The organism is Nocardia sp. CC213A, from assembly GCF_030766805.1.
Classification (GTDB): domain Bacteria; phylum Actinomycetota; class Actinomycetes; order Mycobacteriales; family Mycobacteriaceae; genus Nocardia; species Nocardia otitidiscaviarum.
In genome coordinates, this window is record NZ_JASFXA010000026.1 from 57,672 (window position 1) to 99,782 (window position 42,111).

At 69.9% G+C, this 42,111-nt stretch carries 41 protein-coding genes (1 of these 41 cut by a window edge); 24 read left to right on the top strand and 17 right to left on the bottom strand.

Going from position 1 to position 42,111, the window contains the following annotated elements:
* The 13 genes from QJS31_RS33215 to QJS31_RS33275 all read left to right on the top strand — a co-directional run.
* Positions 1-217, top strand: the 3' portion of a protein-coding gene (locus tag QJS31_RS33215; protein ID WP_282779103.1) for a sensor histidine kinase. 980 nt of this gene lie to the left of the window's left edge; only the last 217 of its 1,197 coding nucleotides appear in the window; its start codon lies off the left edge, out of view; it ends in the stop codon at positions 215-217.
* A gap of 71 nt (positions 218-288) precedes the next feature.
* Entirely contained in the window at positions 289-1,833 is a 1,545-nt protein-coding gene (locus tag QJS31_RS33220) for an NAD(P)/FAD-dependent oxidoreductase (protein WP_306358596.1), read from the top strand.
* Positions 1,834-1,932: 99 nt separating this feature from the next.
* On the top strand, positions 1,933-2,706 hold the full coding sequence (locus tag QJS31_RS33225) for a LytTR family DNA-binding domain-containing protein (protein ID WP_282779101.1): 774 nt from the start codon (positions 1,933-1,935) through the stop codon (positions 2,704-2,706).
* The gene (locus QJS31_RS33230; RefSeq protein ID WP_029924004.1) at positions 2,703-3,065 is read left to right on the top strand and encodes a hypothetical protein; all 363 of its coding nucleotides are present in this window, start codon (positions 2,703-2,705) and stop codon (positions 3,063-3,065) included. Before QJS31_RS33225 ends, QJS31_RS33230 begins: the two co-directional genes overlap by 4 nt.
* A gap of 2 nt (positions 3,066-3,067) precedes the next feature.
* A complete protein-coding gene (locus tag QJS31_RS33235; RefSeq protein ID WP_282779099.1) occupies positions 3,068-4,828 on the top strand; it encodes a cation acetate symporter in 1,761 nt (586 codons plus the stop codon).
* 173 nt (positions 4,829-5,001) lie between these two features.
* The gene (locus QJS31_RS33240) at positions 5,002-5,361 is read left to right on the top strand and encodes a DUF485 domain-containing protein (RefSeq protein ID WP_282779097.1); all 360 of its coding nucleotides are present in this window, start codon (positions 5,002-5,004) and stop codon (positions 5,359-5,361) included.
* Positions 5,358-6,986, top strand: a complete 1,629-nt coding sequence (locus QJS31_RS33245; RefSeq protein WP_282779095.1) for a cation acetate symporter — start codon at positions 5,358-5,360, stop codon at positions 6,984-6,986. Before QJS31_RS33240 ends, QJS31_RS33245 begins: the two co-directional genes overlap by 4 nt.
* Positions 6,987-7,032: 46 nt before the next feature.
* The gene (acs, locus tag QJS31_RS33250; RefSeq protein ID WP_372341763.1) at positions 7,033-8,976 is read left to right on the top strand and encodes an acetate--CoA ligase; all 1,944 of its coding nucleotides are present in this window, start codon (positions 7,033-7,035) and stop codon (positions 8,974-8,976) included.
* A 96-nt stretch (positions 8,977-9,072) separates the two neighbouring features.
* On the top strand, positions 9,073-10,161 hold the full coding sequence (locus tag QJS31_RS33255) for an AAA family ATPase (RefSeq protein ID WP_282785402.1): 1,089 nt from the start codon (positions 9,073-9,075) through the stop codon (positions 10,159-10,161).
* A gap of 5 nt (positions 10,162-10,166) precedes the next feature.
* On the top strand, positions 10,167-12,512 hold the full coding sequence (locus QJS31_RS33260; protein WP_306358598.1) for a DUF5682 family protein: 2,346 nt from the start codon (positions 10,167-10,169) through the stop codon (positions 12,510-12,512).
* Entirely contained in the window at positions 12,505-13,629 is a 1,125-nt protein-coding gene (locus tag QJS31_RS33265; RefSeq protein ID WP_282786529.1) for a VWA domain-containing protein, read from the top strand. Before QJS31_RS33260 ends, QJS31_RS33265 begins: the two co-directional genes overlap by 8 nt.
* Before the next feature lie 3 nt (positions 13,630-13,632).
* Positions 13,633-15,606, top strand: a complete 1,974-nt coding sequence (locus QJS31_RS33270; RefSeq protein WP_306358599.1) for a hypothetical protein — start codon at positions 13,633-13,635, stop codon at positions 15,604-15,606.
* 339 nt (positions 15,607-15,945) lie between these two features.
* The gene (locus tag QJS31_RS33275; protein WP_282785793.1) at positions 15,946-16,383 is read left to right on the top strand and encodes an RpiB/LacA/LacB family sugar-phosphate isomerase; all 438 of its coding nucleotides are present in this window, start codon (positions 15,946-15,948) and stop codon (positions 16,381-16,383) included.
* 355 nt (positions 16,384-16,738) lie between these two features.
* On the opposite strand, the gene QJS31_RS33280 is transcribed toward QJS31_RS33275, so the two are convergent.
* From QJS31_RS33280 to QJS31_RS33290, 3 genes are read right to left on the bottom strand one after another with little or no spacing between them, the layout of a single operon-like run.
* On the bottom strand, positions 16,739-17,182 hold the full coding sequence (locus QJS31_RS33280) for a gamma-glutamylcyclotransferase family protein (protein WP_282785794.1): 444 nt from the start codon (positions 17,180-17,182) through the stop codon (positions 16,739-16,741).
* A gap of 4 nt (positions 17,183-17,186) precedes the next feature.
* Positions 17,187-17,969 carry an MBL fold metallo-hydrolase gene (locus QJS31_RS33285; RefSeq protein ID WP_282785795.1) on the bottom strand — a complete coding sequence of 261 codons (783 nt, stop codon included), beginning with the start codon at positions 17,967-17,969 and terminating at the stop codon, positions 17,187-17,189.
* 58 nt (positions 17,970-18,027) lie between these two features.
* Complete coding sequence (locus QJS31_RS33290) at positions 18,028-18,936, bottom strand: hydrogen peroxide-inducible genes activator (protein WP_029925891.1); 909 nt, start codon at positions 18,934-18,936, stop codon at positions 18,028-18,030.
* A 108-nt stretch (positions 18,937-19,044) separates the two neighbouring features.
* Here QJS31_RS33290 and QJS31_RS33295 point away from each other — a divergent pair, with 108 nt between their 5' ends.
* The 8 genes from QJS31_RS33295 to QJS31_RS33330 all read left to right on the top strand — a co-directional run bounded on the left by QJS31_RS33295 (position 19,045) and on the right by QJS31_RS33330 (position 25,944).
* Positions 19,045-19,632: a peroxiredoxin gene (locus tag QJS31_RS33295; RefSeq protein ID WP_029925889.1), complete on the top strand. Its 588-nt coding sequence runs from the start codon at positions 19,045-19,047 to the stop codon at positions 19,630-19,632.
* Positions 19,633-19,665: 33 nt separating this feature from the next.
* The gene (locus tag QJS31_RS33300; RefSeq protein WP_029925887.1) at positions 19,666-20,205 is read left to right on the top strand and encodes a carboxymuconolactone decarboxylase family protein; all 540 of its coding nucleotides are present in this window, start codon (positions 19,666-19,668) and stop codon (positions 20,203-20,205) included.
* Positions 20,206-20,316: 111 nt separating this feature from the next.
* Positions 20,317-21,009: a PhzF family phenazine biosynthesis protein gene (locus tag QJS31_RS33305; RefSeq protein WP_282781646.1), complete on the top strand. Its 693-nt coding sequence runs from the start codon at positions 20,317-20,319 to the stop codon at positions 21,007-21,009.
* 186 nt (positions 21,010-21,195) lie between these two features.
* The gene (gene msrA / locus QJS31_RS33310) at positions 21,196-21,657 is read left to right on the top strand and encodes a peptide-methionine (S)-S-oxide reductase MsrA (protein WP_372341790.1); all 462 of its coding nucleotides are present in this window, start codon (positions 21,196-21,198) and stop codon (positions 21,655-21,657) included.
* 150 nt (positions 21,658-21,807) lie between these two features.
* Positions 21,808-22,275: a nitroreductase/quinone reductase family protein gene (locus QJS31_RS33315; RefSeq protein ID WP_282781651.1), complete on the top strand. Its 468-nt coding sequence runs from the start codon at positions 21,808-21,810 to the stop codon at positions 22,273-22,275.
* A 98-nt stretch (positions 22,276-22,373) separates the two neighbouring features.
* On the top strand, positions 22,374-23,132 hold the full coding sequence (locus QJS31_RS33320) for an LGFP repeat-containing protein (RefSeq protein WP_306358600.1): 759 nt from the start codon (positions 22,374-22,376) through the stop codon (positions 23,130-23,132).
* A 107-nt stretch (positions 23,133-23,239) separates the two neighbouring features.
* On the top strand, positions 23,240-24,256 hold the full coding sequence (locus QJS31_RS33325; protein WP_282781683.1) for a beta-ketoacyl-ACP synthase III: 1,017 nt from the start codon (positions 23,240-23,242) through the stop codon (positions 24,254-24,256).
* A 131-nt stretch (positions 24,257-24,387) separates the two neighbouring features.
* The gene (locus QJS31_RS33330) at positions 24,388-25,944 is read left to right on the top strand and encodes an MFS transporter (RefSeq protein WP_306358601.1); all 1,557 of its coding nucleotides are present in this window, start codon (positions 24,388-24,390) and stop codon (positions 25,942-25,944) included.
* Between the two features lie 7 nt (positions 25,945-25,951).
* On the opposite strand, the gene QJS31_RS33335 is transcribed toward QJS31_RS33330, so the two are convergent.
* The 13 genes from QJS31_RS33335 to QJS31_RS33395 form a co-directional block, all read right to left on the bottom strand.
* On the bottom strand, positions 25,952-26,614 hold the full coding sequence (locus QJS31_RS33335) for a molybdopterin-dependent oxidoreductase (protein WP_282781654.1): 663 nt from the start codon (positions 26,612-26,614) through the stop codon (positions 25,952-25,954).
* 116 nt (positions 26,615-26,730) lie between these two features.
* On the bottom strand, positions 26,731-27,423 hold the full coding sequence (locus QJS31_RS33340; RefSeq protein WP_306358602.1) for a S1 family peptidase: 693 nt from the start codon (positions 27,421-27,423) through the stop codon (positions 26,731-26,733).
* A 41-nt stretch (positions 27,424-27,464) separates the two neighbouring features.
* Positions 27,465-27,851 carry a hypothetical protein gene (locus QJS31_RS33345; protein WP_282781658.1) on the bottom strand — a complete coding sequence of 129 codons (387 nt, stop codon included), beginning with the start codon at positions 27,849-27,851 and terminating at the stop codon, positions 27,465-27,467.
* 285 nt (positions 27,852-28,136) lie between these two features.
* Entirely contained in the window at positions 28,137-28,829 is a 693-nt protein-coding gene (locus tag QJS31_RS33350; protein WP_282781660.1) for a hypothetical protein, read from the bottom strand.
* Between the two features lie 196 nt (positions 28,830-29,025).
* On the bottom strand, positions 29,026-30,300 hold the full coding sequence (locus QJS31_RS33355; protein ID WP_372341789.1) for an aspartate aminotransferase family protein: 1,275 nt from the start codon (positions 30,298-30,300) through the stop codon (positions 29,026-29,028).
* 58 nt (positions 30,301-30,358) lie between these two features.
* Positions 30,359-32,203 carry a 3D-(3,5/4)-trihydroxycyclohexane-1,2-dione acylhydrolase (decyclizing) gene (iolD, locus tag QJS31_RS33360; protein ID WP_306358603.1) on the bottom strand — a complete coding sequence of 615 codons (1,845 nt, stop codon included), beginning with the start codon at positions 32,201-32,203 and terminating at the stop codon, positions 30,359-30,361.
* A 10-nt stretch (positions 32,204-32,213) separates the two neighbouring features.
* Complete coding sequence (gene iolB / locus QJS31_RS33365) at positions 32,214-33,104, bottom strand: 5-deoxy-glucuronate isomerase (RefSeq protein ID WP_306358604.1); 891 nt, start codon at positions 33,102-33,104, stop codon at positions 32,214-32,216.
* Positions 33,101-33,994, bottom strand: coding sequence for a hypothetical protein (locus QJS31_RS33370; RefSeq protein WP_039815617.1), 894 nt, complete (start codon positions 33,992-33,994; stop codon positions 33,101-33,103). The genes iolB and QJS31_RS33370 overlap by 4 nt, the downstream gene beginning before the upstream one ends.
* The gene (iolC, locus tag QJS31_RS33375) at positions 33,985-34,923 is read right to left on the bottom strand and encodes a 5-dehydro-2-deoxygluconokinase (RefSeq protein ID WP_282781666.1); all 939 of its coding nucleotides are present in this window, start codon (positions 34,921-34,923) and stop codon (positions 33,985-33,987) included. The genes QJS31_RS33370 and iolC overlap by 10 nt, the downstream gene beginning before the upstream one ends.
* Entirely contained in the window at positions 34,920-35,705 is a 786-nt protein-coding gene (locus QJS31_RS33380) for an ATP-binding cassette domain-containing protein (protein WP_306358605.1), read from the bottom strand. The genes iolC and QJS31_RS33380 overlap by 4 nt, the downstream gene beginning before the upstream one ends.
* Positions 35,702-36,757, bottom strand: a complete 1,056-nt coding sequence (locus tag QJS31_RS33385) for an ABC transporter permease (protein WP_306358606.1) — start codon at positions 36,755-36,757, stop codon at positions 35,702-35,704. Before QJS31_RS33385 ends, QJS31_RS33380 begins: the two co-directional genes overlap by 4 nt.
* A gap of 20 nt (positions 36,758-36,777) precedes the next feature.
* Positions 36,778-37,770: a sugar ABC transporter substrate-binding protein gene (locus QJS31_RS33390; protein WP_280355170.1), complete on the bottom strand. Its 993-nt coding sequence runs from the start codon at positions 37,768-37,770 to the stop codon at positions 36,778-36,780.
* An 18-nt stretch (positions 37,771-37,788) separates the two neighbouring features.
* Positions 37,789-38,691: a TIM barrel protein gene (locus tag QJS31_RS33395; RefSeq protein ID WP_306358607.1), complete on the bottom strand. Its 903-nt coding sequence runs from the start codon at positions 38,689-38,691 to the stop codon at positions 37,789-37,791.
* A 257-nt stretch (positions 38,692-38,948) separates the two neighbouring features.
* Between QJS31_RS33395 and QJS31_RS33400 the strand changes: the two genes are divergently transcribed.
* From QJS31_RS33400 to QJS31_RS33410, 3 genes are all read left to right on the top strand, one after another.
* Entirely contained in the window at positions 38,949-39,953 is a 1,005-nt protein-coding gene (locus QJS31_RS33400) for a LacI family DNA-binding transcriptional regulator (RefSeq protein ID WP_306358608.1), read from the top strand.
* Between the two features lie 15 nt (positions 39,954-39,968).
* Positions 39,969-40,985 carry a Gfo/Idh/MocA family oxidoreductase gene (locus QJS31_RS33405; RefSeq protein WP_306358609.1) on the top strand — a complete coding sequence of 339 codons (1,017 nt, stop codon included), beginning with the start codon at positions 39,969-39,971 and terminating at the stop codon, positions 40,983-40,985.
* A 165-nt stretch (positions 40,986-41,150) separates the two neighbouring features.
* Entirely contained in the window at positions 41,151-41,450 is a 300-nt protein-coding gene (locus tag QJS31_RS33410; RefSeq protein WP_306358610.1) for an FAD-dependent monooxygenase, read from the top strand.
* Here the strand turns inward: QJS31_RS33410 and QJS31_RS33415 are convergent.
* Positions 41,423-42,004: a DUF5134 domain-containing protein gene (locus QJS31_RS33415; RefSeq protein WP_282785446.1), complete on the bottom strand. Its 582-nt coding sequence runs from the start codon at positions 42,002-42,004 to the stop codon at positions 41,423-41,425. The genes QJS31_RS33410 and QJS31_RS33415 overlap by 28 nt on opposite strands.
* Between the last annotated feature and the right edge of the window lie 107 nt (positions 42,005-42,111).

Genomic DNA, 42,111 nt, shown 5'->3' on the forward strand with positions numbered 1-42,111 from the left:
GGACCCGGAGCTACTGCGCTCCGGCGCTCTGGATGCCGTCGAATCCGGTTCCCGCACCGCCGGTTCCGAATCCGCTCACGTCGGCCTGGCCAATGTGGACGACCGTCTGCGCGCCGCCTTCGGCAACGACTACGGCCTGGTCGTGGAGACCGCACCGGGCGCGGGCACCAAGGTGAGCATGCGGGTGCCGAAGTTCCGCGCGGGCATCCGCGCGTGATCCACGGACCACACCCTTGCCTCATCGTCTCAGACAGCTTACTTTGAGGGGCACAACGAAGTGAGACGGGTATGGGTGAGACAACAGGGCCACAGTACGAGGTCGCGGTCATCGGCGCGGGCCCCGGCGGTATCGCGGCGGGAGTGACGCTGCGCCGCGCTGGAATCCACGATTTCGTGGTGCTCGAACGCGCCGACGAGGTGGGCGGCAGCTGGCACGAGAACCACTATCCCGGTCTGGGCGTGGATATCCCGGCGCTGGCGTACCAGTACTCCTTCGCCCGCAAGGCCACCTGGAGTCGGATCTTCCCGCGCGGCGAGGAGGTCAAGCGCTACCACGTCGAGGTTGCCCACCGCTTCGGCGTCCACGAACGGGTGCGCTTCGGCGCGGAGGTGCGGCGCGAGGAATGGGATGACGCGGCCGGGCACTGGAACCTGCGGCTCGCCGACGGTTCCACCGTGACGGCCCGCTTCGTGATCAGTGCCGTCGGCGCGTTCGTCCGCCCCCGCGAGGATGTGGGTATTCCGGGCGCACGGTCGTTCCAGGGCACGGTACTGCGCCCCAGCAGTTGGGATCACGACTACGACCTGTCCGGTAAACGAGTCGGCGTCATCGGCACCGGCGCGAGCGCGGTGCAGATCATTCCGTCCATCGCGCCGCGGGTCGAGCGGCTGACCGTCTTCCAGCGCACACCGGTCTGGGCACTGCCCAAACCCGATATGGCGATTCCGGCTCCGGCACAGCGGATACTGGCGATTCCCGGTGTACAACCGCTGCTGCACGGTACCGCGCTGGTGGCGGTCGACCTGGTGCTGCGCACCGCGGTGAGCACACCGAGCCGTATCGCCCGACCCGCCATGGACCGCTTCGACGCGAGCTGTCAGGCCCTGTATCGGCGCTATCTGGCGCGCGTGGTCCCGGAGGCCGCCACCCGGGAACGCCTGACCCCGAACTTCGGCGTGCTGGCCAAACGTCCCACCCTGTCGAACGACTATCTGCGGACCTACAACCGGGACAATGTCGACCTGGTGACGGAACCGATCGAGAAGATCACCGCGACCGGCGTTCGCACGGCCGACGGCACCTCGCACCGGCTCGACGCGCTGGTGCTGGCGACCGGGTACGAGGTGTTCTCCGATCCGGAGACCTATCGGCCCGGAACCGTAGTGGGCCGCAACGGCTTCGACCTCGCGACGTTCTACCGGGAGCAGGGCTTGCAGGCATATCAGAGCGTCTCGGTGCCCGGGCTGCCCAACCGCTGGACATTGGTCGGCCCGTATTCGTGGACCGGTTCGGGCTGGCACGCCTTCGTGGAGATGACCGCCGATCACGCGGTCCGCGCGATCGGCGAGACCCGCCGCCGCGGTGCGGCCTGGTGCGAGGTGCGCGGCGACGTCGCGGACGCCTATCACCGCGCCATCCACCGCCGCGGCGCGTCGCTGCGCTACTACCTGGCCGAACTCAACGGACACGTGCCCACCTACTATCGGAACTCCCAGGGCGACAGCACCTATGTGCGGCCGTCCGGATTCTTCGAGGCCCGGCGCGGCAACCGCCACTTTCCACTCGATGACTACCGCTACGGCAGGTCCACGGCGCGGGCCGAGACGGCCTGAGCACCGTCGGACGGCCCCGGCGCGATCGACTCCACGGATAGTGCCGGATTCGCGGGGTTCGCCCGTGATGCCCGGCCGGTGGCCTACGATGACCCGATTGTGACCCCGACCAGCGACAGCGGACCGGGCGCGCTACGCGTGCTGGCCGTCGACGATGAGCAACCGGCCCTGGATGAGCTGGTCTATCTGCTGCGCGCCCAGCCGGATGTGGGCGAGATCCATCGGGCGGGCGATGCCACCACGGCGCTGCGGCTGCTGCGCGCGCATCCGGTGGACGCGGTCTTCCTCGACATCAATATGCCCGGACTGGACGGGATGGAGTTGGCGGGCATCCTGTCGGCCTTCGCCGACCCGCCCGCGGTGGTGTTCGTGACCGCACACGACGACCGCGCGGTGGCCGCGTTCGATATCGGGGCGACGGACTACCTGCTCAAACCGTTGCGGGAGGCTCGGCTCGGCGAGGCGGTGCGGCGTCTCGCGGCCGCCCGGGCGGATCGGCCCACTCGCGCCGATCCGGACGAGGTGCTGCCGGTCGAACTCGGCGGAGTCACCCGGCTGGTGGAGCGGTCCACCGTGAGCTGGGTGGAGGCCGAGGGCGACTACGCGCGGCTGCACACCGCCAGCGGGTCGCATCTGATCCGGATTCCGCTCTCGGAACTCGAAGCACGCTGGCGGGAAGCCGGTTTCGTACGGATTCACCGCTCGTATCTGATCGCGCTGCGCATGGTGACCGGCCTGCGCACGGTCGGCACCGGCACCGTGGTGTGCCTGCGCGCGGAGGGGTCCGCCCCGGCCGTGGAGCTGCCGGTGAGCCGTCGCCAGGTGCGCGATCTCAAGCAGCGGCTCATCCGCCCGCGAAAGCCCGTCCGATGACCGGCCCGCAGCGGCCGGTGCGGCAGCGGGTGGTGCTGGCGCAGCGGCGCGGGGCACGCATGGTGCGGACGCGGGTGGAGGTGGCCGAGCAGACCGAGATCGGTGCGGCCATGATCGACGGGCTGATTCGGGCGCAGTTCGGGCTCGCGGTGCGGACGGGCCTGGTCGTGGTCGCGGTGCTGGGCGCGCTGCCCGTGCTGTTCGCCCTCGGCGTGGGGTCGACGGTGGTGCTGGGCATCCGGCTGCCGTGGCTGCTGCTGGGTGTGCTGTCCACTCCGCTGCTGTACGCGGCGGGCCGGGTGTATCTGCGGCTGGCCGATCGCAATGATCAGGACTTCGCCGAACTGGCCGAGGACTGAGGGTGGACACCGCCCCGGCCTCCGGGCTCACCCTCGCGGCACTGGTGCTGGTGGCGGTCGCCACGGTCGCCATCGGCGCGCTCGGCGTCCGGTTGGCCCGCACCACCTCCGACTTCCTGGTCGCCTCGCGCGGTGTGGGATCACGGCTCAACGCCGCCGCCATCTCCGGTGAATACCTGTCCGCCGCATCATTTCTCGGCGTCGCGGGACTGATCGCCAAATTCGGGGCCGACGCCCTGTGGTATCCGGTGGGATTCACCGCCGGATATCTGGGCCTGCTGCTGTTCGTGGCCGCGCCGCTGCGCCGCTCCGGCTCCTACACGGTGCCCGATTTCGCCGAGTTCCGGCTCGGCTCGCTGCGCCTGCGACGGTTGGCGGCGCTGATCGTGGTGCTGGTGTGCGCGCTCTATCTGATTCCCCAATTCCAGGGCGCGGGGCTGACGCTGCGCATCCTGCTCGGCGTGCCGGGATGGGTGGGTGCGGCCGCGGTCGGCGTGATCGTCATCGCCAATGTGACCGCGGGCGGGATGCGCTCGATCACCTTCGTCCAGGCGTTCCAGTACTGGCTCAAACTCACCGCGGTAGCCCTGCCCGCGCTGGTCCTGCTCGTGCACTTCCTCGGCGACCACCGCGAATTCGGCACGCCCGCACCGCCCACGGTCAGTCAGCGCACCACCGTGGATGTCACCACGGCGGTCACCGTGCGTATGCCCACCGACGCACCGCAGGTGACCTCGATCCAGGGCACCCTGGACGGGCGCGCCGTGCACGGCCTGGTCACCCTCACCCCGGGTGAACACACCCTCGGCGCGGACACCACGGTCGTGCTCGAGCCCGGCGACACCGTGCCGGTCGTGGTCGGCGCACCCGCCGACGGCGCGGACTGGGTGCGGGCGGGCGGCGGCTTCGGCGGGCCGCATCCGCTGTACGCGGTGTACTCGCTGATCATCGCGCTGTTCCTGGGGGCCATGGGATTACCGCACGTGCTGGTGCGCTTCTACACCAATCCCGACGGTCGCGCCGCCCGCGCCACCGCGCTCGCCGTCATCGCCCTGGTCGGCGTGTTCTATCTGTTCCCGGTGCTGCTCGGCGCGCTGGCACGGCTGTACGTGCCGCAACTGCTGCTCACCGGCACCTCCGACGCGGCGGTGCTGCTGCTGCCCGGCGCGGTGCTGTCCGGACTGCCCGGAAAGCTGTTGGCCGCCTTGGCCGCCGCCGGCGCGGTGGCAGCCTTCCTGTCGACGTCGTCCGGGCTGCTGGTGAGTATCGCGGGCGTGCTCAGCACCGATGTGCTGCGCGGGCGCATCCGGGATTTCCGGGTGGCCGCGCTCATCGGCGGCGCAGTGCCGCTGGGCCTGTCGTTCGGTGTCGCGACCCTCGATGTCTCCCGCACCGTGGGCCTGGCCTTCTCCCTGGCGGCGTCGACGCTGTGCCCGCTGCTGGTGCTGGGCATCTGGTGGCGCGGACTCACCGCGACGGGCGCGGCGGCCGGTCTGGTCATCGGCGGGCTCACCGCGGGCGGCGCGACCGCGGTCTCGGTGCTGGGCGGGATCAGCGACACCGCGGCGAACGGCTGGCTCGCCGCCATCCTGGGATATCCGGCGGCCGTGAGCGTTCCGCTCGCCTTCCTCACGATGATGCTGGGCAGCAGGCTGACTCGCGGCCAGTCGGCGCGCGAGGTGGCCCGCATCTTCGTCCGCATGCACGCTCCCGAACGCCTCGGCATGGGCGCGGACCGCGAGCGCGGCCTGCACTCGGCATGATCGCCGCGCACCGCTGAGCGGCCCGCCGCGCCAACCGTTCGTCGCGACGCAGCGACCGCTCACCGCACGATCGCGCGGGTTCACCGAGTGACCCAGGCCACACCGTGTTCCAGCCCCCGACCGCTCGTTACGGTTCTGGCGAAGTAAGCCACATCACACGCTAGGACTCTCCCATGAGCAGTACCGATCTCGACGACGGTACGCGGCCCGGCCGCGTACCCACCGCCGAGGACTTCGTCGCCGCCCAGGCCAGCCCCGAATTCCAGGAGCTGCGAACTCGACTGCGGCGCTATGTCTTTCCCATGACGGCGCTGTTCCTCACCTGGTACCTGATGTACGTGCTGCTGGGCGCGTACGCACACGACTTCATGGCCACCGAGGTGTTCGGCAATGTCAATCTCGGTCTGCTGCTCGGCCTCGGCCAGTTCGCGTCGACCTTCCTGATCACCGGCCTGTACGTGCGGTTCGCCAATCGCGAACTCGACCCGCGCGCCGCCGCCATCCGCAACGAACTCGAGGGAGGCCCGGCGTGACCAGCTATCTCGCCGCCACGACGGTCGGCAATCCGGCCGCCAATATCGCGATCTTCGGCCTGTTCGTGGCCGTGACCATGATCGTGGTGATCCGCGCCAGCCGCAACAATGCCAGCGCCGCCGACTATTTCACCGGCGGCCGCGGCTTCTCCGGCCCGCAGAACGGCATCGCCATCGCCGGTGACTACCTGTCGGCGGCCAGCTTCCTCGGTATCGCGGGCGCCATCGCCGTCTACGGCTACGACGGCTTCCTCTACTCCATCGGATTCCTGGTGGCGTGGCTGGTCGCCCTGCTGCTGGTGGCCGAAATGCTCAGGAACACCGGCAAATTCACCATGGCCGACGTGCTGAGCTTCCGGCTGAAGCAGGGCCCGGTGCGCACCGCCGCGGCGCTGACCACCCTGACCGTGTCGCTGTTCTACCTGCTGGCGCAGATGGCCGGCGCGGGTGGCCTGGTGGCGCTGCTGCTGGATGTCACCTCCGAGGCGGGCCAGGCCCTGGTGATCGCCGTGGTCGGCATTCTCATGATCGTGTACGTGCTGGTCGGCGGCATGAAGGGCACCACCTGGGTGCAGATCATCAAGGCGGTGCTGCTGATCAGCGGTGCGGCGTTCATGACCGTGCTGGTGTTCGCCAAGTTCGGCTTCAACCTCTCCGAGATCCTGGGTTCCGCGCAGCACACCGTCTCCGAATCCACCAATGCGGGCGTGGCGGCGCGCGATGTGCTCGCCCCGGGCGCGCAGTACGGCGGCAGCGAGCTGTCCAAGCTGAACTTCCTGTCGCTGGGTCTGGCACTGGTGCTGGGCACCGCCGGTCTGCCGCATGTGCTGATGCGCTTCTACACGGTGCCGACCGCCAAGGAGGCGCGGCGCTCGGTGGTCTGGGCTATCGCCCTGATCGGCGCGTTCTACCTGTTCACCCTGGTGCTCGGCTACGGCGCGGCGGCGATCGTCGGCCCGGACAAGATCCTCGGCGCGGCGGGCGGCCAGAACTCGGCGGCTCCGCTGCTCGCCTTCGAACTCGGCGGCGTGCTGCTGTTGGGCATCATCTCCGCGGTCGCCTTCGCCACCATTCTGGCGGTGGTCGCGGGCCTGACCATCACCGCGTCCGCGTCCTTCGCCCACGACATCTACGCCGGTGTCATCAAGCGCGGCAATGTCGATGAGACGAAACAGGTTCGGGTATCGCGGATCACGGCGGTGATCATCGGTCTGCTCGCCATCGGGCTCGGCATTCTCGCCAACGGTCAGAACATCGCCTTCCTGGTGGCGCTGGCCTTCGCGGTGGCGGCCTCGGCGAATCTGCCGACCATCCTGTACTCGCTGTTCTGGAAGCGCTTCAACACCACCGGCGCGCTGTGGAGCATGTACGGCGGCCTGCTCTCCACCATCGTGCTGATCGTGTTCTCCCCCGCCGTCTCCGGCTCCAAGTCGGCCATGCTGCCGTCGATGAGCTTCGACTGGTTCCCGCTGTCCAACCCGGGCATCGTGTCGATCCCGCTCGCCTTCGCGCTCGGCATCGTCGGCACCTTCGTGGGCCGTGACAAGGAGGATCCGGTCAAGGCCGCCGAAATGGAGGTGCGCTCGCTCACCGGTGTCGGCGCCGAGAAGGCCGTCGTGCACTGACCGCCCGTCCCGGGCTCGCTCTCTCGTCATGTCAAGGAGTATCGAATTGTCCAGCAGTGTCACCCATTCCGAGGTCTACCCGCCCAGCGCCGAGTTCGCCGGGGCAGCCCATGCCGACGCCTCGCTCTACGAGCGGGCCGACGCCGATCGGCTCGGCTTCTGGGCGGAGCAGGCGCGGCGACTGCACTGGGATCAGCCGTTCGACCGCGTACTGGATTGGGATGACGCGCCGTTCGCGAAGTGGTTCGCCGACGGCACGCTGAACGTCGCCTACAACTGCGTGGACCGGCACGTGCACTCCGGACACGGCGATCAGATCGCCATCCATTGGGAGGGCGAGCCCGGGGACTCCCGCGACATCACCTATGGCGAGCTACTGGCCGAGGTATCCCGGGCCGCGAACACACTGGCCGGGCTCGGGCTGCGAGCCGGGGACCGCGTGGCCATCTACATGCCGATGGTGCCCGAGGCCATCGTGTCCATGCTGGCCTGCGCCCGACTCGGACTGACCCACTCCGTGGTCTTCGCCGGCTTCTCCCCCACCGCCCTACGCTCCCGCGTCGACGACGCCCAAGCCAAACTGGTCATCACCACCGACGGCCAGTGGCGACGCGGCACCGCCGCCCCGCTCAAGGCCGCCGTCGACGAAGCCCTCGCCGCCGACGGCGGCGCGACCAGCGTCGACCACGTCCTCGTCGTCCGCCGCACCGGCATCGACGTCCCCTGGACCGACGGCCGCGACCTCTGGTGGCACGACACCGTCACCGACGCCTCACCCGAGCACGAGGCGCAGCCCTTCGACGCCGAACACCCGCTGTTCATCCTCTACACCTCCGGCACCACCGGCAAACCCAAGGGCATCCTGCACACCAGCGGCGGCTACCTCACCCAAACCTCCTACACCCACCACTACGTCTTCGACCACAAGGCCGGCCAGGACGTGTACTGGTGCACCGCCGACATCGGCTGGGTCACCGGCCACTCCTACATCGTGTACGGCCCCTTGGCGAATCGGGCCACCCAGGTCGTCTACGAGGGCACCCCCAACTTTCCGAACGAACACCGGCATTTCGAGATCATCGAGAAGTACGGGGTGACGATCTACTACACCGCCCCCACCCTGGTGCGCACCTTCATGAAATGGGGCCGCGAAATCCCCGACGCCCACAACCTGAGCTCCCTGCGCCTGCTCGGCTCGGTCGGCGAACCCATCAACCCCGAAGCCTGGCGCTGGTACCGCGAGGTCATCGGCGGCGACACCACCCCCATCGTCGACACCTGGTGGCAAACCGAAACCGGCGCCATCATGATCTCCCCGCTGCCCGGCGTCACCACCACCAAACCCGGCGCCGCCATGCGCCCCCTGCCCGGCATCTCCGCCACCGTCGTCGACGAGGACGGAAACGCGGTCGCACTCGGGGAATCCGAGGCCAACGGTTACCTCGTGTTGGATGAGCCGTGGCCGTCGATGTTGCGCGGCATCTGGGGCGACAACGAGCGCTACCGCGACACCTACTGGTCCCGCTACCGCGAGCAGGGCTGGTACTTCGCCGGGGACGGCGCGAAACTCGACACCGACGGCGACCTGTGGGTCCTCGGCCGCGTCGACGACGTCATGAACGTCTCCGGCCACCGCATCTCCACCGCCGAGGTCGAATCCGCCCTCGTCGGCCACCCCGCCGTCGCCGAGGCCGCCGTCGTCGGCGCCTCCGACGCCACCACCGGTCAGGGCATCGTGGCCTTCGTCATCCTCACCGCCGAAGCCACCGACACCGGCGCCGACCTGGTCACCGAACTCAAAGCGACCGTGTCCCTGGAGATCTCGCCCATCGCCAAACCCCGTGACATCCACATCGTGCCCGAGCTGCCCAAGACGCGGTCCGGCAAGATCATGCGCCGGCTGCTGCGCGATGTCGCCGAGGGCCGCGAACTCGGCGACACCTCCACCCTGGTGGACCCCACCGTGTTCGAGGCGATCGCACGCCGGTGATCGCCGGATCGGTCGGCCCGGTTGCGATGAGGGGACCGGGCCGACCGATCACACATCCGAACGAACGTGTCACCGAGGCACGTTAGTGTGCGTGCCGTGACCACCGGTTCCACCCAGCATCTACAACGCCCGGCCGCGGAACTCCGCTGGGCCGACGACCTGACTCGGCTGCGCGAGCAGGACACCGCGCCGCGGCCACCGGGCTGGCAGTTGAGCGTCGACGCCGCCAAGCGGTTCATCGTGGGCGACCCGACGCTCGGCATCGGCCGCAAGTTCGTCGGCGACGCCTCCCTGGTGGACCGGGCGCTGGTCTCCCTCGCCACCACCCGCGGACTGTTGCTCACCGGCGAGCCGGGAACCGCCAAATCGCTACTCTCGGAACTACTTTCGGCCGCCATCTCGGGTGATTCCACACTCACCGTCCAGGGCGGTGCGGCCACCACCGAGGACCAGATTCGCTACGGATGGAACTACGCGCTGCTCGTCTCCGAGGGGCCGTCCGAGCGGTCCCTGGTGCCCGCGCCCATGCTGCGCGGCATGCGGGAGGGCAAGATCGTGCGCTTCGAGGAGATCACCCGCTGCCCCCTGGAAGTGCAGGACTCGATCCTGTCGCTGCTGTCCGATCGGGTGCTGGCGGTGCCGGAGCTCGGCGAGATGGTGTACGCGGTCGCGGGATTCAATGTGATCGCCACCGCCAACACCCGCGACCGCGGCGTCAATGAGATGAGCGCCGCGCTGAAACGGCGGTTCAACTTCGAAACCGTCTTCCCCATCACCGATTTCGACGCCGAACTGGCGCTGGTGGAGGCGGAGGCGCAGGCGCTGCTGCACCGTTCCGGCGTACCGCAGGCCCCACCGCGCGACGTACTCGCGGTGCTGGTCACCACCTTCCGGGAACTGCGCCGCGGCGCGACCGACGCCGGTGACGCCCTGGACCGCATGTCCGCGGTCATGAGTACCGCCGAGGCGGTGTCGGTGGCCCATGCCGTCGGCCTGCGCGGCTGGTTCCTGCGCGGCGAGGCCGGAGACGCCGCCGATATCGTGCACTGCCTGGCCGGAACCGCGGCCAAGGACGACCCGGACGACCTGGCCCGGCTGCGCCGCTATCTGGAGCAGCAGGCCCCACGCAAGTCGGGAAAGGCGTGGAAGTCCCTGCACGACGCGCGATTCCAGCTACCGGGCTGAGCCGGATGACGGGGGATGCGGCGCGGGTCACCTTCATCGGTGTGCGCCACCACAGTCCGGCCTGCGCGCGGCTGGTGCGCGACACCGTGCGCGCCCTGCGCCCGGCGTATGTGCTCATCGAGGGGCCGGTCGATATGAACGACCGACTCGACGAACTGCTGCTCGGGCACCAACTGCCCATCGCGGTGTTCTCCAGCTACCGGGACCGGACCACCCGGCACATGTCCTGGGCTCCGCTGTGCGACTACTCCCCCGAGTGGGTGGCGCTCACCGAGGGCCGGGCCGCCGGGTCCGTGGTGCGGTTCATCGATCTGCCCGCCTGGCACAGCGCCTTCGCCGACACCGAGAACCGGTACGCCGACGCCGAACGCCGCTACGACCACGCGGTGACGCGGCTGTGCCGGGAGTTCGCGGTGGACAATATCGACACGCTGTGGGATCACCTCGTCGAAATCGGGGACGACGCCACCCTCGCCGAACGGTTGGCCGCGTACTTCGATCTGGTGCGGGGCGACGACGAGGCGGGCGCGGGCGACGTGCAGCGCGAGGAGTACATGGCCCGCTGGATCCACGCCGCCGTGGACGCGGCGAACCGCGCGGCCGGAACGCGACCCGCACCCATCGTGGTGGTCACCGGCGGCTTCCACCGGCCCGCACTCGCGCGCCGCCTGGACGAGCACCTGCTTTCCGCGCGCACCGCTCCATCCAACTCCCCCTGGCCGCACGTACCACCCTTTCCCGGGGACGGTGTCGGCGGCAGTTACCTGGTGCCCTACAGCTTTCGCCGACTGGACGCCTTCGACGGCTACCAGTCCGGCATGCCGTCGCCGGAGTACTACCAGCGGCTCTGGGAAGACGGGCCGGAACAGGCCGCAGAGGACATCACCCGCGCCGTGGTGCGGCGGCTGCGGGAGCGGGACCAGCCGGTATCGACCGCCGCTCTGATCGGCGCGCGCACCCTCACCGGCGGTCTGAGTCGCCTGCGCGGACACCGATCGCCGTCGCGCACGGATGTTCTCGACGGCCTCGCCGGGGCGCTGGTCACCGAGGCGCTCGACCGCCCGCTGCCGTGGACCGGTCGCGGACGGCTGCGTCCGGGCACCGATCCGGTGGTGGTCGAAATGGTGGCCGCGCTGTCGGGTTCCCGGACCGGGCGGCTGCACCGGGACACCCCGCATCCGCCACTCGTGCACGACGCCGACAGCGAACTCGCCCGCCACGGCATACCCGAGCGGGGAGAGTACGAACTCGATCTCGCCACCGACTCCGGCCTCGCGGCCAGCCGAGTGCTGCACCGGCTGCGCGTACTCGACATTCCCGGGTACCGGCGTACGAGCGGGCCGCTGGTCGGGCGGCCACCGGACCCGCGCGAGGTATGGCGCGTCACCGCATCACCGCTGCGGCTGCCGATGCTCATCGAAGCCGGTTCGCTCGGCGCGACCTGCGCCGAGGCCGCCGCCACCCGGCTGGGTGAACGGTTCGACGCGGCCGGGTCCGATACCGGCGGCCTCGCCGAGGTGCTGTTCGACGCCACCCTGTGCGGGCTCGCGGAACTCGGCGACACGGTGGTGGACCGAATCCGCGGCCTCATCGAATCCGCCGGTGACACCGCCGGTCTCGGACAGCTGCTGGCGGTCACGCTGAGCCTGTGGCGACACGACCGGATCTTCGGCACCGCGCACTCCCCCACCCTGGCCGCGCTCATCGACGCCGCCGTGCTGCGACTGCTGTGGCTGATCGAGGCGGTCCGGGGCGGTCCGGCACCCGCCGACGACCGGATGCTGCACGCCCTCATCGCCATTCGTGACACCACCCGGCACGCACCGGCCGTGCTGAGCGTCGACCGCGCGGATATCGTCGGGGTCTTCCGGCGCGGTGCCGCACCCGATCGGCCGCCCGCACTGCGCGGCGCGGCGGTCGGCCTGGTCGCGGCGCTGGCACCGGACGAAACCCTCGATGTGGCGCGGGCCGTCCGGCTGGCCGGGCAGCCGGAAGTCCTGGGCGACTTCCTGGCCGGGCTGTTCGCACTGGCCCGCGAACAACTCCTCGACACCGACGCGCCGCTGCTCGCGGTGCTCGACGAACTCGTCGACCGGTTCGCACCGCCCGACTTCCTCGCCGCTCTGCCCGCGCTGCGCCTGGCCTTCGCCTGGTTCCCGCCCCGCGAACGCGCCCGCGTCGCCACCCGGTTGCTGGCGGCACGGGGCGCGGACGCCGCCCCGGCGACGCTGCTGCGCCTCGATGCCGATGCGGGGCTGCTGGCCCGAGCGCGGGCGCTGGAGGCGCGGGTGGACGAACTGCTGACCGAGCACGCACTGCTCGCGAATCCGCTGGGGAGCGGCGATGACTGAACTCGATCCGACACTGGAACGGTGGCGGCTCATTCTGGGCGAGGCGGCGTCGGGCCTCGTCCGCGATGCCGCGCTCAGCGCCGCGACCGCCGGCCAGGACGCGGCACTGGCCTGGCTCTACGACCGCGACGAGGAACTCGATCGGCGCGGTATCCGTCGCCAGGGCGGTGACGGCCCCGCCATCGTGCACGCCGTGGACTGGCTCGACGACATCCACCGGCTCTTTCCCAAAACCACCGTCGAGCGCCTGGAGCGGGACGCGGTGCAGCGCTACGGATTACACGACGTGCTCACCGATCCCGAGGTGCTCGGTCGGCTGGAGCCCAATGCCGAGCTGCTGGGCGCGGTGCTGCGCACCAAGCACCTCATGAATCCGGAGGTGCTGCGCATGGCGCGGCGCATTGTCGAGCAGGTGGTGCGCGAGCTCATGGAACGACTCGCCACCGAGGTGCGCACCACGATGCTCGGCGCCCGCTCGCGCCGCCGCGGCCGCATCCCCCGCGCCGCCGACTTCGACTTCCCGACCACGGTGCGCGCCAACCTCGCCCACTACCGGCCCGAACAGCGACGGCTCTATGTGGAGACCGCGCACTTCCGGGCACGCACCCGCCGCCATGTGGACAACTGGCAGGTCATCCTGCTGGTGGACCAGTCCGGTTCCATGGTCGGCAATGTCATCCACTCGGCGGTCACGGCGGCCTGCCTGTGGGGCTTGCCCGGCCTCGAGACCCACCTGATCGCCTTCGACACCGAGGTCGTCGACCTCACCCGCGATGTGGACGATCCGGTCGAACTGCTGATGAAGGTGCAGCTCGGCGGCGGCACGGACATCGCCCGCGCGCTCGGCTACGCGGCCCAGCTGGTCGAGCACCCGCGCCGCGCCGTCATCGCGGTGATCAGTGACTTCTACGAGGGCGGCAACGCGGCGTGGCTGGTGCGCACGGCGGCCGCCCTCGTCGCGGAGGGGACGACGGTGCTGGGGCTGGCGGCCCTCGACGAGCAGGCCGATCCGGTCTTCGACCGGGAGCTGGGGCAGCGGCTGGCCGATGTGGGCGTGCACGTGGGGGCGATGACGCCCGGTGAACTGGCCGCCTTCATCGCGGAAACGATCGGATAGTCCATGCGCGCGGACCTGCTGGCCCTCACCGACGACTCCCTGATCAGCCTCGCCAACCGGGGGCTTCTCAAGCGCGCGGCCAAGGAGAACGCCGCCGCGCCCCCGGAACTCACCGAATCCGCCGACGGCACCGTGGCGGTCACCTTCGCCGACGGCGTGCGCACCACCCTGCCGCCCGATACGACCCTGGAGCTGTCGTCCTGCACCTGTGCGGCGACGACGGTGTGCCGGCACCGGGTGCGCGCGGTGCTCGCCTATCGCGCGTACGCCCAAACCTCCGAGCCCACCGCGGAATACGCCCGTGCCGACACACCGGAGGCCGCCGTCTCGTGGTCCCCGGCGGAGTTCACCGACGAACAGCTGCGCGACCTGGTGGGTGCGCGCGCCTTCGCGGCCGCCGGTCGTGCCCGCCGCGCCGGGTACCGCGCCCGGGTGCGCCGGGCCACCACGCACGATCCGGTGCCGTCGGCCGAATTGTCCGCTGTCACCGTGCGATTCCTCGTCCCCGGTGACCTGGCGTACGCCCGCACCGATGCCGCCCGCGGGGCGCGTGCCGATGCGATCGTCCTGGCGGTGTGGGCATTCCGGGCCGCGGACGCGGTCGATACGGTTGACGAGACCGTGGAGGTCACCGTCGGTGACCACGCCGACGGCACTGCGGCGGGAGCGGCGGCGAGTGCGGCCGCGGCGGTGCTGACGCCCCTGGCCGAACTACTGGAAGATGGTGTCGCCCATGCCGGTCCGGCGCTCCCGCAGGTGTTCGCCGGCGCGCATCGCGCCCTCGACGCCGCCGGGGCGCGCTGGCCGCACGACGCGCTCACCGAACTGCTCGACCAGCTCGCCGCCTACCGCGATCGCGCCGCGCGCCACGATCCCCTGCGCACCGCCGCGCTGATCGCGGAATTGGTGGCGCGACAACGCGCCGGTGCCCGCGACCCGGTGGCGGTCCTCGGCACCGAGGAGGCCGCGCGGACCCCGCTGCGCCACCTCCGCCTCACCGGTTTGGGCGCGCGCGTCCACGGTGATGACGAATCCCGCTGTGTGGAGGTCTATCTCGCCCACCCCGAGGCGCGCATCGTCCTCACTCTCCGGCATACGATCGCCGTCCGGGAGGGCGCCGTCCCGCCGACCGCCGCCGCCCTCGGCGCGCGCCGGGCGGGCACGTCCCGCCTGCGCGAGCTGGCCGCGGGCCATATCGTCACCGAATCCGCCGTCCGCTCGGCGAACCGCGGCGTGCGCCTGGCCACCGGCCGCGTGGCGCGGACCTCGGTGCTGCCCGCCACCGGCGACTGGGACACGCTGCCGCCCGACCTTCTCGTCACCGACCTCGACGCCGAGGCCGCACGCCTGGCCGCTCTGCCGCCCACCGTCATCCGCCCCCGTGTCCGCGGCGAATCGGTACGTGCCGTCGCGGTCGAACGCATCGACGCCATCCACTACCTCCCGGACGAACAACGCCTGGAGGCGACCGTGCACGCCCCGGCGGGCAGGGCCACCGTCACCTTCACCCACACCGCCGCCGCCCCCGGCGCACTGGACGATCTCACCCGCACGCTCTCCGGCGACGCGGGTCCGATTCGCTTTCTCGCCGGAACCCTGGAACGCCACCACGGCCGCCTCACCCTGGACCCGACCGCCGTCGTCGCCGCAGCGGCGGTCGTGGTCCCCGCCTTCGCCACCACCGACCACCCGACCCCGTCGGGAGCCGCACTGCCCCAACCAGATCCACTCGCCGCCGTCCTCACCACTGCCCTCGCCCTGTCCGCCGAACTCCCCCACCGCGGCCTGCGACACCTGCCCCCGACCTGGTCCGCCCGCGCCGCCGACACCGCCGCCACCCTCCGCCGCCTCGGTCTGTCCGGTGCGGCCACCGCCCTGGATCGCCTGTGCCGCACCCTCACCCACCCCGGCCACGCCGCCCTCGACCAGTGGGCCGACACCCACCTGCGGCTCCTGGTCACCGTGGAACGGCTGTAGCGCGACGCCGACCGATAGGGTGCCGTGGCACGATCCACCTCCGATACCGCTGCTGAGCGTGTTGGCACATCGTGTCGATGGAGTCGCGCCCGGAGTGCGCCTCGGTTCCCGGTGATGTCGGTCCCCGCACCTGCTGGGACCCGGTCCGCAACCCCTGCCTTGATACGGCCCTGAGCATGATCTTCGGCGTGGCCGGTTGGGCCGTGCGGTCGGCCGTCGTCGCGGTGACACATGCGAAATGCGATGCGGGCCGCCGCTGAGGAGGTGACGGCGCTCGCGCCGAGCCGTGAGTCGGGCAGAATGTGCGGAGTCGGGGCGCGATCGGATGGAGGGACTGCGATGCGGATTTCGGTGGCGGCGGATGAGAACACCGGGGTGGCCGCGGCGGTGGTCGAGGAGTTGCGGCGGCGCGGGCACGAGGTGATCGCGCACGGGGCGCTGGCACCCGAGGAGCGCGACGACTGGGCGTGGGCCAGTGAGGCGGCGGCGCGGGATGTGGCCGAGGGCCGAGCCGAGCAGGGCGTGGTCTGCTGTTGGACGGGCACCGGGGCCTCGATCGCCGCGAACAAGGTGGCGGGGGTGCGGGCAGCGCTGTGTGTGGACGCCTACTCCGCCGACGGGGCGCGCACGTGGAACGACGCGAATGTGCTGGCGTTGAGCCTGCGGCTGACCTCGCGGGCACAACTCGACGAGATCCTGGACGCCTGGTTCGCCGGAGCGGCCAGCGCCGACCCCGGCGACCTGGCCAATATCGCGCACGTGGACGCCATCGAGTGACTAGCCGTTGGCAGCGAGATTCCCGTAGGCGGAACGCAATTCGCGTCTGAGGATCTTGCCGCTCGGATTCTTGGGCAGGGCGTCGGCGAGCACGACGTACTTGGGCACCTTGTACCCGGCCGGGCGCTGTCGGCAGCGGGCGATGAGAGACTCGGCGCTCGGCCGGGCGCCGTCGCGGGGGTGCGACGACCGAACAGCCGGATCTCGTTGGCGCCCAGCAGTTTCACCGCCGTCTCGGCCTCCTGTAGTTGATCGGCACCGAGATCGCGCCCGGCCGTGCCAGCGCGAAGTACAGCAGCACGAACTCCCGGCAGTTGTGCGCATCGAGGGCGGACAGTCTCGCAGAGTAGGACCTTCAGTGCGCCGGCCGGTGCCGCCACCGCGCGCAACTGCCCGCGTAGTAGGGCAGGTGGTCGTCGGCGAACGCGGTGGCCGACCAGTCCGACGCCAGCGCCTCGGCCGTCCACACATAGGTCCACGCGGCATGCGCGGTCTCGCCCGTGCGAACGAAGACCGGCCGCAGTTCGTATTCGTCGTCCTCGAAGTCGTCCAGCATCCGCCACTCGGCGGCGGTGAGTCCGCGCAGCACCGCGCCGCGGGTCACCGCCCCGGCGGCGGTGACGAGTCCGGGATACACCCGGCCGGGCAACGCCGCCGCGCGCCGCCCCGACACCCGCGCGGCGTCGAGGTGCGGTGCGCGGCCCAGCAATTCGACCAGCACCTCCGGAAACATCAAGGTGCCGTAGACGAACAGCGGATCACTCGGCACCGGCAGCCGACGGGCCGGGGGCGTGCTCACGCGTTCACCGCTGATTCGCGAACGGCGCGAACAGGGCCGGATCGTGCGAGTTGACGATGGTGATCTCGTGCCCGTGGTCCCGCTGCAATTCCCGCAGCCGCCTCTGGTTCTCGCGATACGCGCCGCCGAGGATCGACCCCAGTTCGTAGGTCCGCCACAGCAGCGGGGTATTCGGTTTCACCGGGTCGATGGAGCTGCCCACGAAGAACGCGTCCCCGGCGTGCAGCAGCCAGCCGCGACCGGAGTCGACCGCGACGCCCACGTGGCCGCGGGTGTGCCCGTGCAGCGGCACCACCAGGATCTCCGGCGGCAGGCCGGGCAGATCCCGCACCGTCTGGAAGCCGAACCACGGCTGCCCGCCCTCGATCTCGTTCACCATCCACTTCGGGCCGTGCGCCCACTGCGCCGCCCGGTACCGCAGGCGCTCACCCATCGCCCGCCGGGTGGTCGCGGCCCGGAACTCCGGACCGTGCACATGCACCGTCGCCTCCGGGAAGTCCGACAATCCGCCCGCGTGGTCGAGATCCAGGTGCGTGAGGATGATGTGCCGCACGTCGCGCGGGTCGTACCCCAACCGCTGGATCTGGCGGATGGCCGTCGCCTCCTGCCGCAGCTTCACACCCAGCATGAACCGGGTGGGACCGATCATCCGCTCGGGGTACCGCACGCAGTCCAACCCGTAGCCGGTGTCGACGAGAACGAGCCCGTCACGCTTGGTTTCGATGAGCAGACAATGGTCGACCATGCCCATGGACATGGTCCCGCAGTCGAGGTGATGAATCCGCACGTGCCCGAGAGTCCCAGACGGCATCTTTCGGGTCAATCGGAACGCACGAACCGATCGGTCAATGGGGCTGTTGGGACCGGATCACCTCGGCCAGGATCTCGTAGTCCTCGGTGCGCGCGGTGGAGGACCGGAAGGCCAGCCCGATGGTGCGCCCCGGTGCTGGCGGGGCGAAACGGGCGATATCCAGTGTGCCGCGCTCGGTTTCGGCCGAGACCGCCATCTCCGGGATGAGCGTCACCCCGAGGTCCCCGGCCACGCACTGCACCACCGTGGCCAGTGACGCCGCCCGGGTGTCGCCCACGGTCCCCGGATGGGCGTCGTGGGAGCGACACAGGTCGATGGTCTGATCGCGCAGGCAATGCCCCTCGTCCAGCAGCAGCAGCGGCAGCGCGTGCAGATCGCCCGGCACCAGGTCGGTGCGTCCGGCCAGGGTGTGCCCGCGCGGCACCACCAGCACGAATTCCTCCGTGTACAGCGGAATCTCGACCAGCCCCGTGGCCTCGGTGGGCAGCGCCAGCAGGGCCACGTCCAGGACGCCCGAGCGCAGCCCGTCCAGCAACCGCGCGGTCTGATCCTCGATCACGTACGGTGCCAGCGCCGGGAGCTGGCGGCGCAGTTCGGGCAGCAGCGTCGGCAGTACGTAGGGCGCGACGGTGGGAATGATGCCCAGGCGCAGGGTGCCGCCGAGGCCGGACCCGGCCGCCGAGGCCACGAACCGGTCCGCGGCCTCCAGGGTGGCGATGGCTTGCGGCAGCAGGCGTTTGCCGGCCGTTGTCACGAGCACCCGCCGGGTGCTGCGCTCGATGAGCTTGAGCCCCAGTCCGTTTTCCAGTGATGCCAGTGCCTGCGATAACGTTGGCTGGCTCACACTCAGCCGGTTCGCGGCGGTGCCGAAATGGCGATACTCCGCGATTGCCACGAACGCACGCAGCTGCGAGAGGGTCGGCTGATAAGTTTGATCAGACACGCCTATCAGTATAGTGCGACCGATCACCTTTACCTTTCACAGCGGTTTGGGCAAGATCGTTCGCGGCAGTCACGACACGATCGATCCGACTACGAAAGAGGAGCAAGCATGGCCCTGCTGACCATCGGCGACCAGTTCCCCGCCTACAACCTCAAGGCTGTGATCGGCGGCGACCTGTCGCAGGTGAACGCGCAGCAGCCCGACGACTACTTCACCCAGGTCTCGAGCGACGACTACGCGGGCAAGTGGCGCATCGTCTTCTTCTGGCCGAAGGACTTCACCTTCGTCTGCCCCACCGAGATCGCCGCCTTCGGCAAGCTGAACGAGGAGTTCGCCGACCGGGACGCGCAGGTGCTCGGCGTCTCCGTCGACAACGAGTTCGTGCACTTCCAGTGGCGGGCCCAGCACGAGGATCTGAAGACCCTCCCCTTCCCGATGCTGTCGGACCTCAAGCGCGAGCTGTCCGCCGCCACCGGTGTGCTCAACGCCGAGGGTGTCGCCGACCGCGCCACCTTCATCATCGACCCCAACAACGAGGTCCAGTTCGTCTCGGTCACGGCGGGTTCCGTGGGCCGCAATGTCGACGAGGTGCTGCGCGTGCTCGACGCGCTGCAGTCCGACGAGCTGTGCGCCTGCAACTGGAAGAAGGGCGATCCCACCATCCAGGCGGGCGAGCTCATGACCGCTTCCGTCTGAGCAACTCCGCCGTCCGAGTAAGGATTTCGCGCTGTGACCATCGAGAACCTGAAGAACTCCCTGCCCGAGTACGCCAAGGACCTCAAGCTCAACCTGTCCTCGATCGCACGCACCACCGTGCTGAACGAGCAGCAGCTGTGGGGCACCCTGCTGGCGTCGGCCGCCGCCACCCGGTCGGCCACCACGCTGCGTGAGATCGCCGAGGAGGCCGCGGACACGCTGTCGGCCGAGGCGTACAACGCCGCGCTCGGGGCCGCCTCCATTATGGGTATGAACAATGTGTTCTACCGGGGCAAGGCTTTCCTGGGCGGTCGCTACGACGACCTGCGCGCCGGTCTGCGCATGCAGATCATCGGCAACCCGGGCGTCGACAAGGCCGACTTCGAACTGTGGTCGTTCGCCGTGTCGTCGATCAACGGCTGCGCCCACTGCCTGGAGGCGCACGAGAACACGCTGCGCGAGGCGGGCGTGTCGCGTGAGGTGATCTTCGAGTCGCTGCGCGTGGCCGCGATCGTCGCGGGCGTGGGTCAGGCCGTGGCGTCCACCGAGGCGCTGGCCACGGCCACCGTCTAGCAACCGGCACCCCGACAGGGCCGCGCACCGGTACGGTGCGCGGCCTTTCCGTGCGAGACGCTCGCCACGTGCCTCCCCCCACCGGCCCGATCCCGTCGTAGCCTGACACTCATGACCGTTCCGGAAAGCGATGGCACCCAGATCGACGTGGTTCGGGTCTTCACCGACCAAGCGGGACGTTTCGGCAATCGCCTCGGCATCGCCCGCTCCGCCGACGTCGTCGGGGTCGACCATCAAGCCCTGGCCGCTCGGGCCGGATACGCCGAAACCGTGGTGGTGGACGCGCCGACCGGCGACCGCACCCGCATGCGCATCTACACCCCGGCGGTGGAGCTGCCCTTCGCCGGACACCCCACCGTGGGCACCGGCTGGTGGCTGGGCGAACAGCGCACCCCGGTCACCGTCATCGAGGTGCCCGCCGGACCGGTCGAGGTGTCCGGGACCGACGGCATCACCTGGGTGCGCGCCCGCGCCGAATGGGCGCCCAAGTTCGAATTCCACCAGTTCGGCAGCGCCGAGGAGATGGCCACCCTGGACCCGGCCGACTTCACCTCCGGCGCGCACTACGTGTGGACCTGGACCGATGAGAACCGCGGCGCGCTGCGCGCGCGCATGTTCGCCCCCGCCATGGGTATCGCCGAGGACGAGGCCACCGGCGCCGCGGCCATCGCGCTCACCGCGCTGCTGCGCCGCTCCCTCAACATCACCCAGGGCCGGGGCTCGCAGATGTTCACCGAATGGGACTCCGACGGGTGGGTGCGCCTGGGCGGACGCACGGTCGCCGATCATCCGGTGGTCGTCTAGCCACCGGAAGCCGCACGCGCGACCATGGGTGAACGAAGTATGACGTCCCCCCGCACCGGAACTTTCCGATGCGGGCCGCGGGTTGTACGGGTGGCCGAACGGGAGGTACCGGACCCTGTTCATCACGAAGGAGGAAGCGTGACCGATACGCGCAAGGCGATTCTGGCCGGAGGCTGTTTCTGGGGGATGCAGGACCTCATCCGCAAGCAGCCCGGTGTGCTGTCCACCCGGGTCGGCTACACCGGCGGCGTCAACGACCATCCGACCTACCGCAACCATCCGGGCCACGCCGAGGCCGTGGAGATCGTCTACGACCCCGCCCGGACCGACTACCGGGCGCTGCTGGAGTTCCTGTTCCAGATCCACGATCCGACGACCAAGGACCGCCAGGGCAACGACATCGGCAGCAGCTACCGCTCGGCCATCTTCTACCTCGATGACGAGCAGCGACGCATCGCCCTGGACACCATCGCCGACGTGGACGCCTCGGGCCTGTGGCCCGGCAAGGTGGTCACCGAGGTGACGCCCGCGAGCGAGTTCTGGGAGGCCGAACCGGAGCACCAGGACTACCTGGAGCGCTACCCGGACGGCTACACCTGCCACTACCCGCGGCCGAACTGGAAGCTGCCCAAGCGACAGACGGCCTGAGGCGACGTCGCCCGCGCCCCGGCGCGGGCAATGGTCCGTCGTGGCGGCAGGACGGCATCCCCTGGGCTGGACAAGGGCCGGTGCGGCGCTGATCCTATGAGAGACAGCGTGATTCGCCGGTCCGAGTCCGGCCGAACCAGAGGAGGCGGCATGTCGTCCACGTCCCGTCGCCAGCCGTGGCTGCCGCCGCGCTGGTTCATCCATCTGGCCTGGCACACCCACCGGGCGCTCCATCGGGTCAGCGGCGGGCGTGTCGGGCTGTGGCCGCCCAAGGACCGCGAGCACTGGGGCACCCTGCGGCTCACCACGATCGGGCGGCGCACCGGGCGTGAGCGCGGCGTCATGCTCGGCTATTTCGAGGACGGGCCGAATCTGGTCACCCTCGCCATGAACGGCTGGGGCGAGGGCGAACCGGCGTGGTGGCTCAATCTGCGCGCGCATCCGGAGGCCACCGCCGAGCTGAAGGGCGGCACCCGCGCGGTGCGCGGGCGCGCGGCGACCGGTGACGAGCGCGCCCGGCTGTGGGACCGGTGGCGCGAGATCGACCGTGACCTCGATGCTTTCGCCGCGCGCCGCTCCACCGAGACCGCGGTGGTCGTCCTCGAACCCCGGGACTGACGCCGCGCCCGATGTGAGGTGAGCAACAGGTTGGCTAATGTGCGGTGCGAACGCCCCGATGAAGGGACGTATCGATTGCCTGCGAACGGAGAGCCCCTTTGCTGTCACGACGTCCGAGCAACCGTCCCATCCGCCGCGCCGCCAGCCGTCTGCTGACCATCGGCGCTGCCGCCGCCGTGCTGGCGGCCCTGGATCCCGGTGCGGCCGGGGCACGGCCGATCGGGCCGTTCGACGTGGGCGGGGCGATCGAGGTCGAATACGACCAGGCGGGCGGGGGCGGATTCTTCGGCGATCCCACCACACCGGAACTGGACGCCGCCGGAGGCGGGCGGTTCCAGGTGTTCCAGCGCGGGTCCTCGATCTACTGGCATCCGGCGACGGGAGCGCATCAGGTCGGCGGGGCCGTGCGCGACAAGTGGCGCGACCTCGGGTGGGAGACGGGAACTCTCGGCTATCCGGTCACCCGTGAGTACGGCACGCCCGTGAACCCCGGCCGCTACAACCACTTCCAGGGTGGTTCGATCTACTGGTCCGTCGGCACCGGCGCACACCAGATCGGCGGCGCGATCCGGGACAAGTGGGCCGCCTACGGCTGGGAGAGCGGGGCGCTGGGCTTCCCCATCACCGACGAATCCGCGGCGGGCAAGGACAACGGCCGCTACAACCTCTTCCCCGGCGGGGCCGTCTACTGGTCCGCGCGCACCGGGGCGCACGTGGTCTGGGGAGCCATTCGCGACCAGTGGGTCGGCCGCGGTGCGGAGAACGGCGTCTACGGCTTCCCCACCAGCGACGAGTACGACTACGAGGGCGGTAAGGCCCAGGATTTCCAGGGCGGCCGCATCACCTGGCACCCCTGATTTCGTTACTGGTGGAATCTCCAAATTCGGGTCGGCAACTCTGCGGGTGTTCGGGTAGCGCGGCGCGCACCTCCCCAATAGGGTCGGAGTTTGTGCAGATCAAGTCGATGCCGCAGGTGGCGCATGCCGCCATGTTGGGACTCGGGGTGTACCGCCCCCGCCGAATCGTCCCCAATGCCGAGATCGTGGACCGGATCAACTCCTCCGACGAGTGGATTCGAACGCGCTCCGGAATCGCCGCCCGCCGCTGGGCCGAACCGGACGAGACCATCGTCTCCATGAGCACCGCCGCGTCCCGGGATGCCTTGGCGGCGGCCGGAATCGATGCCGAGCAGATCGACGCCGTCGTGCTGGCGACCTCCTCGCAAATGGTGCTCGGACCGTCGGCGGGCGCGGTGGTGGCCACCGAACTCGGCATGCACGACACCGCGGCCTTCGACGTCTCCGCCGGATGCGCCGGCTTCTGCTACGCGCTCGCCAATGCCGCGAGCCTGGTGCGCTCCGGCGAAGCCCGGTACGTGCTGGTGATCGGCGTGGAGCGGCTGTCGGACCTGCTCGACCCCACCGACCGCACCTGCGCGTTCATCTTCGCCGACGGCGCGGGCGCGGCCGTGGTGGGTCCGGCCGAGGCCGAGGGCATCGGCCCGGTGGCCTGGGGCTCGGACGGCAGCCAGACCGCGGCCATCAAGCAGGACAAGGACTTCCAGCAGTACTTCGCCGAGGTCGCGGCCGCGGAGGCCGCCGGGGGCAGCTCGGAGCGGCCCTACATCCGGATGAACGGGCAGGCCGTCTTCCGCTGGGCGGTCACCTTCCTGGAGAAGGCGTGCCGCGACGCGCTGGAGCGGGCGGGGGTGGCGGCCGAGGAGCTGAACGCCTTCGTACCGCACCAGGCCAACAGCCGCATCACCGACGCACTGGTCCGGACCCTGGGCCTGCCCGAAACCGTCGCCATCGCACGGGATATCGCCGAGACCGGCAATACCAGCGCGGCGTCCATCCCGATGGCCATGGAGCAGTTGCTGCGCTCGGGCGCGGCCCGACCCGGCGACGTCACGCTGCTGCTCGGCTTCGGCGCGGGCCTGGCCTACGCGGGCCAGGTCGTGCGCATGCCCGCGGTGGTCTGATCGGCGATCCGGTCACCGACCCGGAATTCATCGCGGGGAAATTCGGTTGCCGAATCTGTCGGTGGCCGATGAGATCGTAGGGATCACGCCGTCACTACCGGCAACACATCCCCCGATCGAAGGACTCCGTCGTGGATACCGCCGTCAGTTCGCAGCCCGCCGGGCTCGCCGAGAATCGGGCCGGGCGGCGCGAGTGGGTCGGCCTCGGCGTGCTCGCGCTGGCCTGCCTGGTCTACGCCATGGATCTGACCGTGCTGCATCTCGCGGTACCGCAGATCAGCGCGGTCCTCCAACCGACCAGCGCACAACTGCTGTGGATCATCGACGTCTACGGGTTCATGGTCGCGGGCCTGCTCATCACCATGGGCACCCTCGGCGACCGGATCGGGCGGCGACGCATCCTGCTGGCGGGTGCGGCGGCCTTCGGCCTGGCGTCGGTGATCGCGGCGTTCGCACCGACGGCGGAGGCCTTGATCCTGTGCCGGGCGCTGCTCGGCATCGCGGGGGCGACCCTGGCCCCCTCCACGCTGTCGCTGATCTTCAACATGTTCCGCGACTCGCGGCAGCGGTCGGTGGCGGTCGGCGTCTGGGTGGGCGCGTTCTCCGCCGGCGGCGCGATCGGACCGCTGGCGGGAGGCGTACTGCTGGAACACTTCTGGTGGGGTTCGGTGTTCCTGCTCGCGGTGCCGGTCATGGTGCTGCTGCTGGTGCTCGGGCCGAAGGTGCTGCCGGAGTTCAAGGACCCGGAGGCGGGCCGACTCGACCTCATCGGCGCGGCGCAGTCCGTGGTCACCATGATCGCGCTGGTCTTCGCCATGAAGCAGATCGCGCAGGACGGCATCGGCGTCGGCGCGCTGGTGGCGCTGGCCATCGGTGTCGCGGCGGGTGTGCTGTTCGTGCGGCGGCAGCTGTCGCGGCCGGACCCGATGCTGGACCTGCGCCTGTTCAAGCTCGGCGAATTCCGTACCGCGTTGACCGTCAATGTGATCGGCGTCTTCGTGGCCTTCGGGTACTTCCTGTTCATCGGCCAGTACTTCCAGCTGGTGCTGGGCATGTCACCGTTGCGGGCGGGTATCGCCATGGCGCCCTCGGGGCTGGGATTCATCATCGGTTCGCAGCTCGCCCCGCGCATCGTGCGGGTGCTGCGACCGGCGTATCTGATCGGCGGCGGGATGAGCGTGGCGGCCGTCGGGCTCGCGCTGCTCACCCAGGCTTCCGCGGACAGCGGCCCGATGCTCGCCGTCGTGGCCTCCCTGCTGATCTCCCTCGGCCTGGCCCCGGTCTTCGGCATCACCACCGAACTGATCGTCGGCTCGGCCCCGCCCGAGCAGGCGGGCGCGGCGTCGGGCCTCTCCGAGACCGGCGCGGAACTGGGTGGGGCCCTGGGTATCTCGATACTCGGCAGCCTGAGCGTGGCCATCTACCGCGGCGATCTCACCACCCTGCCCGCCGGATTGCCCGCCGAGGCGAGCGAATCCGTCCGCGACACCCTCGGGGCGGCGGTAGCCGTGGCGGAGTCACTACCCGAGCAGGTCGGGACCGCCGTCCTGACCGCGGCCCGCGAGGCGTTCCTGCACGGCGTGCACCTGACCGCGGGCATCGTGACCGTGGCCGCGGCCGTGCTGGCGGTCATCTCCGTGCTCGAGCTGCGGCACATCCCGGCGGGCGAGCTGAACGGGCACGAGTAGGGCCCGGTCAGCTCGACGACCCGCGGGCGCTCAGCCTGCGAATGGGTCCGATCAGTGAACGGTAGACCGGCCGGACGATACGACCGGGCAGATGGCGATGGCGTTCCTCCTCCCAGACCCGGGCCCTGCGGTGCGCCGCGAGCGGCGACCACCGATCGGGGTCCCGGGGCTGGGAGGTACGGAATCCGATGCGGCACAGGTGCTTCGTATTGACGAAGCCGTACTGCGCGGGACTGACCAGCCGCACCGGTGCGCCGTGATCACTGTCGAGCGGTCGCCCGTCGAGCCGGTCGGCGATCAGCACATCGGCGTGCAGGACGTCCTCGAGCAGCGTGATCGATCGGTAGCCGTCGAGACCGTCGAAGACGACGTGGCTGATCACCGCACCCGGCCGCAGCCGTGGCACCACCCGGGTGCGGTAGAGCGTCTCGAATGCGATCCCTTCCCACCGCAGACCGGTCGCCGACCAGCCCGCGACACAGTGGAAGTCGGCTTCGATCTCACGTCGCGGCAGCTCGGCGAGTCCCGCGACCGGCAGGGTGAAGCCCTCGGTCAGGGCACCGCCAACCGCGATGACCGGATCGTCGGGAATCGGTGGTGGCGGGTGATGCAGATGCGTCCCGAACCGTGGGAATCCATCGACGGCGCGCTGACCCGGGGGAAGTTTCATGCCGATCCTCTGTCCTGCCGCAAGCGAACTGGTACCGCTCCATATAGGGCGACTGCTCTATATGGAGCGAACGTACTAGTTCTCTGCCGACGCGCGCAAGGACTGTGACCGGCGGATCACACCGGTCGCAGCCCGGCACCCACGCCGCCGGTGGCGTTCACGGCTTGCAGAATGTCGGTGATGGGTCGGAAGTACGCGGGCGAGTGGATCGGGAATGCCCCTGTCACGCACGGCATATCGATTCCGAAGGGGGTGACGTGCCCCTGGTTCATGCCGACGAGTTGATCGCCCACGGTGACCGGCCCACCGGAATCGCCCGGAATGGAACAGGACTGGTTGACAATGATATTGCCCGCCGCACCCCAGACGACGCCGCAGTCGAAACCACTGGAACGGCCGCTGGAGCAGACGGGCGCGCCGGGAGCGGGCGGTGCTCCGACTCCGGCGATGGTGGTCTGACCGACCGTGCGCACCGGAGCCACCTTGGCCGGATCGAATTCGATGACCGCGTAGTCCAGATCCCGACCCTGATCGGAGAACACCACCGTGCCGAGCACACCGGTCGCCAGGGACCGTTCGGCCCGCACCGGCGACCCGGCCGCCGCGCAGTGCCCGGCGGTGAGGCCGACCAGCCGGCCGGCGGCGTCGTAGCCGATGGCCGTCAGGGAACACGCCTCATGGGTGTTCAAGATGATTCCCGAACTGCCACCGAGCACGGCCGGGGCCGGATCGGCCGCGGCGCTGCCGACCCCGACCATGGAAACCAGTGCCGCGCCGACCACGGCCGCGATCGCGAAACGCCTTCTCATACCTGAATTCCCCTCGTAGCCGTGATCCCGTCGCCCCGCCGTCACCAGTACTGACCGACGACGAGCAGCGCGCCCGGATCACGCGGATCGAGGGGATTCACCACCGACACATAGGCCCCGCCACCGGGATGCGCGGCGGCCTCGGCGGCGATCGCGGCGGTGCTGGCGTAGGTGCTGCCGTCCGGCTCGGCCAATTGCGATTCCGGCTCCAGATCCACCCGCTGCGCACCGAACGGCACCAGCGCGTCGATCCCACCCGGAATCGGACCGGCCGCGAAGGCGGCGGTCTCACCCGGCGTGAGCACGACTCCGACCTCGTCCGGTCCCACGAACGGGGTGACGGCCGACGCCGCTCCCGAACCCACCAGCGCAGCGGCGGCCCCGCCGGCCGCCGCGACGAAACCCAGGGCGATGACTCGAATACGCATGATCCCGCTCTTTCTCGATCGACACCGGACAACCGTCCGAATGGAGTGCTCAGAGTGAACATGCTCAGCAAATTTCTGGCAATCCAAGGGTGTCGCTTCAGACCTCGCGTGATCGGCCGTTCACCTCCCGTACACCAGCAAATCCCCGCACAACGCCGCTGCAACGCCGTCGCCGAGCAGCGGATGTAATCCTCGCCACCGAGCGCCCGTGACCTGTTGCGGCAGCGATACCCTCAACCTCCAAGAGTGAAAGCTATTAGCCAGCTACCGCTAGGGCTTTCGCGGTCACACCGGCCGCACACCCGCCCCCACCCCACCCGCGACGTCGAGCGCATGCAGGATTTCCGTGATCGGACGGAAGTAGGCGGGTCCGTACAGCGGAAACGCCGCGCTGACACACGGCAGGTCGATCCCCCACGGCTTCAGATGCCCCTGATTCATGCCGACGAGGCGGTCCCCCACGGTGACCGGTCCCCCGGAGTCCCCGGGGATGGAACAGGACTGGTTGTAGACCCGCCCATCCACCGACCCCCACACCATCCCGCAGTCGAACCCACTGGACCGCCCGTCGGCGCACACGGTCGTCCCGAAACCCGGAGCCGTCCCGATCCCGGCGATCGTGGTCGCCCCCACCGTGCGCACCGCGTCCACCCGGGCCGGATCGAATTCGAGCACCGCGTAATCGAGCCCCTGCCCCCGGTCGGAGAACACCACGGTGCCGAGCACCCCGGCCCCGGGCGACCGCTCCGCGCGCACCGGCGCACCGGCATACGCACAGTGCCCCGCCGTCAGGCCGACCAACCGGCCCCCGCCGTCGTATCCGATCATGGTGAGCGAACAGGGCTCGCTCGCCACCACGATCCCGGAACCACCGCCGAGCACGGCGGGCGCGGGTGCGGCCCCGGCGACGCCGCCGCCACTCACGGCCGCGAGAACCGAACCCGCGAGGGCGACCAACGCGCGGCGAAACCTGACCATGGCATGCGTCCCTTCGTCGTACGGCCCGTGGAATGCCCGGGTGTCCTCACCATGATTCGCTGTCACCGCGCGGGCGCGATCACATCCGAGCGCGTTTCGTTCGAATATCGAGACCACCGGGCCGGTCCGAGGAGGTATCCGGACACACGACAACGCCCAGGGTCGCGACGACCCCGGGCGTTTCACCGGACCGCGGCTAGGCGTCGAGGGCGCGGCCGAAGGCCGCCGCCATATCCGCGACCTGCTGTTCGGTGATGACGAAGGTGGGCGAGATCTGCAAGGCGCCCTGGCCCGCCGCGCGGGTCGAGACACCGTGCGCGCGCAGGGTTTTCACCATGGCGAGCGCTTCGGCGGGGTCGGCGAGCTGCACGGCCGCCACCGCGCCGACACCGCTGCGAACCTCGGCGACCCGTGGGTGCGCCGCCAGCGGCGAGAAGTGTTCGTGCAGGAGCGATTCCAGGTTCTTGCTGGCGTCGAGGAGGTGTTCGCGCTCGATGATGTCGAGGTTGGCCATGGCCGCGGCGGCGGAGGCGGCGTGACCGCCGTAGGTGTAGCCGTGGCGGAACCAGACGCCACCGGCGAAGAAGGGGGCGGCGATGTGCGGGGCGATGAACACCGCGCCCATGGGCAGGTAGCCGGAGGTGAGACCCTTGGCGGTGGTCATCAGGTCGGGCTGGAGGTCGAAGCGGGACGAGGCGAACCAGGATCCGCCGATGCGGCCGAAGCCGGTGACCACCTCGTCGGCGATGAAGAGGATGTCGTGCTCGCGGCAGATGCGGCGGACCTCGGTGAGGTAGCCCGGCGGCGGCGGGTAGACGCCGCCCGCGCCGATGACGGGTTCGACGAAGAAGGCGGCGATGCGGTCGGCGCCGACCTCGGCGATGAGCGCGGACAGGGCGGCCGGATCGTCCCAGCCGACGGTGCGGGCGTCGGACATGAATTCGCCGTAGCCTTCGCGGTTGACCGGGATGCCCGCGAGCGCGGTGCCCGCGACGTGCATGCCGTGGTACGCCTTCTGGCGACCCACGATGACGGCCTTGTCCGGCTTGCCCTGCTCGTGCCAGTAGCGGCGGGCCAGTTTGGCGGCGGTGTCGATGCCGTCGGAGCCGCCGGAGGTGAAGAAGATCTTGCTGCCGGGCACCGGTGCGATGGCGGCCAGCCGCTCGGCCAGCTCCCGCAGCACCGGGGAGGCCAGGTCGCCGAAGTTGGAATAGTGCGCGATATCGCCCAGCTGGGCGGCTACGGCGTCGGCGATCTCGCGGCGACCGTGGCCGACATTGGTGAACCACAGCCCGGCGGTGGCGTCCAGGTACCGGTTCCCGGCCTCGTCCCAGACGTACGCGCCCGCACCGCGCGCCACCACGAACGCTCCGTCGCGCTCCACCGCACCCATATCGGCGAAGCCGTGCCACAGCGAACCCACAAGCACCTCCCTGGACCACCCGCCGCCCACACTTCGCACACGGCGCATTTCACTTCACGACTACGGTAGCCGCCGAGTGAGGTGGGCCCGCCACCGGACCGGACGGTCAGGGGCGGCGGGCAAGGCGCAGCTGGCCGGGCTTGGCCTGCTCATAGGCGTCGCGGCCGGAGAGGTGTTCGGGCACACCGACTTCCCACCAGGCCCCGGATTCGGTCCAGGAACGCGCCTGGGTGCGGATCACCACCACGGCCGGCCGCCGCTCGGCCAGCGCGGCGGTGCGGGCGTTCTTGTAGGCCACCCGGAACTGCACAAGGTCACCGGCGGTGAACACCAGGCAACCCATGGCGTGGGCGTGCTGGGCGAAGTCCACCCGCGGCGGACGCGGATGGTTGCTGCGGCAGTCGGCGTAGAAGTTGTTGTACGGCTCGCCGCCCTGTCCCTCCTGGAGGCGGCCGATCACCGCGTACCCGTCGTTGTCGCAGACCACGGCCACCAGCGGATGTCCGGCGAAGGCGGCGGAGAACAGCTCCGAATTGAGCATCAGGTAGGAGCCGTCGCCGAGCAGGGTGGTGACCAGGCCGCGGAAATGCGACATGGCCGCGCCCCACGCACCCGCGAGTTCGTAGCCCATACAGGAGAACCCGTATTCGACATCCATGGTGGGTTCACCGCCGGAGGCCCGCCAGCCGCCGATGAGTTCGCCGGGCAGCCCGCCCGAGGCCGTCATGACGTAGTCGTCGGCGGTGCTGAGCTCGTTCACCACCCCGACGATCTGAGCGTAACTGGGCGGGCCGGGCGTCGGGGCGCGCAGTTTGTCGATATGGGTATCCCATTCCGACCGCGCCGCCGCCGCCCGCGCACTCCAGGCCGGGTCGGCATTCCAGCCGGTCATATGCGCGGCCAGGTCCTCCAGCGCGGTATCGGCGTCGCCGACCACCTCGAGCGCACCGTGTTTGACCGCGTCGAAGCGGGCCGCGTTGATATGGATGAGCCGCACGTCCGGATCGAACAGCGTCCACGACGCGGTGGTGAAGTCCTGGAGCCGGGTGCCGATCGCCAACACCGCGTCGGCCTGGCCGGCCAAGGCATTGGCCGACGCCGAACCGGTGATGCCGAGCGGTCCCGCGTAGAGCGGATCGTCGTGCGCGACCAGCGTGCGCCCCGCGGTCGACTCGGTCACCGGAATCCGATGCCGCCGAGCGAATTCCAGCGCCCGCGCCGCGGCCCCCGAATAGCGCACCCCACCACCGAGCACCAAGAGCGGACGCTTCGAGCGCCGCAGCGCCGCGGCCGCCTCCTCCAGGCTGCGCCGGTCCGCGCGCGGACGCGGAACCCGGTGCACCACCGGTTCGAACAGCCGCTCCGGGAAGTCGAAGGTCTCGGCCTGCACATCCTGCGGCAGCGCCAACGTCACCGGTCCCGCCTCGGCCGGATCGGTGAGCACCCGCGCCACCTGCGGCAGCGTGGCCAACAGCTGTTCGGGCCGGGTGATGCGGTCGAACCAGCGGCTCACCGCCCGGAACGCGTCATTGACGGTGACTGTCGGATCGCCGAAATGCTCCACCTGCTGCAAGACCGGATCGGGTGCGCGGCCGGTGAAGGTGTCCCCCGGCAGCAACAGCAGCGGTAGCCGATTGGCGTGTGCCACCCCGGCGGCGGTCACCATATTGAGTGCCCCCGGCCCGATGGAAGAGGTGGCGACGCCGATCTGCCGCCGATGGGTGGCCTTGGCCAGCCCGACCGCGGCCAGCGCCATCCCCTGCTCGGTGTGCCCACGCCAGACCGGGATCACATCGCGCCGCTCCTCCAGCGCGGTGCCCAGCCCCAAGACGTTGCCGTGCCCGAAGATGGCGAAAACCGCCGGGAACATGGGCACTTCACGCCCGTCGAGAGTTTCCGAATGCTGTGCGATGAGCCAGGCGACCAGCGCCTGCGCGGTGGTGAGTTTCATGCGGACAACCTCATTCGATGCGACCTTTGTGGTCGGTGATCGGGCAGCGCGGGTCGACTGTCTCGTGGTGCCACTGGTCCCGCACCCAGGCGTGGGCGGGATCGTCGCAGAAGGCCATCGACCGCTCCGCCGCGGGACCGGCCAGCACATTCAGGTAGTACATGGGGTAACCGGGTGCGGCGATACACGGACCGTGGTACCCGTGCGGAATCAGGAAGACGTCACCGTCGCGCACCGCCACGTTCTCGTCCAGCGTGCCGTCGGCGGTGTAGGTGCGGTGCATGCCGAAACCGGTGGGCGACGGCGTGATTCCGTCGGGACCGGCGATGCGGAAGTAGTAGATCTCCTCGTTGGCGACCTCGCATTCGGTGGACTCGTCGTGCTTGTGCGGCGGGTAGGAGGACCAGTTGCCGTCGGGGGTGAGCAGTTCGCAGGCATTGAGTTTGTCGGTGTGCTCCCAGACGCCGGGGGTGCCGAAGTTGACGACCTGCCGGGTGGCGCGGCCAGCACCCCGCACCTCGACCGGAACCTCTTCGGCCGGGCCGTACTTCGGGCTGAGGCGGCGGGTGCAGCGGGCCATCGGCAGCGCCACCTCCACTCCGGAGTCGGTGGCCAGCTCCACCTCGGCCTCGCGGGGCACGTAGGCGAAATCGGTGACCCGCGTGAAGACCGAGTCCCGGCCCTCCAACGCGAAGACCTCGCCGTCCACCCGTACCGTGCAGGAACCGGCCAGCGGCAGCACGAACGCCTCGAACTCCCCGGTGTGCACCGTGCGCCGGGCTCCGGGTGCGAGTCGCAGCACCCGCAGCCCCGTGTAGGTCCAGCCCGCCGCCTCGGGGGTGAGCAGGATGGGATCCGCACCCGCGGTGAGGGTTCCGGCCGGGCGGTGCAGTGCGCTCATTTCGCGGCTCCCAGCGTGCGGGCGGCCGCGTCCACGGCGGCGGCCACGTCACCGTCGGGCGGGTACAGCAGACTGCGGCCGACCACCAGCCCGCGCACCACCTCGTGACGCAGCGCGGTGCCCCAGGATTCCAGATCGGCGGCCGGATCCCCCGAGGGCACGCCGCCCAGTACGACCACCGGCAGCGTGGTCGCCTCCAGCACCGAAATATCTTCGGGCGCCGGAATTTTCAGCCAGGTATGGGCGGAGGTGATTCCGAGCCCGGCCGCCACCGTAATGGCCCGCTGCAGGGAGGCCGCGTCCTTGCACATGACCAGCGCCCCGGACTCGTCGCGTCGGTAGGGCAGCGGTTCCACCATGGCCATCAGCCCGTGCGCGGCCAGGGCCGATACCGCGCGGGCGCACGCGTGCAGCGTCGGCGCGGTCGACCGGTCCGAATCCACCAGGCGCAGCAGCATTTTGCCGCCGTCGAGCCCGAACTTCACCAGCGATTCGGCGTCGTATCCGGTGAAGCGGTCGTCGATCTCCCAGTCCGCCCCGGCCAGGCCGCCCCGGTTCATGGAGCCGACCACCACCTTGTCGTGCAGGGCGTCCAACAGCAGCAGTTCCTCGACGATATCGGGTGAGCCGAGCACACCGTCCACGGCCGGATGCTCCAGGGCGATGAGCAACCGCTCCAGCAGCGTGCGCCGATCCGCCATGGCGGTGCGGTCCGGGCCGACACCCAGCGCGCCGCGCGCCGGATGATCGGCGGCCACCAGGAACAGGGTGCCGCGTTCGGACAGCAGCCGCTCGCGGCGACGGCGGTCGGCGTAGGCGCGCGGCACCGCATCCGGGTCGGTGGCGCGCACCCGCAGCAGTTCCTGCCAGCGCTCATCGGTCAGGTGCACAGCAGCTCCTCGATCTCGGTCGCGGTGGGCATGGCGTCGGCGCAGGCCAGCCGGGCGGCCACCAGCGCACCGGCGGCATTGGCGTAGGTGGCGATGCGGTGTGGGTCCCAACCCGCCAGCAGCCCGTGGGCCAGCGCCCCGCCGAACGCGTCGCCCGCGCCGAGACCGCAGACGACCTCCACCCGGCAGGGCGGCGCGGTGGCGCGGTCGTCCGCGGTCGCCACCAGCACGCCCTCGGCTCCGCGTTTGATCACGGCCAGCTCGACGCCCCGGGCCAGCAGCCGGTCGGCGGCCGTGTCCGGATCGTCGGTGCCGACCGCCACCTCGGCCTCGGTGCGGTTGCCCACCACCACGTTCACGTGGTCGAGCATCCAGTCGATCTCGGTGTGGGCGGTGTGTTCGTCGGGCCAGAACATGGGCCGGTAGTCGAGATCGAGCACGGTGTGGCCGCGCCTGCCGCGCCGCCGCAGCATCTCCCGCTGGGTCGAGCGGCCGGGCTCCGCGCTGACCCCGGTACCGGTCACCCACAGCAGCGGCACGGAATCGACCGTGTCCCAGGGAATCTCGTCCTCGGTCAGGGTGAGGTCCGGGGCGGTGGGCAGCCGGTAGAACAGCAGCGGTGGATCGGCGGGCGGATTCAGTTCGCAGAACACCACCGGGGTGAGCAGATCCGGCGCGGTCGACACATAGCGGGCCGACACCCCGAAACCCTCCAGCGCGGTGCGCACGTAATCACCGAAGCCGTCCGGCCCCACCTTGGTGAGCACCGCCGCGCGCCGCCCCAGCCGCGCCGCGGCGACCGAGACATTGGTGGCGGTGCCGCCGAGGAACTTCGCGAACGTCCGCACCTGGGCCAACGGCACCCCGCTCTGCTCGGGATACAGATCGACCCCGACCCGGCCGACGGTCAACACCTCCAGATCCGTCACTCCGACACCACCCGTGCCAATTCGTGTTGCAGCGCCTCGAGTTCCGCGCCACCGGCCATCTGGCGGGTGAGTTCGGAGAGCTCGATCTCGTTCTTCTCGTACGAGCCGAGCATGGTGCCGCGCTTGAGCAGCAGGAACCGGTCACCCACCGGATAGGCGTGATGCGGATTGTGGGTGATCAGTACGACGCCCAGGCCGCGGTCACGCGCCTGCACCACATACCTGAGCACGATGCCCGCCTGTTTGACGCCCAGTGCGGCGGTGGGCTCGTCGAGGATCAGCACCTTCGCGCCGTAGTGCACGGCGCGGGCGATGGCGATGCACTGCCGCTGACCGCCCGACAGCGTGCCGACGGGCTGCTCCAGATCGCGAATGTCGATACCCATATCGTCCAGCGCGTGCCGGGTGATCTCCATACCCTTGCGCCGGTCCAGCAGCCGGATCGGGCCGTAGTTCCTGGTCGGCTCGGAGCCCAGCACGAAATTGCGCCACACGCTCATCAGCGGCACCACCGCGAGGTCCTGGTAGACGGTGGCGATACCGCGGTCCAAAGCCTCACGCGGGGAGGAGAATCGGGTCGCGGCGCCCTCGATTCGCAGCTCACCCCGATCGTGCTGGTGCACCCCGGACAGGATCTTGATGAGGGTGGACTTGCCCGCGCCGTTGTCACCGAGCACGCAGGTGACCTCACCCGCCCGGACCACGGTGGACACCTCCCGCAGGGCCACCACGCCACCGTAGCTCTTGCCGATGTCGACGGTCTCGATGAGTGGGGTGGTCATCGCCGTACCCTTTCCGCCTGCTTCTTGAAAGCATTGTTGACCAGGACGGCCGACAGCAGCAGCACACCGAGGAAGAGCATGAACCAGTCGCTGTTCCAATTGGCGTAGACGATGCCCTGCCGGGCCATGCCGAAGATGAGCGCGCCGATGGCCGCGCCGACGACCGAACCGAAGCCGCCGGTCAGCAGGCAGCCGCCCACCACCGCGGCGATGATGTACTGGAACTCCAGTCCCACACCCTGATTCGCCTGCACACTGGTGAAGCGCAGCAGATTGCACGCGCCCACCACCCAGGCCGCGAACGCGGTGCCCATGAACAGCAGGATCTTGGTGCGCACCGCGGGCACGCCGACGGCACGGGCGCTGGGCAGCGCGCCGCCGACCGCGAAGATCCAGTTGCCGAAGCGGGTGCGCACCAGCAGCAGGGCGGCCAGCAGGGTCAGCACGATCCACCACACCACCGACGCCTGGATGTGGGCGTCGCCGATATCGGTGGTGGAGGCGAACACCCAGCCCGCCGACTCGTAGCCGTCGGCGCCGCGAATGCCCGACACCTGCACGGTGCCGGTGGCCAGCCGGGTCACGCCGAGATTCAGACCCTGTAGCGCCAGGAAGGTGCCCAGGGTGACGATGAAGCTCGGCAGGCCGGTGCGCATCACCACCCAGCCGTTGAGCGCGCCCACAGCCAACGCGAAGACCAGCGAGGCGGCGAGGGCGAACCACACGTTCCAGCCGAGTTCCACCGCCAGCAGCGCGGTCACCAGCGCCGTGGACGCGGTCATCACACCGGCGGACAGGTCGAACTCACCGCCGATCATGAGCAGCGCCACCGCCACCGCCATGATGCCGAGGGTGGAGGCGTCGTCGAGCCAGTTCGCCACCCCGCCCGGGCTGAGGAATTCGTCGGTGATCACCGAAAAGAAGAAGAACACCACCATCGCGCCGATCGCCGCACCGATCTCGGGCCGCACGATCAGCCGCTGTAGCAGCGGCGGCGGGCTGTCCTCTCGTCGATCGGCGGGTCCAGCGGGTTCCTTTGTCACAACAGCCATTTCGTTCTCCCGACCGGTGCTCACCGGGTGCCCTGGGCGACCAGGCCGCCGATGGCGTCGACATTGGATTCGTCCACGAAGGCCGGGCCGGTCTGCACCGGACGCCCGCCTCCGACGGTATCGAGATTTGTCTTGTACAGCTCCAGCAGCACCACCGGCAGATAGCCCTGCTCGTACTGCTGCTGGTCTACCGCGAAGAGCAGACTGCCCGCCCGAATCGCCTCCACCACATCGGTATTCAGATCGAAGGTGGCGATGGCGGCCTCCGAGCGCGCCTCCCGGGCGCCGTCCACCGCGCGGGCGGCGATCTGCGAGTTCAGGGTCAGCACGGCGTCGATGGAGCGATCCGCCTCCAGTGCGCCGCGGATCCGGGCCTGGGCGTCGGTGGGATTGTTGATATCGACCTGGAGGGTGGCGGCATTGCCGAAACCCTGCGTCGCACCCGCGCAGCGCTCGTTCGCGCCGATATTGCCCGCCTCGTGAATGACGCAGAGCATCTTGGTCTTTCCGGCGTCCTTCAACCGCGCCCCGGCAGCCTCACCCGCGAGCCGTTCGCTCTGGCCGACATGGCCGATGGCGCCGAACTCGGCGCTCTCGGACTCTCCGGAGTTGATGGTGACCACCGGAATGCCCGCCGCCACCGCCTTTTCCACCGATTCGCGCAGGGCGTCGGGATTGGCCATGGAGACCACCAGGCCGTCCACGCGCTGGGCCACGGCATTGTCGATAAGCTTGGCCTGCTGGCTCGGATCGCCGGAGGAGTTGTATTCGACTCGCACGCCGAACGTGTCGCCCGCGGCCTCGGCCCCGTTCTTCACCACGTTCCAGAAGGCGTCGCCGGGTGAGCCGTGCGTGACGAACGCGACCGATTCCAGGGTACCGACCTCGACGGGTGCGCGGGTCTGCGTTCCCACCTCCGCCCCGGGGCCGGTACACGCCGCCAGTACGGCCACCGCGACGGCCGACAGGGGTAGTAGCCACCGCCACCGGCGCGGTCTGGTCTGCTGAGACATCGTCGTCCTCACTTCCGGCTAAATCCGTGCCGCGGCGAGCGCCGAGCCGATGGCCGTCAGATGCCGCAGACTGCGTTCGGCGTCGCGGGTCGGCGTCCTCGCGGTATCGCCCGTCCGCAGTGCCGTGTCCTGCTCGATCACATACCAGCCGGTATAACCGGCGCGGTAAACCTCCCGCACCAGCGTGTCGATATCGATATCGCCCGCGCCGAGGGGGGCGTAGATGCCCTGCCGTACCGCCTCGCTGTACTCCAGCGCGCCGTCGCGCACCTGATCGGCGAGATCGAGACGAACATCCTTGAGATGGATGTGGCCGATGCGGTCCGCGTAGCGGCGCGCCAGGCCGACCGGGTCGGTGCCGCCGATGAGCAGGTGGCCGGTGTCCAGGCACAGCGGCAGGTCGGAGTCGGCGAGGAAGCGCTCCACCTCGGCCTCGGACTCCACGTGCGTGCCGACGTGCGGGTGCAGGGTGGTGCGCAGGCCCACCTCGGCGGCGATGGCCGCGATGGCGGCGGCGGTGTCGACCAGAGTGTCCCATTCGGTGTCGGTGAGCGCGGGGCGTTCGTCGTAGCCGTCCAAGCCGGTGGCGGCCGCCAGGATGAGCATCTCCGCACCCGCCCGCGCGTAGCGGGCGGCCGTTTCGCGGGCGAAGGTGAGCGCCGCGTCGGACTCCCGGTGCAGCGGAAGGGCGAGGAAGCCGCCGATCGCGGTCAGGCCGTGTTCGCCGAGCTGTGCGCGCAGCGCGAGAGGGTCGGCGGGCAGATAGTCCGGTGGCCCGAATTCGGTGGCGGTGATGCCGAGCGCGGCCATTTCGGCCAGGACGGTGTGCGCGTCGAGAACGTGTCCCCAGCCGGGGACTTCGCAGACTCCCCAGGAGATCGGTGCGGCGGCGATGCGCAGCGGGTGCAGCGGTGCGGTCATCGGAACTTCCTCGACCTGTCGTAGTCACACGGTTGTGGCTCCATGCGTTGGAGCGCTCCAACTATGTAATCTGGGTCACTCGTGTGTCAAGAACCCTCAGCGGGTTTCATGATCGTGAAACCCCTTGAAATAGTGGGTTTTACTGCGTGAACAGAGGTATCGGGTTGCCGGAAAATGTCCGATTAGAGCGCTCTATTGATTGGTTCGCGTCCGGGCAGTAACGTGCCACACACACCAGCACCGACACGGAGGGATTTGTGACGCGACCGACGATGGAGGACGTCGCCGCTCGGGCGGGCGTCTCCCGCGCCCTGGTCTCGCTCGTCATGCGGGGCTCCCCCAAGGTGAGCGAACACCGCCGCCGTGCGGTGCTCGACGCCGCCAAGGAACTGGGTTACCAACCGCATTTCCTGGCCCGGTCACTGGCCAGCCGAACATCCAATCTCGTCGGCGTCATGGTGTCGGACCTGCGCAATGCCTACTTCGCCGAAGTGGTGGAGGGTATGGACGCGGCGGCGCAGGAAGCCGGGCTGGAACTGATCCTCAATACCGGGCGGCGCAGTGCGGCACGAGAACGGGGGGCGCTGGAAAGTCTGCTGTCGTTCCGGCCCGGCGGGATCATCCTGCTGTCGCCGGTCCTACCGGCCGCGGCCATACGGGAGGCAGCCCAGCGGTGTCCGGTGGTGTTGGTGTCGCGGACCTCGAATATCGCGGGGGTCGACACGGTCAACGACGACGGTGAGACCGGTGCGGGACTGGCCGTGGATCACCTGGTGTCACTAGGGCATCGGCGCATCGTGCACTTCGACGGCGGGGCCGCCTTCGCCGCCGGGCCGCGGCGCAAGGGATACACCGCGGCCATGGAGCGGCACGGGCTCGAACCGATGGTGATCGCGAGCGAACACACCGACGCCGCGGGTGCCGCCGCGGTGCGGAAACTGTTGAACGTCTTCTCCCCCGGCACCTTTCCCACCGCACTGGTCTGCGGCAACGATTTCAACGCCTTCGGCGCCATGTCCGCCCTCGACGAGGCCGGACTGCGGGTGCCGGAGGACGTGTCGGTGGTCGGCTACGACAACACCTCGCTCGCGGCCCTGCGCTACGTCTCGCTCACCACCATCGACCAGCCGCGCACCCGCATCGGGCAACTGGCCGTGGCAGCACTCACCCAGCGGCTGCGCGACGGGCGCACCGAGCCACTGCGCAGCCGCGTCGAACCCGCCCTGGTCGTCCGCTCGACGACGGCCCCACCTCGCATCTGAGCAATCAGGAGAATCATGTCTTCCCTTCGCATCGGCCTGGCCGGGACCGGCCGTATCGGAACCTCCCACGCCGAGACCCTGAAAGCGCTGCCGGACGTGGAATCGGTGGTCGTCGCCGACGTCGACACCGAACGGGCACGCGAGACCGCCCGCAAGCTCGGCGTCGACTTCGCACCCGATATCGACACGCTGCTCGCCGCCGACCTCGCGGGGCTGGTGATCACCACGGCCACCGACTCCCATCCCGAACTCATCCTCGCGGCAGTGGAACGCGGACTGCCGGTCTTCTGCGAGAAGCCCATCGCGGCCGACATCTCGGGGACACTCGCGGTGATCGAACGGCTCACCGGATCGTCGGTGCCGGTGCAGATCGGCTTCCAACGGCGCTTCGACGCGGGCTACCGGGCCGCACGCGCCGCCGTCGCGAACGGGGAGCTCGGCTGGCTGCATACCCTGCGCGCCACCACACTGGACCCGACTCCCCCTCCCGCCGAATACATTCCGCGCTCCGGCGGCCTGTTCCGGGACTGCGGCGTCCACGATTTCGACATCATCCGCTGGGTGACCGGACGCGAGATCACCGAGGTCTACGCCGTCGGCGCCAACCGGGGCGAACAGTTCTTCGTGGACGCGGGCGACGTGGATACCGCCGCGGTGGTGCTGCGCATGGACGACGGTGCGGTGGCGACCGTCTCCCTCACCCGCTACAACGGGGCCGGTTACGACGTACGGCTGGAACTGTTGGGCTCGGTGGGCAATGCCATTGTGGGACTGGACGACCGGGCGCCACTGCACTCGGTGGAGCCGGATTTCCCGGCGTCACCGCTGCCCGCCTACCCAGGGTTCATGGATCGGTTCCGGCGCGCCTACACCGAGGAGCTGTCAGCCTTCGTGGCGGTGGTCGACGGAACACTCGCCAACCCGTGCCCGCCGACTGAGGCGCTCGAGGCGTTCTACGTCGCCGAGGCGTGCGAGCTGTCGCGCCGCGAGCAGCGGCCGGTGACCATGAGCGAGGTACGCGGGGGCCACTGACATCGTCCGGACAGGGCTGTGCGCGGGTGAAGATCGTGCTCGGCGTCCGGTCGACAACGCAACCGCCCGCTTGCCGCACGACACCGGGTATGCCGCAGAAGCGCTGTCCGACGCCAGAATCCGTGCGTATGAGAGTTCCGATACATGCGAGTTGCGGAAACAGACGTGATCATTGTGGGCGTTGGCCCGACCGGTCTGATGCTGGCCAATGAATTGCGTCTGGCCGGAGTGCGGGCGCTGGTGCTGGGAATCCGCCGCTTCCGCGGCACCGACGCTGCGAGCAGCGCTCGCATGGTGGTTCGGATCGGAGACCTCACGCACCGGCTCACAGTCGACAGGCACCCCATCGGCGACCATGCCGCGTCGATAGGCGTCACCGCGTCGGTGGGGTCCCGGATCACCATCCGCCGACCTGACCTCCAGGTGCCGCCGCGGGATCAGCCGATGGCGGCTACGAGCATGTAGGCGGTGCCCAGGTCCATGACGATGTGTGGCACCACAGTGGCGGGGCCTGCGGTACCGACGTGGTGCGGAACGATGTGGCGCAGAGCCTTTCTCGACATCGGTAGGGCCATGGCGGCGGCGTCGATGGTGAACAGGGTCGCCAGGGCGAGCATGGGGGCGGCGGGAGCTCCGCCGTGGTGTCCGCCGGTGTGACCGCTCATGGCGTAGAGCATGGCTGCTGCCGCCGTGAGGTGGTAGGCGAAGGGGATGACTCGGGCGGCGGGGGCCAGCGGGTTGCCGTGCCACTGGATTACGCGGGCCAGGAACAGGAGGGCGTAGACCACTGTCATGGCGGTGAGGACGCCGTTCATGGCGTGGGGGTCTATGGCGGTGGGGAAGCCGATCATTGCGAGCATGACCAGGCACATCATCAGGTGTGCGGCATCGGACTCCTGGTCGGTTTCCAGGGCGGGGGTGGGGGTGGCCAGGCGGGTTGTGACTATTGCGGCTGCGGCTATGAAGGATAGGAGGGCCAGCCATCGTAGGGGTTCGTACTGTTGGACGAATTGGGTCACAGCACACCACCTTTCAGCGGCGACGCAGGCTTTCCCATGATCGCATTTCGGGGGGCTGGGTGGAGGGGGTTTCGTTATCGATATGGAGTAGTTGCTCGTTGTGGAGT

Coding starts and splice junctions, on each gene's coding strand:
- QJS31_RS33220 (WP_306358596.1), top strand. CDS start 289: ATGGGTGAGACAACAGGGCCACAGTACGAGGTCGCGGTCATCGGCGCG.
- QJS31_RS33230 (WP_029924004.1), top strand. CDS start 2,703: ATGACCGGCCCGCAGCGGCCGGTGCGGCAGCGGGTGGTGCTGGCGCAG.
- QJS31_RS33240 (WP_282779097.1), top strand. CDS start 5,002: ATGAGCAGTACCGATCTCGACGACGGTACGCGGCCCGGCCGCGTACCC.
- QJS31_RS33260 (WP_306358598.1), top strand. CDS start 10,167: ATGACGGGGGATGCGGCGCGGGTCACCTTCATCGGTGTGCGCCACCAC.
- QJS31_RS33265 (WP_282786529.1), top strand. CDS start 12,505: ATGACTGAACTCGATCCGACACTGGAACGGTGGCGGCTCATTCTGGGC.
- QJS31_RS33270 (WP_306358599.1), top strand. CDS start 13,633: ATGCGCGCGGACCTGCTGGCCCTCACCGACGACTCCCTGATCAGCCTC.
- QJS31_RS33275 (WP_282785793.1), top strand. CDS start 15,946: ATGCGGATTTCGGTGGCGGCGGATGAGAACACCGGGGTGGCCGCGGCG.
- QJS31_RS33295 (WP_029925889.1), top strand. CDS start 19,045: ATGGCCCTGCTGACCATCGGCGACCAGTTCCCCGCCTACAACCTCAAG.
- QJS31_RS33305 (WP_282781646.1), top strand. CDS start 20,317: ATGACCGTTCCGGAAAGCGATGGCACCCAGATCGACGTGGTTCGGGTC.
- msrA (WP_372341790.1), top strand. CDS start 21,196: ATGCAGGACCTCATCCGCAAGCAGCCCGGTGTGCTGTCCACCCGGGTC.
- QJS31_RS33315 (WP_282781651.1), top strand. CDS start 21,808: ATGTCGTCCACGTCCCGTCGCCAGCCGTGGCTGCCGCCGCGCTGGTTC.
- QJS31_RS33325 (WP_282781683.1), top strand. CDS start 23,240: ATGCCGCAGGTGGCGCATGCCGCCATGTTGGGACTCGGGGTGTACCGC.
- QJS31_RS33335 (WP_282781654.1), bottom strand. CDS start 26,614: ATGAAACTTCCCCCGGGTCAGCGCGCCGTCGATGGATTCCCACGGTTC.
- QJS31_RS33340 (WP_306358602.1), bottom strand. CDS start 27,423: ATGAGAAGGCGTTTCGCGATCGCGGCCGTGGTCGGCGCGGCACTGGTT.
- QJS31_RS33345 (WP_282781658.1), bottom strand. CDS start 27,851: ATGCGTATTCGAGTCATCGCCCTGGGTTTCGTCGCGGCGGCCGGCGGG.
- QJS31_RS33350 (WP_282781660.1), bottom strand. CDS start 28,829: ATGGTCAGGTTTCGCCGCGCGTTGGTCGCCCTCGCGGGTTCGGTTCTC.
- QJS31_RS33355 (WP_372341789.1), bottom strand. CDS start 30,300: ATGCGCCGTGTGCGAAGTGTGGGCGGCGGGTGGTCCAGGGAGGTGCTT.
- iolD (WP_306358603.1), bottom strand. CDS start 32,203: ATGAAACTCACCACCGCGCAGGCGCTGGTCGCCTGGCTCATCGCACAG.
- iolB (WP_306358604.1), bottom strand. CDS start 33,104: ATGAGCGCACTGCACCGCCCGGCCGGAACCCTCACCGCGGGTGCGGAT.
- QJS31_RS33380 (WP_306358605.1), bottom strand. CDS start 35,705: ATGACCACCCCACTCATCGAGACCGTCGACATCGGCAAGAGCTACGGT.
- QJS31_RS33385 (WP_306358606.1), bottom strand. CDS start 36,757: ATGGCTGTTGTGACAAAGGAACCCGCTGGACCCGCCGATCGACGAGAG.
- QJS31_RS33390 (WP_280355170.1), bottom strand. CDS start 37,770: ATGTCTCAGCAGACCAGACCGCGCCGGTGGCGGTGGCTACTACCCCTG.
- QJS31_RS33395 (WP_306358607.1), bottom strand. CDS start 38,691: ATGACCGCACCGCTGCACCCGCTGCGCATCGCCGCCGCACCGATCTCC.
- QJS31_RS33405 (WP_306358609.1), top strand. CDS start 39,969: ATGTCTTCCCTTCGCATCGGCCTGGCCGGGACCGGCCGTATCGGAACC.